This is a genomic window from Variovorax durovernensis (assembly GCF_977011995.1).
Genome location: NZ_CDRNCW010000001.1, coordinates 955,001 through 1,010,478, shown reverse-complemented (window position 1 = coordinate 1,010,478; position 55,478 = coordinate 955,001). Strand labels below are relative to the sequence as shown.

Genomic DNA, 55,478 nt, shown 5'->3' with positions numbered 1-55,478 from the left:
CGCGCGCAGCACGTAGGGGCTGATGGTCGCGGGCACCAGGCCGATCTTCACTTCGCTCAGGCAATACCACGCGGTGTCCACGCTCACGGCCATGTCGCATGCGGCGACCAGCCCCATGCCGCCCGCATACACATCGCCCTGCACGCGCGCGATGGTGGGCTTGGGGCACTCGGCAATCGTGCGAAGCATGGCGGCCAGCTTGCCCGCGTCGGCGATGTTCTCGTCGCGCGTGTAGTCGGCCATGCGGCGCATCCAGTTGAGATTCGCGCCCGCGCAGAAGGCCGGGCCGTTGGCGCCGAGCACGATGGCCTTGACCTGCGGCGCGGCGCCGGCTTCGGTGAAGGCCTGCGTCAACTCGGCGATGACGACGTCGTCGAAGGCGTTGCGCGCGTCGGGCTGGTCGAGCCAGATGCGGGCGATGGTGCCCTCGAAGCTCAGCTGCAGCTTGGTGTATTCGCTCATGCGGGCCTCCTCACATCCGGAAGATGCCGAACTTCGGTTCGGGCACCGGCGCATTGCGCGCGGCCGCCAGGCCCAGCGCCAGCACGCGGCGGGTGTCGGCCGGATCGATGATGCCGTCGTCCCACAGCCGCGCGGTGGCGTAGTAGGGGTGGCCCTGGTCTTCATACTGCTGGCGGATGGGCGCCTTGAAGGCTTCTTCCTCTTCCTTGCTCCAGCTGCCGCCCTTGAGCTCGATGCCGTCGCGCTTCACCGTGGCCAGCACGCTGGCGGCCTGCTCGCCGCCCATCACGCTGATGCGCGCGTTGGGCCACATCCAGAGAAAGCGCGGGCTGTATGCGCGGCCGCACATGCCGTAGTTGCCGGCGCCGAAGCTGCCGCCGATGATGATGGTGAACTTGGGCACGTTGGCGGTGGCCACGGCCGTCACCATCTTGGCGCCATGGCGCGCGATGCCTTCGTTCTCGTACTTGCGGCCCACCATGAAGCCGGTGATGTTCTGCAGGAACACCAGCGGGATCTTGCGATGGCAGCACAGCTCGATGAAGTGCGCGCCCTTCTGCGCCGACTCGGAAAACAGAATGCCGTTGTTCGCGATGATGCCTACCGGCATGCCCTCGATCTCGGCAAAGCCGCAGACCAGCGTGGCACCGAAGCGGGCCTTGAACTCGTGGAACTCGCTGCCGTCGACGATGCGCGCGATGATCTCCCGCACGTCGAAGGGCTTGCGCGTGTCGGTGGGGATCACGCCGTACAGCTCCTCGCGCGGGAACTCGGGCGCGCGCACCGCTGAAGCCGTTGTCGCCGGCTCGGACGCGGCCTTCGCATTGAGATTGGCCACCGCCGTGCGCGCGAGCGCCAGCGCATGCAGGTCGTTCTGCGCGAGGTGGTCGACCACGCCCGACAGGCGCGTGTGCACGTCGCCGCCGCCCAGGTCTTCGGCCGTGACCACTTCGCCCGTGGCTGCCTTCACGAGCGGCGGGCCGCCCAGGAAGATGGTGCCCTGGTTCTTCACGATGATCGACTCGTCGCTCATGGCCGGCACATACGCGCCGCCGGCCGTGCACGAGCCCATGACGACCGCGATCTGCGGAATGCCCTGCGCACTCATGTTGGCCTGGTTGTAGAAGATGCGGCCGAAGTGGTCGCGGTCGGGAAACACCTCGTCCTGGTTCGGCAGGTTGGCGCCGCCCGAGTCCACCAGGTAGATGCAGGGCAGGCGGTTCTGCTCGGCAATTTCTTGCGCGCGCAGGTGCTTCTTCACCGTCATCGGGTAGTAGGTGCCGCCCTTCACGGTCGCGTCGTTGCAGACGATCATGCAATCGACGCCATTCACCCGGCCGATGCCCGCGATGATGCCCGCGCCCGGTGCCGACTCGGCCCCCTTGGCGTCGAGGTACATCGCATGCGCGGCCAGCGGCGCGATTTCGAGGAAGGGCGTGCCCGGGTCGAGCAGCTCCGCCACGCGGTCGCGCGGCAGCAGCTTGCCGCGCGCGGTGTGCTTGGCGCGCGCGGCCTCGCCGCCGCCCTGCTCCACTTTGGCGAACTGCTGGCGCAGGTCATCGACCAGCGCGCGCATTGCGGCTGCATTGGCCTGGAAGTCGGCCGAGCGGGCGTTCAGTTTGGTTTCGAGTTTGCTCATGCGGTTTTTTCTTGGCTGAGGCCGAGTTGCTCTGTCATGGCTTCGCGGATCTTGAATTTCTGGATCTTGCCGGTGACGGTCATCGGGAATTCGGTGACGAACTGGATGTACCTGGGCACCTTGTAGTGCGCGATCTGGCCCTTGCAGAAATCGCGGATATCGTCGTCGGTGGCGCTCTGGCCGGGCTTGACGATGATCCACGCGCACAGCTCTTCGCCGTACTTCCTGTCGGGCAGGCCGACCACCTGCACGTCCTGCACCTTGGGGTGGCGGTAGAGGAACTCCTCGATCTCGCGCGGGTAGATGTTCTCGCCGCCGCGGATCACCAGGTCCTTGATGCGCCCGACGATGTTGACGTAGCCCTCGGCGTCCATGGTGGCGAGGTCGCCGGTGTGCATCCAGTGTTCGGGGTCGATGGCTTCGCGCGTCTTGGGCTCGTCGTCCCAATAGCCGTGCATCACCGAATAGCCGCGCGTGCACAGCTCGCCCGACTGTCCGGGCGGCATGATCGCGCCGGTCTCGGGGTCGACGATCTTCACCTCGAGGTGCGGCTGCACGGTGCCCACGGTGGACACGCGGCGGTCCAGCGGCGTGTCGGTGCTGCTCTGGCAGCTCACAGGGCTGGTCTCGGTCATGCCGTAGGCGATGGTGATCTCGCTCAGGTGCATCTGGCTGACCACGCGCTTCATCACCTCGATGGGGCATGGCGAGCCGGCCATGATGCCGGTGCGCAGCGTGGAAAGGTCGAACTCCTTGAAGCGCGGATGGTCGAGTTCGGCAATGAACATGGTCGGCACGCCATGCAGGCCGGTGCACTTCTCGGCCTGCACCGTCTCGAGCACGGTGAGCGGATCGAACCCGTCGTTCGGGTACACGATGGCCGAGCCGTGCGTGAGGCAGGCCAGGTTGCCCAGCACCATGCCGAAGCAGTGGTACAGCGGCACCGGAATGCACAGCTTGTCGATAGGCGAGAGCTTCATGCATTCGCCGATGAAGAAACCGTTGTTCAGGATGTTGCGGTGCGTGAGCGTCGCGCCCTTGGGAAAGCCCGTGGTGCCGCTGGTGAACTGGATGTTGATCGGGTCGGTGGCCTTCAGCGTCTTCTGGATCTGCGCGATGCGCGGATCGGCCGCATCGCCGCTGGCGAGCAGCTGGCTGAAGCGCCGCATGCCGGGCTGTTCGTCGCCCTGGCCGGGCTTGTCGATCCAGAAGATGTGCTGCAGCAGCGGCAGGCGCGCGGGGCCCAGCTCGCGCAGCATGCCCAGGTAGTCGCTGGTCTTGAACTGCGCCATCGTCACCAGCGCCTTGCAGCCGACCTTGTTGAGTGCGTACTCGAGTTCGGATGTGCGGTAGGCGGGGTTGATGTTGACGAGGATCAGGCCGACCTTGGCGGTGGCGATCTGCATCAGCACCCACGGCACGTTGTTGTGCGACCAGATGCCGACGCGGTCGCCGGTGTTCAGCCCAAGGCCGAGCAGCGCGCTGGCGAGCCTGTTGGATTCGGCCTGCAGTTCGCGGTAGGTGAAGCGCTGGCCCTCGTGGCGGCTGATGAGCGCTTCGCGGTCGGGCTGCCTGGCGACCATGTCGTCGAAGAAGTCGCCGATGGGTTGTTCGATGAGGGGGACGTCGGTGGCGCCCTTGCCGTAGCTCTCGGCCAGTGCTGCAGTCATGTTCATTTCCTTGTCTCCTTGTCTGCCCCCTTCCCCCTCTGGGGGAGGGAGAAAAACATCCTAGGCCGTTTCAGCGAACAGCTCGCGACCGATCAGCATGCGCCGGATCTCGCTCGTGCCCGCGCCGATCTCGTACAGCTTCGCATCGCGCCACAGCCGCTCCACCGGGAACTCCTTCGTGTAGCCCACGCCGCCCAGCGCCTGGATCGCCTCGCCGGCCATCCAGGTCGCCTTCTCGGCCGAGTACAGGATGGCGCCGGCCGCGTCCTTGCGGAAGGTGCGCGCATGGTCGTTGCGGTCGCAGGCCTTGCCCACTGCGTACACATAGGCACGCGTGGCCTGCCAGGTCGAATACATGTCCGCCAGCTTGCCCTGCATCAGCTGGAACTCGCCGATGCTCTGGCCGAACTGCTTGCGGTCGTGAATGAAGGGCAGCACCGCGTCCATGCAGGCGGCCATGATGCCCAGCGGGCCGCCCGAGAGCACCGCGCGCTCGTAGTCGAGGCCGCTCATCAGCACCTTGGCACCCATGCCTTCACCGCCCAGCACGTTTTCTTCGGGCACTTCGCAGTTGTCAAAGAACAGCGGGAAGGTGTTGGAGCCGCGCATGCCGAGCTTGTCGAGCTTGTTGCCGGCGGAAAAGCCCTTGAAGCCCTTCTCGACGATGAAGGCCGTCATGCCGCGCGCGCCCATCTCGGGTTCGGTCTTGGCGTAGATGACCAGCGTGTCGGCGTCGCCGCCGTTGGTGATCCACATCTTGCCGCCGTTGAGCACGTAATAGCCGTTCTTCTTCTCGGCCTTGAGCTTCATGCTCACCACGTCGGAGCCGGCGTTGGGCTCGCTCATGGCCAGCGCGCCCACGTGCTCGCCGCTCACCAGCTTGGGCAGGTATTTCTTCTTCTGCGCGTCGCTGCCGTTGCGGTGGATCTGGTTCACGCACAGGTTGGAGTGGGCGCCGTAAGACAGGCCCACCGAAGCCGAGGCGCGCGAGACTTCTTCCATGGCCACGATATGCGCCAGGTAGCCCAGCTCGGTGCCGCCGAATTCTTCCTTCACCGTCATGCCGTGCAGGCCGAGGTCGCCGAGCTTCTTCCAGAGGTCGTGCGGGAACAGGTTGTCGCGGTCGATGTCGGCGGCGCGGGGGGCGATCTCGTTCGCGGCGAAGTCCTGGATCGCGCTGCGCAGCGAGTCGATGGTCTCGCCCAGGTCGAAGTTCAGGCCGGGATCGTGCATGTTTCTTGTCTCCTCTGAAAGGGTCGGCGCGCAGTGCTACCCGCGCTGGATGGCGCTTGAAAGATCGCAGCTTACGCCTGGGCACGCCTCAATTGGCGCCACAATGGTTGCAAATTGCGCCACGACCGACCCGCAAAGCCATGTCGTCCCCGTCCTTCCTCAGACCCGCCCGCGCCGTCACGCCGATGGCCTTCGTGAGAGCCATCGTGCAGGGCTACGAGCGCTACGGCATGGACCCGGCCGAGGCCCTGAAGGCGGCACAGATCACGCCGCGCGAACTGGCCCGGCCGGGCGCGCGGGTGACGGCCGCGCAGTTCGAGGCGCTGTCGGAACACGCCATGCAGGAGCTGGACGACGAGGCGCTGGGCTGGTTCTCGCGGCGCCTGCCCTGGGGCAGCTACGGCATGCTGTGCCGCGCCTCGCTCACCTCGCCCGACCTGGGCGTGGCCATCAAGCGCTGGTGCCGCCACCACCGCCTGCTGACCGAGGACATCGGCCTGGCGCTCGAGGTGGCAGGCGGCGTGGCCACCCTGCGCATCACCGAGAACCGCCCGCTGGACGAGGCCTTCCGCGAGTTCTGCCTGGTCACCAGCCTGCGCTTCATGCACGGCTACATGTGCTGGGCGATCGACTCGCGCATTTCGCTGCGCAGCGCGAGCTTTCCGTTCACGGCACCGCCGCACAGCGACGCCTATGCGCCGATGTTCACGCCGGAGGTGCGCTTCGACGCGCCGCAGGCAAGCATCAGCTTCGACGAGCGCTACCTCGCCCTGCCGCTGCAGCGCGACGAGCGCGCGTTGCGCACCATGCTCAAGCGTGCGCTGCCGCTGACCATCCTGCAGTACCGGCGCGACCGCCTGCTGGGGCAGCGCGTGCGCGAGCTGCTGCGATCGCGCGCCAGCGAGGCGACCACGGCCGAGGCGCTGGCGGGGCTGCTGAACGTGTCGGGCCGCACGCTGCACCGGCAACTGCACGAGGAAGGCACGTCATTGCAGGCGCTGAAGAACGAAGTGCGCCATGAGCTGGCGGTGGAACTGCTGCGGCGCACCACCCGGCCGATCAAGCAGGTGGCGCTGGCGGTGGGGTTCCGCAACGAGAAGAGCTTTTCGCGCGCGTTCCTGCAGTGGACAGGGCATGCGCCACGGGACTTTCGGCAACTGGGGTTGTAGCGGGGAGTCTGGGCGCCGTTGTTGCTTCGGGGCGTGTGCACAGGCCATCGGGTCACGCCGCTGGTGCTCGGCAGACTCAAGACACTCTGTCCAACGCTCACGACGATGGGGTGCCTTGCGCAGCGAAATAAAGGAGGAGGGGCGTAGCCCCGGGGGACATTCGCGGAGCAAGGTACCCCGTCGGCGTGAGCGTCGCCCCTAACAGAGTAGTCAGGCAGGCGAGTCGATCAAGGCCAGCGCGTCGGCAATGGACTGGCTGTCTTCGGGACGCACCAGCTTCGCTATTTCCTTGCCGTCGCGCATGAACACCAGCGTGGGCCACAGCCGCACGTTGAACGAACGGCCCAGCGGCCGGCCGCTACCGTCCTCGACCTTGATGCGGCGAACGTCCGGATACTTGGCGAAGGCCTCGGCGATGTTCGGCTGCGCGGCCTTGCAGATGCCGCACCAGTTGGTGCCGAACTCGACCACGGCGGGGCCGGTGAGCGCGTCGATCTCGGTGCGGTCGGGTTGCTCGGTTTTGTATTCGGAAGTCATGTGGTGATGTTCCTGTGCTGAAGGGCTATCGGTGCCCTTCATTGCACCAGAAACTCAGACCGCCTGCAGGTCGTAACCCGAAAGCAGCGCGGGCAATTCGGCCATGTCGCTGAACACGCGCACCACGCCCACGCTCAGCAGCGGCCCCGGCCCGCTGTGGCCCGATTCGCCGGTGCTGTAGCCGAACACGGTCGCGCCCGCGGCCACGCCGGCCATCGCGCCGGTGACGGTGTCCTCGACGATGGCGCAGCGGCGCGGATCGACGCCCAGCGCCTCGGCTGCGGCCAGGTACACGTCGGGATGCGGCTTGGAACGGGGCATTTCATGGCCGCTGAAGATGCGGCCCTGGAAGCAGTCGAGCAGGCCGACCTTGGCCAGCTGCAGCTCGACCTTGTGGCGGTCCGCACCCGAGGCGCAGGCGATGCGGCCCTTGAGCCGCGCATGGATCGCGCGGATGGCGGCCGGCGCGTTCGGGATGGCGACGAGGTCGCGCTCCAGCGCTTCGTTGCGGCGCGCACGGAAGCTGCGCAGCCATTCGTCGGTGATCTTCACGCCGGTCTTGGACTCGATGAGCGCGGCCTCGTCCTTCACCGCCTTGCCGGTGAAGGTGTTCATCGATTCCTCGGTGCTGATGTGCCAACCGAGCTCGCCGAGCATCTCGGCGAGCACGCGGTTGGTGATGGGTTCGGAATCGACGAGAACGCCGTCGCAGTCGAACAGGACCGCGGAAAAGGGAAAAGGGGTCATGCCTCCATGGTAGCAACGACCCCGCGACAAGCTCAGGACACGGCCTTGATCGGAATGTAGATCTCGCCGCCGCCGGCCATGAATTCCTTCGACTTCTCTTCCATGCCCTCGGTCATGGCCTCGGCTTCGGCCACGCCCTTCTTCGCGGCGTACTCGCGCACTTCCTGCGTGATCTTCATCGAGCAGAACTTCGGGCCGCACATGGAGCAGAAGTGCGCCACCTTGCTCGAGTCTTTCGGCAGCGTCTCGTCGTGGAATTCGCGCGCGGTGTCGGGGTCGAGGCCCAGGTTGAACTGGTCCTGCCAGCGGAACTCGAAGCGCGCCTTGCTCAGCGCGTCGTCGCGCGAGCGCGCGCCCGGGTGCCCCTTGGCCACGTCGGCCGCATGCGCGGCGATCTTGTACGCAATGATCCCCTGCTTCACGTCGTCGCGGTCGGGCAGGCCCAGGTGTTCCTTGGGCGTCACGTAGCAGAGCATCGCGGTGCCGGCCCAGCCGATCATGGCCGCGCCGATGGCGCTGGCAATGTGGTCGTAGCCCGGCGCGATGTCGATGGTCAGCGGCCCCAGCGTGTAGAACGGCGCCTCGTGGCAGTGCTTGAGCTGCTCGTCCATGTTCGACTGGATCATGTGCATCGGCACGTGGCCCGGGCCTTCGATCATGGTCTGCACGTCGTGCTTCCAGGCGATCTGCGTGAGCTCGCCCAGCGTGCGCAGCTCGGCGAACTGCGCTTCGTCGTTGGCGTCGGCGCCCGAGCCGGGGCGCAGGCCGTCGCCGAGCGAGAAGCTCACGTCGTAGGCCTTCATGATGTCGCAGATGTCCTCGAAGTGCGTGTAGAGGAAGCTCTCCTTGTGGTGCGCGATGCACCACTTGGCCATGATCGAGCCGCCGCGCGACACGATGCCTGTCATGCGGTCGGCCGTGAGGTGGATGAACGGCAGGCGCAGCCCGGCGTGGATGGTGAAGTAGTCGACGCCCTGCTCCGCCTGCTCGATGAGCGTGTCGCGGTAGATCTCCCAGGTGAGGTCTTCGGCCACGCCGCCCACCTTCTCCAGCGCCTGGTAGATCGGCACGGTGCCGATGGGCACCGGCGAGTTGCGCACGATCCAGTCGCGCGTGGTGTGGATGTTCTTGCCGGTCGACAGGTCCATCACGTTGTCGGCGCCCCAGCGGATGGCCCACACCAGCTTTTCGACTTCTTCCTCGATGCTGGAGGTAACGGCAGAGTTGCCGATGTTGGCGTTGATCTTCACCTTGAAGTTGCGGCCGATGGCCATCGGCTCGACTTCGGGGTGGTTGATGTTGGCCGGAATGATGGCGCGGCCGCGCGCCACCTCGTCGCGCACGAATTCGGGCGTGATGATGCGCGGAATGCTCGCGCCCATCGGGTTGCCCGCCACGCGCTTCGCACGCTCCTCGTTGGCGAGGTACTCGGCCATCCACTCGCGCTTGCCGTTCTCGCGCAGGGCCACGTATTCCATCTCGGGGGTGACGATGCCGCGGCGCGCGTAGTGCATCTGCGTGACGTTGGCGCCCGACTTCGCGCGGCGCGGCTGGCGCTGCAGCGCCGAGGCACCGGCGCGCAGTTCGGCCAGGCGCTGCGCGTCGCGGTCTTCGTTCTTGGCGCCGTCGTCCAGCGCATGGTGCGAGCGGCCTTCGTAACTTTCCGTGTCATTGCGCTCGATGACCCAGGCGCCGCGCACGTCGGGCAGGCCGCGGCGCACGTCGATCTCGACCTTCGAATCGGTGTAGGGGCCGGAGGTGTCGTAGAGGGAGACGGTCTCGCCGTTGGTCAGCAGCACGTCGCGCACCGGCACCTGCAGGTCGGGCCGGCTGCCCGGAATCACGCACTTGTGGGACGCGGGAAAAGGCTCGCGCGTGAGCGAAAGCAGCGAGGTGAACTTGTCGGGGGCATTCATCGGAGGCACTCCTTGTTGAGGGAAAGGGTGCTCCGCAATCGCTCGGTGGACTTCGGGAAGCCCGTCACGGAAGGGGGAGTGACGGACCGGAGTCAGGGAGTGCAGCTCTTCTTACGCCGGTATGACCCGGATCAAGTTCGCGGGTCGGCAGCTTTGCCATCTCAGCACGCCACATGCGTGCACCCCGGAGCGGGGCCGATTGTGCGAGCCGCCGACCGGCGCGTCAAGCCAGGGGCTGCTGCAGATCGCCGTCGAGGTAGAACCAGCGCGTGCCCTCGCGCACGAAACGGCTGCGCTCGTGCAGCCGGGTGGCGGCGCCGGTGGCCGCGCTGCGCTGGCGGGCGACGAACTCGACCTCGGCGTGGTCGGCGTCCAGCACCGAGCGCGAACGGATGTCCAGCCCCAGCCACTTGACGCCGGGCTCGAACTCGATGGAGGCCGGCCGCTTGGCGGCGTCCCAGGTGGCGAGCAGGTATTCGGCGCGCTCGAGCACGAAGGCCGAGTAGCGCGAACGCATCAGCGATTCGGCGTCTGGCGCCGGCGTGTTCTCGAAATCGTCGAGATAGCGGCCACAGCACAGGGCGTAGCCGATGGGCTTGTCGCGGCGGTCGGTACGGCCGCAGGGACAAGGTCCGGTGGTGGGATCGATGGCACTCATGAAGACCGCTATTGGAACACCTTGCGGGCCATGTGCCGATGGGACAAGCCCCGGGGTACCGCGCCGAGGGCATTCACCCTTGGCGCGGCGCTTGCTAAACGCTAGCGTCACAGCGATCCCACCGGAAGAACGGCGATGTACCTCACAGGCACTGAACAGCAGGCGTTGCGCGGCGTATTCACGCTGCTGGCGGAAGACGCCGCCGGCAACGAGCGCGATATTCGCGAGCGCCTGGGCCGGGCGCTGCTCGACCTGCTGCGCGCGGACCAGTTCGCCTCGTTCGTGTGGGATGCGGGCAGCCGCAGCTTCGGCGCGCGCGTGGCGATCAACATGGAGCCCGGCAACCTCGACCGCTATGCGCAGTGGCACCAGCACCACGACCCGATCACCTTCGTGCTGCAGTCGCGCCGCCGCGCCACGCGCGTGACCGAGGTGATGCCGCAGCGCGCACTGATGCGCACCCCGTTCTTCAACGACTTTCTCTCGCGCGACGGCCTGCACTGGGGCATGAACCTGCATGCGTTCGATGGCGACCGCGCGCTGGGCGACCTGCGGATCTGGCGGCGCAGGGAACGCGGCGATTTCGGCGACCACGAGAAGGCGCTGCTCGACCTGATCGAACCGGCGTTCGCCGGGGCGCTGCAGCGGGCACAGCGCGCGGCTGCGGCCATCGCCTTGCCCCCGCCACGGCAAGCGCACGACGCTGCATGGTCCCTGCTGAGCGCACGCGAGCAGCAGGTGGCGCGCTGCGTGCGCGAAGGCCTCACCGACAAGGAGATCGCGCGGCGCATGGAGGTGGGCGTGCCCACCGTGCGCACCTACCTGCGGCGCATCTTCGACAAGCTGGGCATCGAGCGCCGCGCGGCGCTGGCCGGCTGGAGCGTGCCGCCGGCCGGGCGCTGACCACGCACGCCGGCTTGCTTGCTTATTTGGGCGCGGGCAGCCGGCCGAGCACCTGTTCCACGGCGAGCCCCACGGCCAGCAGCTTGCGGTCGCTGCCGGCCGGGCCGTCGAGTTCCAGCCCCACGGGCAGGCCCGTCGTCGCGCCGAGGCCCGATGGCAGCTGCACGCCCGGGATTCCGGCGTTGCTGCCGGGGTCGGTGTTCTGGATCAGCGCGCCGAAGTTCTCCGGGCTGCTGGCTTCGGGCGCGGCGGCCAGCGCCACGCGCGGCACGGTCGGGAACACCAGCGCGTCGAGCCTGTTCTTGGCGAAGGTGTCGCGGTAGAGCTTCTGCAGTGCAGGCCGCGCGACGCGCATTGCGTTGTCGTAGACCGGCTTCGCATCGACCGTGCCGGTGGGCGCGGGCAGCTTGCGCGGGATCACGAAGGCGTCGAAGGTGCCCTTGACGTCAGGGCTGGCGATGCCGGCCGCGAGCTGCGCGATGTCGATACCGGTGCGGTACTTCGCGAGGTAGGCCGCCATGTCGTCGTGCGCCTCGTAGAGTGCGAGCGGAAAGCCGATCGCGCCGTTGAGCTCCATCAGCTTCGGCATCTCCACATCCACCAGCGTGACACCGGCAGCCCGCAGCCTGGCGAGCGCGGCGTCGGTGGCGGCGCGCGTGTCGGCGTCGAGGTTGGCGTAGAAGGCCTGCACCACGCCGAGCCGCACGCGCTTCAGGTCGGCGGGCCTGAGCGGCTTGCCGCCGGCGATCACGCCGTCGAGCAGCGCCACGTCGGCCATCGATTGCGCCATCGGCCCGGCCGTGTCGCGCGTGTGCGAGATGGGCGCGATGCCCTGCTGCGGATAGCGGCCCATGCTCGGGCGCAACGACGCGCAGCCGTTGAACGCGCACGGAATGCGCACCGAGCCGCCGGTGTCGGTGCCGAGCGCGGCCGGCACCATGCGCGCGCCGAGTGCCGCGCCATTGCCCGACGAAGATCCGCCCGCGATACGGCTTGCGTCGTAGGCATTGCGCACGCCCACCTCGGGCCCGCTCTGGAACGCGGGGTTGTAGCCGGTGACGCCGAAGGCCAGCTCGTGCATGTTGGTCTTGCCGAGCACCACGGCGCCGGCGGCGCGCAGCCTGGCCACCACGGGTGCATCGGCGCCGGGCACGAAGCCCTTGAGCGCAGGCGTGCCGGCTGTCGCTGGCAGGCCCTGCACCTGGATGTTGTCCTTGATGGCCACGGGCAGCCCCGCGAGCGGCTTGCAGCTCCCCCCGCGCTTGCGCAGTGCATCGGCGGCGCGCGCCTGCTTCAGTGCGCCGGCTTCGTCGAGCGCGATGAAGGCATTGAGGTTCGCCCTGGCCTTGGCCTGGGCGATGTAGGCCGTGACCAGCTGCTCGCTGGTGACGGTACCGGCGCACAGCTGCTTCGCGGCTTCGGTCGCGGTCAGCGTGGCGATGTCAGGCACGGCGGCGGTCTGCGCCTGCGCCGGCAGGCTGGGGGCGCCAAGGCACAGCAGGGCCAGGGCGGTGGAGGGAACGGATTTTGAAATGGACATGGCGAAGGCCTCCGACAAGAGAGGCCGCCATGCTGCGCTTGCGGCGCGCGGTTGTCTGTCGTCGAAACCGATGACAGGCGGCCGCCGGGTGATTGGCCCGCTGGCGTCCGCCGCGCCGGTTCACGCCAGCGCGCGTTGAATCAAGAGCTTCTGGATGTCCGACGTGCCTTCGTAGATCTGGCACACGCGTACGTCGCGGTAGATGCGCTCCAGCGGAAAGTCGTTCACGTAGCCGTAGCCCCCCAGCGTCTGGATGGCGGCGCTGCACACGCGCTCGGCCATCTCGCTGGAGAACAGCTTGGCCATGGCGGCCTCCTTCAGGCAGGGCCGGCCGGCGTCGCGCAAGGCGGCGGCATGCCAGATCAGCTGGCGCGCGGCTTCGAGCTGCGTTGCGCATTCGGCGAGGCGAAAGCCCACGGCCTGCTGGTCGAAGATCGAACCGCCGAAGGCCTGGCGTTCCTTGGCATAGGCCAGCGCCACGTCGAAGGCGCTGCGCGCCATGCCCACGCTCTGCGCTGCAATGCCGATGCGGCCGCCTTCCAGCGCGCCGAGGGCGATCTTGTAGCCCTCGCCTTCGGCGCCGATGAGGTTTTCCACCGGGATGCGGCAGCCGTCGAAGTTGATCTGTGCGGTGTCGCTGCTGTGCTGGCCCAGCTTGTCTTCCAAGCGTGCGACGTTGTAGCCCGGCGCGTCGGTCGGCACGAGGAACGCGCTCATGCCGCGCTTGCCCGCGCCCTTGTCGGTCACGGCAATGACGACGGCCACATGGCCGTTCTTGCCGCTGGTGATGAACTGCTTGACGCCGTCGATCACGTAGGCGTCGCCGTCCTTGCGCGCCGTGGTGCGCAGGCTCGACGCATCGCTACCGGCCTGCGGCTCGGTGAGGCAGAAGGCGCCGAGCATGTGTCCCTGCGCCAGCGGCTCGAGCCACTGTTTCTTCTGCTGCGCGTTGCCGTAGCGCATGAGGATGGCGTTGACGGGGCAGTTGGTCACGCTGATGGCGGTGCTGGTGCCGCCGTCGCCGGCCGCGATTTCTTCCAGCACCAGCGCCAGCGTGAGGTAGTCGAGGCCGGCACCGCCATGCTCCTCGGGCACGCAGATGCCGTAGGCGCCCAGCGCCGCGAGGCCCTGGTGCGCTTCCTTCGGAAAGCTGTGCTCGCGGTCCCACTTGGGGGCGTTGGGCCACAGCTCGGCTTGCGAGAAATCGCGCACAGCGTCGCGAATGGCTTCCTGGTCTGCTGTCAACAACATGGCAGTTCCTTCTATGTGAAGAGGCGGTCGCCGCCGGGCCGCCCCAAGGCGGACCGCGCCTCCCCCTCGGGGGGTGGAGTTACACGAGCAAGGCGAGTGAAAAGCCGGGGGGCAGCATTCACTTGCCTGCGCCCAGGTCCATGATCAGGCGGGCAGCCATGTACAGGCGGCGCGGAATGGCGCTGATGTCCACGTACTCGGCCTTGTCGCTGTGGTAGCCGAAGCCCGGCAGGCCCAGGCTTTCGATCACGGGCTTGCCGGAGAGCGCTGCATAGGCCGCGTCGGTGCCGCCGCCGGTGCGCTCTTCCACGCCCAGCGTGCCGCCGGCTTCCTTGTAGTACGCCACGGCCTTGTCGACCAGCTTCTTGCCGCCTTCACCGGCATTGAAGGCCGGGCGGCCGCGCGTGACGATCACCTTGACGTCGGCCTCGGGCAGCTTCTTCTGCTGAGCGCGCTCTTCCAGCGTCTTCATGGCGGCGTCGAAGTCTTCGTTGCGTGCATAGCGCACGTCGGCATTCAGCGTGGCGGTGGCCGGGATGATGTTCGACACGTTGCCGGCCTTGGCGATGGTCCAGTTGAAGCGCAGGTTCTTCGACTTGTCGTCGATGTTCATCGTGCGCAGCACCAGGTCGGAGGCCTCGACCAGCGCGTTCACGCCCAGCTCGGGCGCGGCGCCCGCATGCGATGCCTTGCCGGTGATGTTGACCTGCACATAGGCGATGCCCGAGGTGCCGAGCGACAGCTTCTCGTCGCCGGCGCTGGTGGGCTCGAAGGAAAGCACGTAGTCGGCCAGCTTGGCTTCTTCCTGGATCAGGTCGCGCGAGCCGAAGGAGCCTTTTTCCTCGTCGGTGTTGAACAGCACGGTGATGGTGCCGTAGTCGCGCACGCCGTATTCCTTGAGCAGCTTGAGCGTGTGCAGGATGACCGCGTTGCCGCCCTTGTCGTCGGCGATGCCGGGGCCGTAGGCCTTGTCGCCCTCGACGCGGAACGGAGCCTTCGCGAGGATGCCCTTCAGGTACACCGTGTCCATGTGCGACATCAGCAGCAGGTTCTTGCCGCCGCGGCCCTTGATCTTGCCCACGATGTTGTCGCCCACCACGATGCCGGCCGACTTGCTGCGCGTGACGGTGAAGCCCAGGTTCTTGAGTTCGCCCTCGAGGTAGTTGCCGGCGGCGGCGATGCCTTCGGCATCACCGGTGCCGGTCTCGATGTTGACGAGCTTCTCCAGCGTCTTGATCACCGCGGGCTGCTCGTCGGTAGCGGCCTGGAACAGCACGTTGTCGCGCTTCTGGGCCCAGCTGGCGGCGGGTGCCAGGAAAGCGGCGGCCAGCAAGGCGGCAATGGCGGTACGGTGGATGGATGGGCGCATGAAATCTCCTGCTCTACGCATTTATTCGAATGTCTGGATGAAAAAAAAGCTGGGAGCGCCCGTGCTCGGACGCCCTCAGCGCTGCTCTTATAGCAATTCGAGTGCCACGGCGGTGCCCTCGCCGCCGCCGATGCACAGCGTGGCCACGCCGCGCTTCTTGCCGCGCGCCTTCAGCGCGTGAATGAGCGTGACCATGATGCGCGCGCCGCTGGCGCCGATCGGGTGGCCCAGCGCGCAGGCGCCGCCGTGCACGTTGACGATCTCGTGCGACACGTCCAGCTCGTGCATCAGCGCCATCGGCACCACGGCGAAGGCTTCGTTCACTTCCCACAGGTCGACGTCCTTCACGGCCCAGCCCGTCTTCTTGAACAGCTTGGCGACGGCGCCCACAGGCGCGGTGGAGAACCACTCGGGCTGCTGCGCGTGCGTGGCATGGCCGACGATGCGGGCGATGGGCTTGGCGCCGATCTTCTTCGCATGCGACTCGGTCATCATCACCAGCGCGGCGGCGCCGTCGTTGATCGACGAGCTCGAAGCGGCGGTGATGGTGCCGTTCTCTTTCTTGAACGCGGGCTTGAGCGTGGGGATCTTGTCGAGCTTGACCTTGCCCGGGCCTTCGTCGACGGAGATCACCGTGTCGCCGCCACGGCCCTTGACCGTGACGGGCACGATCTCGTCCTTGAAGAGGCCGGTCTCGGTGGCCTTCTTGGCGCGCTCGACGCTGGCGATGGCAAAGGCGTCCTGTTGCTCGCGCGTGAACTTGTACTTGGCGGCGCAGTCTTCGCCGAAGGTGCCCATGGAGCGGCCCGGCTGGTAGGCGTCTTCCAGGCCGTCGAGCATCATGTGGTCGAAGATGCGGTCGTGGCCCATGCGGTAGCCGCCACGGCCCTTGAGCATGAGGTAGGGCGCGTTGGTCATGCTTTCCATGCCACCCGCGACGATCACGTCGTGCGTGCCGGCCAGCAGCAGGTCGTGCGACAGCATCGCGGCCTTCATGGCCGAGCCGCACATCTTGCTGAGCGTGACCGCGCCCGCGCTGTCGGGCAGGCCACCCTTGTAGGCCGCCTGGCGCGCCGGGGCCTGGCCCTGGCCGGCCATCAGGCAGTTGCCGAACAGCACTTCGCCCACGCTGTCTGGCGCGATGCCCGCGCGCTCGACGGCGGCCTTGATGGCGGCGCCGCCCAGGTCGTGCGCGGAGAGCGACGAGAAGTCGCCCTGGAAGCTGCCCATGGGGGTGCGGGCAAGGCCGACGATGACGATGGATTCGGACATGTGGAGGTCTCCTTCAGGAATGATGTGAAAGCGGAAATCGAAAACAGCCAGTCGGGTCAGAAGTGCGTTGCGTGCCCTTCGTGCTGGAAGCGCTGCGACTCTTCGTAGGGGAACACATCGAGCATCTGCCCGGCCTGGATGCGTTCCTTGTGGTGCTGCCAGAAGGCGGCGTCGAGCAGGTCGGCGTGGTGGGCCATGAAGGCCTCGCGCACGTCCTTGTTGCCCAGCAGGAAGGGCTCGAAGGTCTCGGGGAACACGTCCTTCGGGCCGACCGAATACCAGACTTCGCCGCTCATTTCTTCTTCCTCGTTTCGCGGCGCGGGCACCTTGCGGAACTTGCAGTCGGTGACGTATTCGATCTCGTCGTAGTCGTAGAACACCACCTTGCCGCCGCGCGTGACGCCGAAGTTCTTCCACAGCATGTCGCCGGGAAAGATGTTGGCCGCCACCATGTCCTTGATGGCGTTGCCGTACTCCACGACCGCATGCTCGAGCTGGTCTTTCGCACGCCTGGCATGTGCCGGGCTCTCGGGGTGGGCCAGCGTGTCGAAGGCTTCCTGCAGGTAGATGTTCAGCGGGATCATGCGCCGCTCGATGTAGACGTGCTTGAGCACCAGCTCCATTTCCCCGTTGCCGTCGCGGTCGCCGATCTCGAGCTGGCTGGGCGCGAACTTGCGGATCTCCTCGATCAGCCCGGGCTCGAAACGGTCGAGCGGAAAACCCACGTCGCTGTACTCCAGCGTGTCGGCCATGCGGCCCACGCGGTCGTGTTGCTTCACGAGCATGTACTTGCCCTTGATCTGCTCGCGCGTGGTGTCCTTCTGCGGCGGATAGAAGTCCTTGATGACCTTGAACACGAACGGGAACGACGGCAGGTCGAACACCAGCATGACCATGCCCTTGATGCCGGGTGCGATGCGGAAGCGGTCGCTGGAGTAGTTCAGGTGCGAGAGGAAGTCTCGGTAGAACAGCGTCTTGCCCTGCTTGGCGAGGCCGAGCGCGTTGTAGATCTCGGCGCGCGGCTTGCGCGGCATGAGCGAGCGCAGAAACTGCACCCAGGCCGAGGGCACTTCCATGTCGACCATGAAGTACGCGCGCGCAAAGCTGAAGAGCATCTGCAGGTCGTCTTCGCCGAACAGCGCGGCGTCGATATAGAACCTGCCGTGGCTGTCGTGCAGTATGGGCAGCGAGAACGGGATCTCGGTGAAGCCGTTCATGATCTTGCCGACCACGTAGGCGCCCTTGTTGCGGAAGAACAGGCCCGACAGCACCTGCAGCTGGAAGTTGGCGCGCAGCTTGACCTGGTGGAAGCGGTTCAGGATGACGTGCGCCACGCGCTCCGCGTCGCGCCGCTTGTTGGCAAAGTTGCCGAGCAGAGAAAAGTCGTCGAGCATCTGCTCGACCGTATCAGCCAGCGTGTCGGGCTCTGGGTAGTACGGGCGGTAGGTGGGCGCGCCGCGCGGCTCGATGTACTCGGTGCTGATGGCCGGGCGCACGAAGATGAAGTCGTTCTGGAAGTACGCGCGGTGCAGGATCTTGGTGGTCACCGAATTGAAGAAGCTCTCGGCCAGCTCGGGCTGGTGGTGGTCCACCAGCAGCCCGATGTAGTGCAGCTTGACCTGGTGCCACACGTCCATGGGCTGCTCGCCGGCCTTGAACTCTTTCTCTAGCCGGGCCACGGCCTCGCTCACGCGCAGGTCGTAGAACTCGATGCGCTCGCGCTGCGCCCGCTGCTGGCCGTGCCAGTCGGCGGTTTCGAAGCGGTGCTTGGCGCGCGCCGACTCCGCCCGGAACAACCGGTAGTGCCGGTTGAAGCCGTCCATCATCGCCTTGGCAATGTCATAAGCCAGCGGCGAATCGAGACGCTGCGGGAACATGGCGGAACGGACGGAATGGAGGACGACGGCGCTGCGCCGCTCAGGTGGCTGCGGTGGTGCCGTCGGCCTCGGGCTGCGCCGCCGTGATCGACTGCACCGATGCGCCGGGCTTGCCCCACTTGTAGCGGATGCGCTGCACCGCGGCCTTGTAGACGGCGTCGAGCGGCTGGGTGCCGTCCACGCTCAGGCCGAGGTCCTGCAGCAGGCCGTCGTGCACGCCGAAGGTCCAGCCGTGGATGCGGACCTTCTGGCCGCGCGCCCAGGCGTCGACCATGACGGTGCTGACGGCCACGTTGACCACCTGCTCGGCCACGTTGAGCTCGCACAGTGCATCGACGCGTGCTTCCTCGTCGGGCAGGCTCTCGAGCATCACGTGGTGGCGGTCGCGCACGTCCTGGATATGGCGGATCCAGTTGTCGGCCAGGCCGATGCGCTTGCCGCTGAGCGCAGCCTTGACGCCGGCGCAGCCATAGTGGCCCACCACCATGATGTGCTCGACCTTCAGGTGCTCGACCGCGAACTGGATCGCCGAGAGCGCGTTGAGGTCGGAGTGCACCACGATGTTGGCCACGTTGCGGTGCACGAACACTTCGCCCGGCTCCAGGCCGGTGATCTGGTTGGCGGGCACGCGGCTGTCGGAACAGCCGATCCACATGTAACGCGGCGTCTGCTGCTTCACCAGGCTGGTGAAGAAGCCGGGGCGGTCACGCTCCATCTGGGCGGACCAGGCACGGTTGTGGGCGAAGAGGTCGTTGAGGTTATCGGTGTCGGACATAGTCAGCTATTGTCGATGAGTCGTGTGTTTTCAGGCTTTGGCGGCCTTTTGCGCCCTGGCCAGCGTGGCGCGCCCCTTTTTCTCGTGCTCGCGCACTTCCGCGAGGTTCGCCTGCAGTTCGGCCAGCTGCGCCTCGAGCTGGGCCCGGTGGGCACCCAGCACGCCGAGAAACTTTTCCAGCTGCGGCACCGTGTCGCGCGGGCTGTCGTACATGTCGAGGATGTCCTTGGCCTCCGTCAGGCTCAGGCCGAGGCGCTTGGCGCGCAGCGTGAGCGTGAGCCGGGCGCGGTCGCGCGCGCTGTAGATGCGCTGCAGCCCGGCGCGCTCGGGCGTGAGCAGGCCCATGTCCTCGTAGAAGCGGATGGCCCGCGTCGTGAGGTCGAATTCCTTCGCGAGCTGGCTGATGGTGAAGGTTTGCGCAGGCATGACGACAGTGGAGGCGAAAGGAACGCCGGAAGGAGGGTTACCGGGGCGACAGCAGGTTTCCCCCGTGATCCCTACAATGGTGCCCTTATTCCATGACGTTTACGTAAACGTCAATCTTACATGAACCTCCTCGAACGCGAACTCCACTACCCCCTGGGCGACACGCTGCCCCAGCCCGGCGAAGCCATGGAAGTGGCGCCCGGCGTGCGCTGGATCCGCATGCGGCTGCCCTTCGCGCTCGACCACATCAACCTCTGGCTGCTGCGCGACACCATCGACGGCGTGACGGGCTGGACGGTGGTCGACTGCTGCATCGCCCACGACGAGGCCCGCGCGCAGTGGGAACAGATCTTCGAGACGCAGCTGCAGGGCCTGCCGATCCTGCGCGTCATCGTCACCCACATGCACCCCGACCACATCGGCCTGGCCCACTGGCTGTGCCAGCGCTGGAACGTGCCGCTGTGGATCAGCTCTACCGACTACCACGTGGCGCGCGTGCTCAGCACCGCCGGCGACACCCTGGCAGGCGGCGAACAGGCCGCGCGCTTCTTTGCCTCGCACGGCCTGACCGACCCCGAATCCATCGCCAAGATCCGCGCGCGCACCAACTACTACGCGAACATGGTGCCCTCGGTGCCCGACAGCTTCGTGCGCATGCTCGACGGCGACACCGTCATGATCGACGGCCATGCCTGGCGATGCATCAGCGGCTACGGCCATGCGCCGGAGCACATCTCGCTGTACTGCGACGAACTCAAGCTGCTGCTGGGCGGCGACATGATGCTGCCGCGCATTTCCACCAACGTGAGCGTGCATGCGGGCGAGCCCGAGGCCAATTCGCTGCGGCTCTTTCTCGACAGCATCGACAGGTTCAAGGCCCTGCCGGCCGACACGCTGGGCCTGCCCTCGCACGGCAAGCCGTTCACCGGCATCCACCGCCGCGTCGAACAGCTGCAGGAGCACCACCGCGACCGACTGGCCGAACTGCTCGAAGCCTGCGTGGCGCGCCCGCTCACCGCTGCCGAAGGCCTACCGATCCTGTTCAAGCGCGAGCTCGACCTGCACCAGATGACCTTCGCCATGGGCGAGACCGTGGCCCACCTGCACCTGCTGTGGTTCTCCGGCCAGGTGAAGCGCGAGCTGGGCAAGGACGGCATCTACCGCTTCGGCCCCAAAGCCACCACGGCTTAGACTCTCCGGATGGACGACACGCTGGCTCAGCTGCGCGCGGGCCGGCTGGCAGGCGCAACAAGAATCGACCTCTCGTGCGGACTCACCGAGTTTCCGCGAGAGGTTTTGGACCTTGCCGATTCGCTCGAGGTACTGAACCTGTCGGGCAATGCGCTCGACACCCTGCCCGACGACCTGCACCGCCTTCACAGGCTGCGCGTGCTCTTCTGCTCCGACAACCGCTTCACCGAGCTGCCCGAAGCCGTCGGCCGGTGCCACAGCCTCGACATCGTGGGCTTCAAGGCCAACCGGATCCGCAGCGTGCCGGCCGCCGCCCTGCCGCCTTCGCTGCGCTGGCTGATCCTCACCGACAACCAGATCGAAGAACTGCCCGATGCGCTCGGCGCATGCACTCGCATGCAGAAGCTGATGCTGGCGGGCAACCTGCTGCGAGCGCTGCCGCCTTCGATGGCCGAGCTCGAGCGGCTCGAACTGCTGCGCATCTCGGCCAACCGCTTCGAGACGCTGCCCGGATGGCTGCCGACGCTGCCGCGCCTGTCGTGGCTCGCCTGCGCCGGCAACCCCTTCGACACGCAAGCCGAAGACGCCGCCATCGCCGCGCGGTCGGTACCGCATGTCGACTGGCATGAACTGACGCTGGGCCGCAAGCTCGGCGAAGGCGCATCGGGCGTGATCCACCAGGCGACGCTCGGCGCATCGCAACAGGTGGCGGTCAAGCTGTTCAAGGGCGCTGTCACCAGCGACGGCTGGCCTCACAGCGAAATGGCCGCCTGCATCGGCGCGGGTGCGCACCCCACGCTGATCGCGGCGCAAAGCCGCATCGACGGGCATCCACAGGGCACCGAAGGCCTGGTGATGGGGCTGGTCGACCAGCGCTTCACCACGCTCGCGGGGCCGCCGAGCCTGGCATCGTGCACCCGCGACGTCTATGCGGACGATGCACGCTGGCCCGCCGCCGTCGCCCTGCGCATCGCGCGGGACGTCGCGTCGGCCATGCAGCATCTGCATGCGCGCAGCATTCTTCATGGCGACCTGTATGCGCACAACATCCTGCGCAGCCCCGAAGGCGAAGGCCGGCTCGGCGACTTCGGAGCGGCCTGGATGACCGGCTCGCTCGACGATGCGCAGGCACGTGCATTCCAGGCGCTCGAAATGCGCGCCTTCGGTTGCCTGCTCGAAGAGCTGCTCGAGCGCTGCACCGACGCAGCGCCGGCATCGGTGAGCGCCTTCAAGGACCGTTGCCTGCAGCCCGTTCCCGCCGCGCGGCCTTCGTTTGCCGAAGCGTTGCCGCTGCTGCGGGAAGCAACCGCGCGATGACGAGACGCCGGCCGCCGCAGCTGCCGCTGCCCACGCGCGATGGCGTTGGCCCCAGTTGCGTCGGCCTGCCCCATGGCCCTTGGCCGACCATCGCCGAGTTCCTGATCGAGCGCTTCCCCGCCATCACGCGCGAGGCCTGGCTCGAACGCATCGCGGCGAACGACGTGATCGACGAGTACCACGTGCCGGTGACGGCGCAGCGCCGCTACCAGTCGCCGCTGCGCGTGTACTACTACCGCTCCCTCGACAACGAGGTGCACATTCCTTTCGAGGAACAGGTGGTGTTCCAGGACGACCAGTTGCTGGTGGTCGACAAGCCGCCTTTCGTGCCGGTCACGCCCACCGGCAAATACCTGCAGGAAAGCCTGCTGGTGCGGCTCAAGCGCAAGCTGAAGATCGACGACCTGGTGCCGCTGCACCGCATCGACCGCAGCACCTCGGGGCTGGTGCTGTTCTCGGTGCGGCCCGAAACGCGCGGCGCCTACCAGGCGATGTTTCCCGAGCGCCGCATCGACAAGCACTACGAAGCGGTCGTGCCCTGGCAGGACGGCGTCTCGTCGGTGCCCTCCACCTACCGCAGCAGGCTGGTCGACGACGACCATTTCATGCGCGTGCGCGAGGAGCCCGGCGAGCCCAACTCCGAGACGCACATCGAACTGCTGGCCGCGCGCGACGGCCAAGCGCTGCTCAAGCTCTCGCCGGTCACCGGCCGCAAGCACCAGTTGCGCGTTCACTGCCAGGCGTTGGGCATGCCGATCGTCAACGACCCGATCTACCCCGTGCTGTTGCCCGAGAACACCGACGACTTCGACAAGCCGCTGCAGCTGCTGGCCAAGTCGGTGGCCTTCACCGACCCGGTCACCGGCGAGCCGCGCCGCTTCACCAGCCCCCGGAACCTGTCGCTGGCACCAAGGTGACGCGGCCGGGGCGCGGCGCGCACTAAGCTCGTTTCCTGAAAATCTTTCATTCAGGAGACAACCGCACCATGGACACCACCAAACTCTTCTCGCTGAAGGGCCGCACCGCACTGATCACCGGCGGCTCGCGCGGCATCGGCCGCATGATCGCCGAGGGCTACCTGGCCCAGGGCGCGCGCGTGTACATCTCGGCGCGCAAGGCCGCGGCCTGCGACCAGACGGCAAAAGAGCTGTCGGCATTCGGCCACTGCGTGTCGCTGCCGGCGGACGTGTCGACGGTGGAAGGCGCGCAGAAGCTGGTAGAGGCCTATGCGAAGCACGAAGGCACGCTCGACATCCTGGTGAACAACGCCGGCGCGGCCTGGGGGGCGCCCTATGCGGAGTTCCCGGAAAGCGGCTGGGACAAGGTAGTGGACCTGAACCTCAAGACGCCCTTCTTCCTCACCCAGGCGCTCACGCCGATGCTCAAGAAGGCCGCTACGGACCACCTCGCGAAGGTCATCAACATCGCCTCGATCGACGGCATTTCCGTCAATCCGCAGGAAACCTACTCGTACGCGGCCAGCAAGGCCGGCCTGATCCAGCTCACGCGGCGCATGGCACTGCGGCTGGCGCAAGACCGCATCGTGGTGAGCGCAATCGCGCCCGGCGCCTTTGCCTCGGACATGAACAAGGACGCGCGCGACCACGGCGACGAGGTCAAGGGCCGCATTCCCGCCGGACGCATCGGCGTGCCGGAAGACATGGCGGGCGCGGCCATCTACCTGGCGTCGCGCGCGGGCGACTATGTGATGGGTTCGACGCTGGTGGTGGACGGCGGCGTCACGCACGCACGCTGAGCCGGCCCGGCAGGCTTCAGGACCAGCGGGGAACCGCTTCGTCCTTGAGCTGGCGGCGCAGCTGGTCGTAGTCGGGCACCACGCTCTCGACGGTTTCCCAGAAGCGGTGCGAATGGTCCATCACGCGCAGGTGGGCCAGTTCATGAGCGACCACGTAGTCGATCACCGGCATGCGGAAATGAATCAGCCGCCAGTTGAGCCGGATCGACCCGTCGGCGCTCGCGCTGCCCCAGCGCGTGGCCGCGTTCGACAGCGACAGCTTCTGCCAGCGCACGCCGAGCAGCGGCGCGAAGTGGTCGAGCCGCTCGATGAAGAGCTTGCGCGCCTGCCGCGTGAGCCAGGCCTGCGCCGCGTCGCGGATCTGAGAGGGCTCGGCGTTCTGCGCCACCGCCAGGCGCAGCACGCGCGGCCCGGCGCCTTCCTTTTCGTCCAGCGTGCCGCCGACGCTGGCAAAGCCGTGCTTCGGGTCGAGCCGGATCACCACCGGCTCGCCGAGAAACGGAAACTCCGCGCCGTCCCGCCACTCGATGCGCGTGGCCTCGACGCGCGCGTGGCGCTGCTGCGTCTCGGCCAGCTTGCGCAAAATCCAGTCCGACTTCTCGCGGATGGCCGCATCGACATCGCGCAACGCCACCCAGCGCGGCGCGCGCACCGACAGCCCCTCGGCGCCCACGAGGAAGCCGATGGTCTTGCGGTTGCCGCGCTTGAATTCATAGGCCACACGCGCCGAGCCGAGCACCAGTTCGCGCGTGGCCTGCGGGTGCGCGAAGCTGGCGAGCGTCAGGGTGTCGGCCAGCGGCACGGCCGGCGGGCCGGGAACCAGGTCGCGCGGCGCCACTGGCGCAGGCGGCGCGGCGGGACCGACAGCAGGAGGCGCGGCCACGGGGCCGGCAGGCTTCTTCGCGCGGCGCGGCGGCTTGGGTGCCGGCGCACGCGGGGCGAACTCGCTCCCCAGTCCCTCGAACAGGTCCAGCGTGAACTGCAGCAGGCCCCCCATGGCGGGTTCTCTTTCGTTCAGCTCGCCGCTTCTTGCTGCAGCTGCGGCGGGCTGTCGCGATAGGCCTCGGGGTCGAGGCGGCGCATCTCGGCCTCGATCCAGGCCTCGACTTCGCGCATCAGTTCGTCGGGCTTGCGGCCGACGCTGGAGATGGCCGGGCCGATCGACACGTCAACCACGCCCGGGCGCTTGATGAAGGCCTTGCGCGGCCACACCTTGGCCGAGGTCACGGCAATGGGGATCACCGGCACGCCGGTCTCGCAGGCCAGCCGCGTGCCGCCGCTCTTGTAGGTGCCCTTCTGGCCGCGCGGAATGCGCGTGCCCTCGGGGAACATGATGATCCAGATGCCCTGCGCCAGCAGCTTGCGGCCCTGGCTGACCACCTTGTTGAAGGCCTGCGCGCGCTGGCTGCGGTCGATGTGGATCATGTCCAGCCGGGCCATCGCCCAGCCGAAGAACGGGATGTAGATCAATTCTTTCTTGAACACGTAGGCCAGCGGATGCGGCATCAGCGTGGGCATCAGGAAAGTCTCGAGCGTGGACTGGTGCTTGACCAGCAGCACCGCGCCGGCGAGCTTGTCGGTCGGCAGGTTCTCCATGCCGCTCACGCGCGTCTTGATGCCCAGCAGCACGCGCGCGCCGCCGATGGCCCAGCCGAGCCAGCGCTCCGCCATCCAGTAGAGCGGAATGCCGCGCTTCCAGAGCGAGCTGACGCACATGATGATGCCCCAGGGAATCACGGTGACGAGCATCCACAGCGCGTGGAGAACGGAACGGAAAAACGCCATCAGACAGTCACCTGCAAAGCGGCCCGCGCTTCGCGCGCGAGCAGAAAATCGACAAAGGCGGCGAGGTCGGTGTGGACCACCGTATTCGCCGGATATTCGGAAGGCAGCGGATCGACGCCGCGGCAGGCCGCGCCCATGCCCGTGAGCAGGAGGTGCGGCTCGCAGCCGGCGGCCGCGCCGGCCTGGAGATCGCGCAGGCTGTCGCCCGCGGTAGGCACGCCCTTCAGATCGATGCCGTAGCGGTCGCCGATCTGCAGGAACAGGCCCGGCTTCGGCTTGCGGCAGTCGCAATCCTCGTCCGGGCTGTGCGGGCAATAGAACACCGCGTCGATCCTGCCGCCCACCGCCGCGAGCATCTTGTGCATCTTGGCGTGCATGGCGTTGAGCGAGGCCATGTCGAACAGTCCGCGGCCCAGGCCCGACTGGTTGGACGCGATCACCACGTGCCAGCCCGCATGGTTGAGCCGCGCCACCGCCTCCAGCGCACCAGGCAGCGGCGTCCACTCGATGTCGCTCTTGACGAAGTCTTCGCGGTGCACGTTGATCGTGCCGTTGCGGTCGAGGATGACGAGTTTCATGAATGCACTCCCGCTTCGATGCGACGCCGTTCGATCCAGTCGCCAATTTGCGCCATCGGGTATTTCGCCACATCCAGCAACGCGGCGCGCTCGCGCAGGACCACCGGCGACACCAGCTCGAGCCTGAGCAGCTCGCGCACGAAATCGGCGTCTTTCTCGCGTCCCGCCACGCACTTGGACAACGCCAGGTCGTGCAACTCCGGACACACTACCGTCAGTTCACCGACATAGTGAAGGCTGGCGCGCTGCATCCAGTCGCCCGGCATCACCGCCGTTTCCGGGCCCACGCCGTCCGCGTGATAGCCGAAGGTGTCGTCGAAGCTCGACAACGCGCCGATGGCGCCATCGATCAGGTCCGACTTCTCGGGATGCAGCGCCGGATAGAGATCGAGTTCGCGCGAAACCAGCAGGCTCTGCGGCGCATCCTGCAACAGGAAGAGAAGCGCCTGGCTGCCGATCACGACAAACGACTGCTCCTGCGCAATCGCGGCCGCCGCGCGCAGCACATGTTCCGCTTCGCTACGCTGCATGTGCGCCTTGCCGCGCCGCACGCAGGAGTTCGCCGCGTTCGCGCTGCGTCATGAGGACGCCAACGGGAGAAACATTGCGCAGCGCCACGGCGTGGTCGTCGGTGCCGCAAGTAGCGGCCTCGATGGCATCGACACCCGCCGCCAGCATGGCCCGCCACTCGTTCCAGTAGGCGTCGGACCGGGTCGCTCCGGCCTGCGCCTGCCATCGTTCGAGCGTTGCCGAAACATCTGCGATCCGCCCCGGATCGGCGCGCAGTCGCGATACCGCCAGGCGGTGCGCCTGGAGCAGGAAATCGTCGATCTGTTGTTGCCGGTTCATGGGGCGAATTATCGAGCGCGGGAACTCAGACGGCCAGCCGCTCGAGCTGCGCCACGCGGTTCATAGCGGCGTGCAGCGACATCAGCAGGCCCAGGCGGTTCAGCCGCAGGTCGGCCTGCTCGGCGTTGACCATCACGCCGTCGAAGAAGGCGTCGACCGGCTCGCGCAGCGCGGCCAGCGTCTGCAGCGAGGCGGTGTAGTCGCCGGCTTCGAACTGCGCGTTGGCGGCGGGCACCACCTGCGCCATGGCTGCGTGCAGCGCCTTCTCGGCGGGCTCTTGCAGCAGCAGTTCGCTGACGTGCGCGTCGGCCTCGGGGGCCTTCTTGAGGATGTTGCCGATGCGCTTGTTGGCGGCGGCCAGGGCGGCGGCGGCGGGCAGGGCGGCAAAGGCGCGCACCGCCGCAAGCAGCTTGGGCACTTCGCCCAGGCGCTGCGGACGCGGCGCCAGCACGGCGTCGACCTCCTGCGCGCTGGCGCCCTGCTCGCGCAGGCTGCCGGCCAGGCGGTCGAGGATGAAGTCCTGCAGTTCGCCCGTGGCGCGGCTGCTTTCGAAACCGGCAATGCCGCTGAACTGCGCGGCGGCGTCCTGCAGCAACGCGTCGAGGCCCAGCGGCAGGTCTTTTTCGATCAGCATGCGGATCACGCCGAGCGCATGGCGGCGCAGCGCGAACGGGTCGCGATCGCCGGTAGGCAGGTTGCCGATGCCGAACATGCCTACCAGCGTTTCCAGCTTGTCGGCCAGCGCGACCACCAGGCCCACGCTGTTGCGCGGCAGCTCGTCGCCTGCGAAGCGCGGCTTGTAGTGGTCCTCGATGGCATCGGCCACCGCGGCGTCGAGGCCGTCGTGCTGGGCGTAGTAGCGGCCCATGATGCCCTGCAGTTCGGGGAACTCGCCGACCATGTCGGTCACGAGGTCGGCCTTGGCCAGTTGCGCGGCCTGGGTGGCTTGCGCGGCCAGCGCCGAATCGCCCAGCTTTTCGGCAATGCCGCGCGCGATGCGCATCACGCGCTCCACGCGCTCGCCCTGCGTGCCCAGCTTGTTGTGATAGACCACCTTGCCCAGCGACTCGACGCGCGAGGCCAGCGACTTCTTGCGGTCCTGGTCGAAGAAGAACTTGGCGTCGGCCAGGCGCGGGCGCACCACGCGCTCATTGCCGCCGATGACCGCGCTCGCGTCGTCGGGGCTGATGTTGCTGACGACCAGGAACTTGTTGGTGAGCCTGCTCGATGCGTCGAGCAGCGGGAAGTACTTCTGGTTGGCCTTCATCGTGAGGATCAGGCATTCCTGCGGCACTTCGAGGAACTCGCGCTCGAAGCTGCAGACCAGCACGTTGGGGCGCTCGACCAGCGCGGTCACTTCGTCGAGCAGCGCGTCGTCGTGGATGGGCACCGAGCCGCCGCCGACCTTCACCGCCGCTGCGGCCAGCTGGCGCGCGATTTCGGCGCGGCGCGCCTCGAAGCTGGCGATGACGGCGCCTTCTTCCTGCAGCTGCAGCGCGTAGCTGTTGGCGTCGCGCAGCACGACCGGATCGAGCGCCGCCTCGAAGCGGTGGCCGTGCGTTTCGCGGCCGGCCTTCAGGCCCAGGGCCTCGATGGGCACCACGGCGTCGCCGTGCAGCGCCACCAGGCCGTGCGCCGGGCGCACGAAGCTCACGCTGGTCCAGCCCGGAAGCTCGCAGCCGCTTTCGAGCTGATAGCTCATGACCTTGGGAATCGGCAGCTTGGCGATGGCCTCTGCCAGCGCCTTCTGCAGGCCCTCGGCCAGCGTGGCGCCCTTGGCGGTGCTTTCGTAGAACAGGGCTTCGGCCTTGCCGTCCATCGCGCGCTTGAGGCCGGGCACGGCCGAGGCGTCGGCGCCCAGCGCACCCAGGCGCTTGAGCAGCGCGGGGGTGGCCTGGCCCGAGGCGTCGAGGCCAACGGCCACGGGCATCAGCTTCTGCGACACGGCCTTGTCGGCGGCGCGCTCTGCCACGTGCGTGAGGTGCGCGGCCAGGCGGCGCGGCGAGGCGTACGGCGTGAGCACCGAGCCGGCTTCGGCCAGGCCTTGCGCCACGAGCTGGTCGCGCAGCACGCCCGCAAAGGCGTCGCCGAGCTTCTTCAGCGCCTTGGGCGGCAGTTCTTCGACAAACAGTTCAACCAGCAGGGAATTCTTCATGGGAGTCGTCATGGCTCAGGCCGCCTTCTTCGGGGGGATCTGCGCGACCCATTCGCGCGGCGCCATCGGGAAGCCCAAGCGCTCGCGGCTGTCGTAGTAGCTCTGCGCCACGCTGCGCGCGAGGTTGCGGATGCGGCCGATGTAGGCCGCGCGCTCGGTCACGCTGATCGCGCCGCGCGCGTCGAGCAGGTTGAAGCTGTGCGCGGCCTTGAGCACCTGCTCGTAGGCCGGCAGCGCGAGCTGCTCGGTCATGAGGTGCTTGGCCTGCTTCTCGTGCGCGTTGAAGGCGGTGAAAAGGAACTCGGCGTCGCTGTGCTCGAAGTTGTAGGTCGACTGCTCGACCTCGTTCTGGTGATAGACGTCGCCGTAGGTCACGCCGGGCGCCCATTCCAGTTCGTAGATGCTCTCTTTTTGCTGCAGGTACATGGCCAGGCGCTCCAGGCCATAGGTGATTTCGCCGGTGATTGGCTTGCAGTCGATGCCGCCGACCTGCTGGAAATAGGTGAACTGCGTCACTTCCATGCCGTTGAGCCAGACTTCCCAGCCCAGGCCCCAGGCGCCGAGCGTGGGGTTCTCCCAGTCGTCTTCGACGAAGCGGATGTCGTTTTTCTTCAGGTCGAAGCCCAGGGCTTCGAGGCTGCCGAGGTAGAGCTCGAGGATGTTGGAAGGCGCGGGCTTCAGCACGACCTGGTACTGGTAGTAGTGCTGCAGGCGGTTCGGGTTCTCGCCGTAGCGGCCGTCCTTGGGGCGGCGGCTGGGCTGCACGTAGGCGGCTTTCCAGGGCTCGGGGCCGAGGGCGCGCAGGAAGGTGGCGGTGTGCGAGGTGCCCGCGCCCACTTCCATGTCGTACGGTTGCAGCAGCGCACAGCCCTTGTCGGCCCAGTACGACTGCAGTTTGAGAATGATTTGCTGGAAGGTCAACATGAAGCTGGCCGGCAGGGGCCGGACATTGGACGGTAGCGCGGCGAAGCACCGCGAAAGCGGGCGATTTTACGTTCGGAGGGCAACTCTCCCACAGCGGCTCGGGAAGTCGCCTGCTCGCGGAGCGGCGCCGCGGGTGAGACAACACCTCACCCCGTCACCCCCGCCCCCGCGCCGCCCCACCTTCCAGAAACATGCCAGCGCCAGAAACCGGACCCGACTCCCCCCTGTTCATCGTGCTCAATGCCGGCTCCGGCAGCGAGGACGTGGCCGAGGCCCGCCGGGTCATCGAGGAAGGCTGCGCGGCCGCCGGGCGCAAGCACCGCATCTTCCTGATCGACGGTCCCGGCCGGGTCCAGGCGCTCGCGCGCGAGGCCGTCGAGCGTGCCCGCGCCGTGGGCGGCGTGGTGGTGGCCGCGGGCGGCGACGGCACCATCAACGCGGTGGCCCAGGCCACGCTGGGCAGCGGCTGCGCCTTTGGCGTGCTGCCGCAGGGCACCTTCAACTACTTCAGCCGCACCCACGGCATTCCGCGCGACACGGCGCGGGCACTGCACATCCTGCTGACCGAGCAGCCCCGGCCGGTGCAGGTCGGGCTGGTGAACGACCGGGTGTTCCTGGTCAACGCCAGCATGGGCCTGTACGCGGAATTGCTGGAAGAGCGCGAGACCTACAAGGCGCGCTACGGACGCAGCCGCTGGATCGCCCTGGGCGCCGGCCTGCTGTCGGTGCTGCGCGGCCACCGGCACTGGAACCTGCACATGGCCTGGCGCGGCAACGAGCGCGACATCCGCACGCCCACGCTGTTCGTGGGCAACAACCCGTTGCAGTTGCACCAGGTCGGCATTGCCGAGGCCGACGTGCCCGAGCAGGGCCAGTTGGCGGCAATCGCGCTCAAGCCCGTGGGGCCGCTGTCAATGCCCGGCCTGCTGGTGCGCGGCGCGCTCGGTCGGCTCGGCGACGCAGACGAGGTGCTGAGCTTTCCGTTCGAGTCGCTCACGGTGAAGGCCCCTCGCTCGCCGGGCATGACGGGTGCACGCCGTGTGAAGGTGGCGACCGACGGCGAGATCGGCTGGGCCGACATGCCGCTGCTGTTTCGCGTGTCGCCGGAGCGGCTGTGGCTGGTGCGCCCCGCGCAGACGGCGCCCGAACTCGAAGCGGCGCGCGAATGAGCGCCCAATGAGCTCCCGATGAGTTGCCTGCTGCAGATCTCCGACCCCCACTTCGGCACCGAGCAGCCTGACGTGCTGCAGGCGCTGGAGCGGCTTTCGGGTGCGCTGTCACCGGGGGTGGTCGTATTCTCCGGCGACATCACGCAGCGTGCCACCGTGGCGCAGTTTGCGGCGGCGCGCGCCTTTGCCGACCGGCTCGGCGCGCCGGTGCTGGCGGTTCCGGGCAACCACGACATTCCGCTGTACCAGCTGGCCGCGCGCGTCTTCTCGCCCTACGCGCGCTACAGCCAGGTCTTCGGCGACGACCTGGAGCCCGAGTTCGAGTCGCCCGAGTGGCTGGTGATCTCGGTCAACACCACGCGCTGGTACCGGCACGAAGACGGCGCGGTCTCGCCCGCGCAAGTCGAGCGGGTGGCGCAGCGGCTGGCCTTGGCCGCGCCTTCGCAGGTGCGCGTGGTGGTGACGCACCAGCCAGTGATGGTCACGCGCACGCAGGACCTGGGCAACCGCCTGCATGGGCGCGAGCGGGCGGTAGCGCGCTGGAGCGCGGCGGGGGCCGACCTCATCCTGGGCGGGCACATCCACCTGCCGTTCGTGCGTCCGCTGCACGACGCGTTCTCGGGCTGCGTGCGCACGGCCTGGGCGGTGCAGGCCGGCACGGCCGTGTCGTCGCGCGTGCGCGCCGGGCATCCCAACTCGGTGAACGTGGTGCGCGCGGACATCGCCGATGGCCGACGCGCGTGCCGCGTGGAACGCTGGGACTACGTGGCGCGCGACAAGGCCTTCGGCTGCGCTGAAGTATTCGGACTTTCTCTTGCCAGCGAGGCGGTGCGGCCTTAGGGTGCGCCGCATGTCGACGGAAGCCTCTCTTGCACCCCTTGCCCCCCTTGTCATTGCTGCCCAGCAGCTCGGCGCGCACGCGCTGCCCTGGTTCCTTTCCCTTCTCGCGCTGTCCGTGCTCGGTGCCGGCGCGGCCTGCCATGTGCTGCAAAAGCGCCACTTCAAGGCGCAAGACACCGAAGAGCCCAGCGAGCCGCGCATCGCGCTCGGCCTCGCCTCGGGCTTCGTGCTGATCCTGCTGGCGTCGAGCCTATTCGCATGGATCGCCTCGAACATCTCCGACGGCCGCGTGCTCGGCCAGGCTGACCATGCGCTGACCGATGCCATCGCCACCCATTTGCCCTGGGCGGCGCTGGTGACGTTCAGCTGGGTCACGCACCTGGGCGACGCGGCCTTCCTCGGGCCGGTGTGCCTGCTGGTGGCGACCGTGCTGTGGTGGCATGCGCACCGCGGCCTGGCACTGGGCTGGGTGCTGGCCCTGGGCGGCATCGTGTTGCTGAACCCTGCGCTCAAACACATCTTCGAGCGGGCCCGGCCGTTGCACGACCACGGTCTGGCGCTGGAGACGAGCTACAGCTTTCCCAGCGGCCACAGCGCTGGCGCGATCGTGAGCTACGGGATGCTGCTGTACCTGGTGTTGCGCACGCTGCCTGCGCGCTGGCACGTGCCGGGTGCAATGGCCGCCGTCGGGGCCATCGTCACCATCGCTTGCAGCCGCATCTTCCTGCAGGTGCACTTCGCAAGCGATGTGGCGGCCGGCCTGCTGACCGGCTTCGCCTGGCTGCTCGTGTGCGTGAGCAGCCTGGAGTACGCGCGGCACCGCAAGAGCCGCACCGCGCGCTGAGCCCGCGGGCTCAATACTCCCAGAAGATTCGCTGCAGTTCCTTGGTGTCGCTGGTCTTGGTCAAGGCAACCATCGCCAGGATGCGCGCCTTCTGCGGGCGCAGGTCGTGTGCCACCACCCAGTCGTACTTGTCGTCGGGCTGCTCGGCATTGCGGATGACGAAGCCGTCGGGCACGCGCGAACTGCGGATCACGATCACGCCATCGGCGCGCGCCTTCTGCAGGTTAGGCACGATGCGGTCGGCCACCGATCCGTTGCCGGTGCCGCCGTGGATCAGCGCCTTGACGCCGCTCTTGGCGATGGCGTCGATGGCGATGGACGACACGCCCTCGTAGCCCATCGCAATTTCCACCGGCGGCAGCGCGCTGATGTTGTCGATGTTGAACTCCGAGTTCATGGTGTGGCGCTTGACCGGTGCGCGGAACCAGTAGTTGCGGCCCTCGACCACCATGCCCAGCGGACCCCACTGGCTGGAGAACGCGCTGGTCTTGATGTTGACGTTCTTGCTCACGTCGCGGCCGCTGTCGATGTTGTCGTTCATCGTCACCAGCACGCCCTTGCCCATGGCGTCCTTGCTGCCCGCCACGCTCACGGCGTCATACAGGTTGAGCGCGCCGTCGGCCGACAGCGCGGTGCCCGGGCGCATCGAGCCGACCACCACGATCGGCTTGCTGGTGTGCACGGTGAGCGTCAGGAAGTAGGCGGTTTCCTCGAGCGTGTCGGTGCCGTGCGTGATGACGATGCCGTCGACGTCGCTCTGCTTCGACAGTGCCGACACGCGCTTGGCGAGCGTCAGCAGGTTGTCGTTGGTGAGGCTTTCCGATGCGACCTGGAACACCTGTTCGCCGCGCACGTTGGCCACCTTGGAGAGCTCCGGCAGGCCTGCGATGAGCTTTTCGACACCGACCTTGGCGGCCGCGTAGGTGGCGCTGTTGACGGCCGAGGCGCCTGCGCCCGCAATGGTGCCGCCGGTCGCCAGGATCACCACATTGGGGAGCGCCTGCTGTGCCTGCGCGAGCGCACTGGCGGCGAGCAATGCCGCGCCGGCCGCGAAGGCCCTGAAACGGGGGGAAAGATACATGGAGATCTCCTTGGTTGAAATGAATTATTCGAGGCGGCGAGGAAGATACATGAACCATGCCCGCATGCCCTGCGCGCTCATGCCGGCATGGCATACGGCCATGCGCGAAGGATTACCATCGACCGCGCGCACCGCTGCCACCCTTGCCATGAACGCCGAATCCGCCGCCCTCCCCGTCCCGACCGCCGCCCAGGAAATGCCCGCACCCGACGGCCCGCTGTCGCGCGCGCGCCCGGGCCGCGAACGCATCATGGCGGCCATCCGCACCGCCGCGGTCATGGAGTTCAGCCTGCATGGGCTCAAGGGCACCTCGACCCAGGCCATCGCGGCGCGCGCGGGCCTGACCAAGCCCCAGCTGCACTACTACATCGCGGGCAAGGAAGAGCTCTACGAAGAGCTGCTGATGCAGGTGCTGCATGCGTGGAAGGTGGTTTTCTCCTTCGAGGACGCGAGCGACCCGGCCACGGTGCTGGGCGACTACATCCGCAAGAAGCTCGACCATGCGATCGACAGCCCCGAGATGTCGCGCATCTTCACGCGCGAGATCCTCGACGGCGGGCGCAACCTCGACCGCTACTGGCCCAACGCGCGGGCGTGGACGCAGAAGAAGGTCGACATCATCAATGGCTGGATCGCGCGCGGGCAGATGCGCCCGCTCGATGCGCGCATCCTGCTGATGCACATCTGGGCCATGACCCAGAGCTACGCCGACTACGCGATCCAGACGCGCGTGATGCTCGGCCTGCCGCCCGACGCACCGATCGACCGCGAACCGATCGCGCGCGAGCTGGTGGCCTTCGTGCTGGGCGGCTGCGGCATCAAAGCCTAGCCTTTCTTCTTACCTCTCCTGTGCGGGCCCACGCGCCCGATTCGCCAAGTGACTTTCGGCACTAGTGGCAGCGGGCGGGCGCACCTACCTTCGCACCCTTCGCCGGCGGGCTGTTCCGTCGAAGCGAATCGAAGCATAAGGAGCTGAGGATCATGAAGACGAAGTTGCTCGTTGCCGCGTTGCTCGCGGCAACGCTGGTGGCATGTGGCGGTGGTGGCGGAGGAGGAGGCGGCGACCTGCCGATCTGGACGAACCCGGGGCCGGGGCCGGGGCCGAACCCGGGTCCCGCACCGAACCCGCAGCCGCAGCCGCAGCCGAACCCCAATCCCACCCCGACACCCACGCCGATCAGCGCGAACTACAAGTACCTGACTTTCGATCAGGACCGCGACCCGGACGTCGACTCGGCCACGAAGCGCTATGACGACTACATCGCGCTGCTGAACCGCGAAGGCGCCGCGGGCTACCGCTACATCGAAGGCTCGGCGGGTGGCACCATCGTGTCGCTGCGCGACCAGTTCCTGATGGTGAATGACACGGACACCACCTACAGCTACGAGTACAAGACCATCGTGATCAACGTGCAGCAAGCCGACGTGATGCCCCGCCTGCTGCAACAGATGAAGGACCAGGGAGCGCAAGGCAAGGTCTTCATTCAGTTCCTTGGCCATCTCGACAACACGCCACCGCCTGACTCCAACATCATCTTCGCCATGCTCTATCGAAAGGACGAAGGCGCGCCGACCACCTATGAAGTCGAAGCCGCGGACTACCCGGCGACAGTGGCCGACCTGCTCGCCACCGCGAACTCGATGGGCGCCAACGGCTTCAGGCCATGGAATGTGGAGACGGTCGGCCTGTCGCACGAACGCAAGCAGTTCTTCATCAAGGACCGCAGCAGCCCTGCACAGTACGAGATGAAGGCGGTGACCAGCCCGCTGAGCGTCGTCGGCGGCGACTTCCCGGATGTCAAGAAGCAGATCCAGGACCAGGGCGCCCTGGGCTACCGGCTGCTGAAGAGCCGGTCTCTGATCGACGGCAATGGCGAGGAGAAAGGCTTCTTCCTGTACCTGAAGGACACGACGCAGGCCAGCACCTACGAGTTCGAGTTCCTCGACAACCCCGACACGTTGTTCGGCCTGCAGGAAGCCAACGCGGCGCAGGCCAACGCACAGACGGCCAACGGCCTGCGCTATTTCGGCGAGCCGGATGCACCGATCTTCTTCCGGTCGCTGAACTGCACGGGCGTGCTGTGCCTGTCGCCCACCAAGGCCGAGCGCTCGGAAAACCTCTGATGCGCTGAACGCGGCCGGCGTCGACCGGCCGTGTTCAGAGCCCGTGCACCCACCACAGCCCATCCGGTGGGATGCGCAGCTTCAGCGTGGTCTCGCCGACCGAGTCGAAGCGATACTCCTGCCCGCCGATGACGACGGACTTCATGTTCGTCCACACCCGGTAGTCATAGCCCTCGGGGGTCGGCGTGACTTGCAGTACGCGGAACACCGGTGGCACGGTCACGGCGATGCGCACCCGCGCCGAGGCGCTGCCGCTGCCCGCCGTGGACTCGGCGCCGCACAAGATCGGTGCAAGAAGCAGCACGGCTACCGCACCTCCCAGGCCGCGGCGGCCGGATTGAAGCCAACTTCCCTTCATAAAGCCCGATCCGCAAGAACATGATTCGCGGGCGCCGCCACGGCGCCCAGCCTCCGGATATCGGCCACGGCGAGAAAAACTGAAGGGCCCCGCCCCCGCCTGTGCGCGCCCGCTGGCACGTCGCTTGCATAACCTGACCACTTGCTCTGATTAAGCGGTCAAACACACCATGCGCGTGCTCGTCGTCTATTGCCACCCGGTCGAAACCAGCTTCCATGCCGCCCTGCACCAGGAGGTGCTGAAGAACCTGCGCGCCGCCGGGCACGAGGTGGACGACTGCGACCTTTACGCCGAGGGCTTCAACCCGGTGCTGTCGCGCGAGGAGCGGCTGGGCTACCACGACGTGCCGTCCAACCAGCTGCCGCTCGCGCCCTACGTGGAACGGCTGCAGTGGGCCGAGGGCATCGTGTTCTGCTTTCCGACCTGGTGCTTCGGCCTGCCGGCAATGCTCAAGGGCTACTTCGACCGGCTCTTCATGCCCGGCGTGGCCTTCGACATCAGCGACCCGGCCAACGTGAAGCCGATGCTCACGCACATCAAGCGCATCAGCGCCGTGGTCACCTACGGCCGCCCCCGCTGGATGGCGATGTACATGGGCGACCCGCCACGAAAGATCGTGACGCGCTACATGAAGCGGCTCACCGGCCAGAAGGCCAAGGTGGACTACCACGCCCACTACCACATGAACATCGCGACCGAGCCCCAGCTCAAGCGCTTCATGGCGCGCGTGGGCCAGGCGATGGCGCGCTTCGCATGAACGCGCCCTCGCACATCGACAACCTGCGGCTGCCGCGCTGGCTGCTGCCGACGGACTGGCCGCTGCACGAGGGCGTGCCGGTGCTGGCACGCATCGCGATCGAGGCGGGCCGCGTGCATTCGGTGCGGCCGATGCACGGCACCGACCTGCCCGCCTCGCCGGGCTGGGATGCCGCCGGCAGGCTGGCGCTGCCCGGCTTCGTCGATGCCCACACGCACCTCGACAAGGCCTTCACCCTGCCGCGCATGAAAGAGGTGCGGCCCGGCCTGCTCGGCGCCATCGACGCGATGCTCGCCGACCGCGTGCACTGGACATCCGCCGACGTGCGCGAGCGCGCCTCTCGCGGCCTGCAGTGGGCCTGGGAATGCGGCACCACGCATGTGCGCACGCACGTCGACTGGTGGGAGCCCGAGTCGCTGCCGATGGCCTGGCCGGTGATGGCCGAGCTTGCGCAGGAATGGGCCGGCAAGGTGCGGCTGGAGCAGGTGAGCCTCATCAAGCTGTCGCTGTTCGAAGACGCGGCGCAGGCGATGCGGCTCGCGAAGCAGGTGAAGGCCACCGGGCCGCATGCGCTGCTCGGCGGCTTCGTGCACTCCACCAACTGGAGCGAGAACGCGCTGCGCAACCTGCTGGTGGCAGCGCAGGCCTGCGACCTCGACATCGACCTGCATGTGGACGAAGAGCTCAACGCCGCCGCGGTCGGACTGCAGACCACGGCACGCATCCTGCGCGAGATCGGCTACGAAGGCCGCGTGGTCTGCGGCCACATCTGCGCGCTCTCTGCCCAGCCGGAGGCGCAGGCCTTCGCCACGCTCGACGCGGTGGCGCGCGCGCCGATCACCGTGGTGTCGCTGCCCGCCACCAACCTGCTGCTGCAGGACGCCGTCACCGGCCGCACGCCGCGCCAGCGCGGCATCACGCTGGTGAAGGAAGCGCGCGAGCGCGGCATTCCGCTGCTGTTCGCGAGCGACAACGTGCAAGACCCCTTCTGCCGGCTCGGCAGCTTCGACCCCGTAGAAGCGCTGGGCACCGCCGCGCTGGTGGCGCAGCTCGACGAGCCCTTCGACACCTGGTCGCAAACGCTGTGCCGCGGCGACTGGCTGCAGCGCGCGCCAGCGGCATCCAACCCCACGCTGGTCGGCGCGAAGGCCGATCTCGTGCTGTTCATGCAGGCCGACCGCCACGGCTGGCCCTCGCGCACTGCCACCCGCGTTGTGCTGCGCGACGGCCGGGTGACGCACGGCGACGCGACGCCTTTCTTCCCCAAGTAGAGAACACAAGGACTCCCATGCTCCACGGCTACATCCCGCCCCACCGCTTCCTGCCCTACCTGAGCTGGACAGAAATCGCCGCGCTGCCCGACCGCGAGAACACAGTCATCGTGTTGCCCTGCGGCGCCATCGAGCAGCACGGGCCGCACCTGCCGTGCTCGGTCGACAGCGTCATCTCGTCGGGCGTGATGGGCAAGGCGCTCGAGAAGCTGCCGGCGGATGTGCGCGCCTTCGCGCTGCCGCCCATCACCTATGGCAAGTCGGAGGAGCACCTGCACTTTCCGGGCACCATGACGCTCACCGGCACCACGCTGCTCGCGACCGTGACCGAGATCGGCGAATCGGTGTATCGCGCCGGCTTTCGCAAGCTGCTGTTCGCCAACGGCCACGGCGGCCAGCCGCAGGTGCTGGAGATGGCCGCGCGCGAACTGCGGCTGCGCCACGGCGACTTCGTGGTGGTGCCGCACGGCGTGTCACGGCTGCCGAGCGCGGCCAGCAAGCAGGTGAGCGAGCAGGAGAAAAAGCTCGCGATGCACGCCGGCCATTCCGAGACCGCGCTGATGCTCGCGCTCGCGCCCGAGACGGTGCACATGGAGCGCGCGGTGGCCAACTTTCCGCCGCCCTTTCCCATCAAGCTGCTGTCGGCCGACGGCCGCCCGGCCTGCGCCTGGACCGCGCGCGACTTCGGCCCGAGCGGCGTCATCGGCGACCCGACCACGGCCACGCGCGAACAGGGCGAGGCCATCCTGGACACGCTCTCCGACAGCTGGGTGCAGGCGCTGACAGAGCTCTACGCGCTGCGCTGGGTCGTGCGCGAGGAAGCCACCTGGGAGCGCGGACACCAGCAGGGCTTCATCCAGCAGCAATTCGAAGCCGCCTGAGCCTGCTTCTTGCATCGACCCGTTCACCGCATTCTTTTCTCCGAAAACTCTCCAGCCTCCGAAAGGTCCCCACCATGCGCTCCTTCGCACTGTCCCTGGCCGGCGCCGCCGCCATCGCCTTCCTCGCCACCGCGCCCGCGCAGGCCGAGGACAAGTTCACCTACATGACCAACTGGTACGCGCAGGCGGAGCACGGCGGCTTCTACCAGGCGGTGGCGCAGGGCATCTACAAGAAGTACGGCCTGGACGTGACCATCAAGATGGGTGGCCCGCAGGTCAACATCACGCAGATGATGGCCGCCGGCCAGGCCGACTGCATCATGGGCTCGAGCGACATCCAGATGATGCAGGTGCGCGAAGGCGGCGTGCCGGTGGTCAACGTGGCGGCCTTCTTCCAGAAAGACCCGCAGGTGCTGATCGCGCATGACGACGTGAAGAAGTTCGAAGACCTGAAGGGCAAGACGCTGCTCATCGGCGCGCAGGCGCAGCGCGGCTACTGGCCTTGGCTGAAGGCCAAGTTCGGCTTCACCGACGAGCAGACGCGGCCCTACACCTTCAACATCCAGCCCTTCGTGGCCGACAAGAACACCGCGCAGCAGGGCTACCTGACCTCCGAGCCTTATGCCATCCAGAAAGCCGGCGTGAAGAGCACGGTGCTGATGTTCAGCGACCACGGCTTCCCCGCCTATGCGACCACCGTGTCGTGCATGGAAAAGACGCTGAAGGACCGCAACAAGCAGGTCGCCGCCTTCGTGAAGGCCTCGGCCGAAGGCTGGAAGAGCTACCTCGCCGATCCGGCGCCCGCCAACGCGTTGATCAAGAAGGACAACCCCAACATGACCGACGACCAGCTGGCCTACAGCGTCGCCAAGCTCAAGGAGATGGGGATGATCACCGGCGGCGACGCAGCCAAGCTGGGCATCGGCGTGATGACCGATGCGCGCGCCAAGGCGAGCTACGACTTCCTCGTGAGCGCGAAGCTGCTCGACCCGTCGAAAGTGGAGCTGGCCAAGACGTACACGACCGAGTTCGTGAAGGACGCCAAGGTCCTGCCCTGATCTTGCCAAGGCCCGCCGCATGAACCGCATCGAACCCCACACCCTGGCGCCACCGCCGGAACTCTCGCCTTCGGTGCCAGCCGTCGAAGTGCTCTCGGCCGAGAAGACCTACCCCAACGGCACGCAGGCGCTGCTGCCGGTGGACCTGTCGATCGCCGAGGGCGAATTCGTCACGCTGCTCGGCCCCTCGGGCTGCGGCAAGAGCACGCTGCTGAAGATGGTGGCGGGCATGCTCGAGCCCAGCGACGGGCGGCTGCTGGTGTGGCGCAAGCCGGTGGGCCAGTTGCACGACAGCGCACGCAAGATGTCGTTCGTGTTCCAGTCGCCCACGCTGATGCCGTGGGCCAGCGTGCGCACCAACGTGCGGCTGCCGCTGGACCTGGCCGGCGTGCCGCGCAAGGAGGCCGACGCGCGGGTGATGGAGTCGCTAGCGCTTGTGGGGCTGGAGAAGTTCGCCGACGCGCTGCCGCGCGCGCTCTCGGGCGGCATGCAGATGCGCGTGTCGATCGCGCGCGGCCTCGTCACGCAGCCCGACCTGCTGCTGATGGACGAGCCCTTCGGCGCACTCGACGAGATCACGCGCCACAAGCTCGACGCCGACCTGCTGGAGCTGTGGCGCAAGAAGAAGCTCACGGTGATCTTCGTGACGCACTCGATCCACGAAGCCGTGTTCCTGTCGAGCCGCGTGGTGATGATGGCCGCGCGGCCCGGCCGCGTGGTCGAGCAGTTCCACATCGACGAACCGTACCCGCGCAGCGCCGACTTCATGGTGACGCCTGAATTCGCGCGCCACGCCAAGCAGCTGCAAGACAGCCTGCTGCGCGCCAGCAGCACCGACGAGGAGCACGCGCGATGAAAAAGAACATGCCCCTTCTGAGCCAGCCGCGCGTGCAGCGCGTGCTGTACCCGGTGCTGATCGGCGTGGTGCTGGTGGCGCTGTGGCAGTGGATGGTGGTGGCGATGGAGCTGCCCGCCTACCTCGTGCCCTCGCCCTACCTGATGATGCAGACGCTGGTGACCGACTGGGCGCCGCTGGGCAATGCGCTGCTGGTCACGCTGAAGATCACGGTGCTGTCGTTCCTGCTGGCCACTGTTGCGGGCGTGCTGATCTCGTTCCTGTTCGTGCAGAGCAAGCGCATCGAGACCGCGCTCTTTCCGTATGCGGTGCTGCTGCAGGTGACGCCCATCGTGGCGGTGGCGCCGCTGATCATCATCTGGGTGAAGAACCCGGTGGCCGCCATGACAGTGTGCGCGGCGCTGGTGGCGCTGTTCCCCATCATCAGCAACACCACGCTGGGCCTGCGCAGCATCGACCCCGACCTGCAGAGCTACTTCAAGCTCAACCGCGCGACGCGCTGGCAGCAGCTGGTGCGGCTGCGCATTCCGAGCGCGCTGCCGTATTTCTTCGGCGGGCTGCGCATCTCCAGCGGCCTCGCGCTGATCGGCGCGGTGGTGGCGGAGTTCGTCGCGGGCACGGGCGGCTCCGGCGCGGGGCTGGCCTACCAGATCCTGCAGGCGGGCTTCCAGCTGAACATTCCGCGCATGTTCGCCGCGCTGCTGCTCATTTCCCTCACCGGTGTCGCGCTCTTCGTGCTGATGGCCTGGCTCACCAAGGTGGCGCTGGGCTCGTGGCATGCGAGCGAACTTTCCCAGGATTGACCTTGACCATGAACGCTCCCGTTTCCGCCATCGAGCAACTGCTGCTCGAACTGCCCGACCTCGACTGGATCAGCGACGAAAGCCGCGTGACGCGCCTGTCGCAGGACTTCTCGTGGTTCAGCCCCGTGCTCAACCGCCAGCTCAAGGACAAGCGCGCCGACGTGGTGGTGCGCCCACGCACCGAGGAAGAGATCCGCACCGTGGTGGGCGCCTGCGCGCGCCGCGGCGTGCCGATCACCATCCGCGGCAGCGGCACCGGCAACTACGGCCAGACCACGCCGCTGGCCGGCGGCGTGGTGCTCGACATGACGGGCTACAACAGCTGCCTGTGGGTGCGGCCCGGCGTGGCACGTGCGCAGGCCGGCATCCGCCTCGGTGAACTCGAGAAGCAGACCAAGCCCACCGGCCAGGAAATGCGCTGCGTGCCATCGACCTACCGCAGCGCGACGCTGGGCGGCCTCTTCGGCGGCGGCTTCGGCGGCGTGGGTTCCATCAACTACGGGCCGCTGGGTGCGCCGGGCAATGTGCTCGGCATCCGCGCGATGAGCATCGAGGCGGAGCCGCAGGTGGTCGAGCTGCGCGGCGCCGAGGCAATGCGCATGCACCACCTGTGGGGCACCAACGGTCTGGTGCTGGAGCTGGAAATCGCCCTGGCGCCCGCGCATCCGTGGCTGGAGACGCTGGTTACCTTCGACAACTTCGAGGGCGCACTGCACTTCGCCGACAAGCTCGCGAACGCGCCGGGCATCGTGAAGCGCGAAGTCGCATTCTTCGCCGCGCCCATCTCGGACCACCTGGCGCAGCTGGCGGTGCACCTGCCCAAGGGCTGCCATACGGTGCTGTCGCTGGTGGCCGAACCGTGCGAGCCCGCGATGCTGCAACTGGCCGAGGCGCACGGCGGCACGGTGAGCTATCGCAAGACGGCGGCCGAGGTGCAGAAGAGCAACCGCACGCTGATGGAATTCACCTGGAACCACACGACGCTGCACGCGCTCAAGATCGATCCGACGCTGACCTACCTGCAGAGCGGCTTCGTGCCCGGCAAGCATGTCGAGCAGGTGATCGAGATGGAAAAGCTGCTGGGCGGCGAGGTGATGATGCACCTGGAGTTCATCCGCAACGTGGCGGGCCTCATGACCTGCAGCGGGCTGCAGCTGGTGCGCTTCAGCACCGAGGAGCGGCTGCAGGAGATCATGCGCATCCACCGCGAGCACAACGTGCACATCAACAACCCGCACGTGAACATCGTGGAAGACGGCAAGGCCGGCGGGCCGCTGCCGTCCGAGGTCATCGCGGTGAAGAAGCGCTTCGACCCGATGGGGCTGCTGAATCCCGGCAAGCTGCGCGACTGGCCAGTGAAGGGCGCGCGGGGCGCCTGAGGCTGCTCAATCGCGGCCGCGGCGGCCCAGCGCGAAGGCTGCGGCCACGGTGGCCATCGCCAGGATCCACAGCGGCCACAGCCCGAAGGGCGCGACCCAGCGCGCATACGGCGTGAGGCCGCGCCGGCCTTCGACGCTGGCTTCGAGCACGCCGCGCGTGAGGCGCGGCAGTTCGTGCGTCACGCGGCCTTCGGCGTCGATCACCACGGTGGCGCCGGTGTTGGTGGAGCGCACCATCGGCCGCGCGAATTCGAGCGCGCGCATGCGCGAGATCGACAGGTGCTCGTCGATGGCCACGGAGTCGCCGAACCACGCGATGTTGCTCACGTTGAGCAGGATGGTCGGCGCGCTGGCCTCGTCGCGGAAGTTCGCGCCGATCTCGTCGCCGAACAAGTCCTCGTAGCAGATGTTCGGCGCGATGCGCTGGCCCTGCCAGACGAAGGGCGCCTGAGCGAGGCCGCCGCGCGCGAAGTCGCCCAGAGGGATGTTCATCATCTCGATGAACCAGCGAAAGCCCGTTGGAATGAATTCGCCGAAGGGCACCAGGTGGTGTTTGCTGTACTGGTAGACCTGCGAGGCGCCGGGCTGGAAGCCCAGCACCGAGTTGCTGTAGGTGCCCGGGCCGCCCATCGGCAGGCCGACGATGGCCGCCTGGTTGCCCTGGCTGTAGCGCGCCTGGATGGCGTCGAGATAGCCGGGCGGCAGTTGCTGCGGCAGCAGCGGCAAGGCGGTCTCGGGAGTGACGACGAGCGAGGCCTTGGCGTCGCGCAACTGCTCGCCGTACCAGCGCAGCGCGGTCTCGATGCCGCCGCCGGGAATGAATTTCTCGTCCTGCGGGATGTTGCCCTGCAAGAGCGCGACGTTCAGGCTGCCGGTCGCGCCGCCTGCGCCCCTCACGTCGCCGCGAAGCGGCGGCACGAGATGCGGCACGGCGAACACCAGTGCGAGGAGCACCACGCCCGGCACCGCGTCGGCCATGCGAACCGGGCGATGCAACGCGAACAGCGCAACCACCAGCGCAGCCGCCGCGCCGATGCCGTAGACGCCCACCCACGGCGCGAGCGCCGCGAGCGGCCCTTCGACATGCGCATAGCCGCCGGCGCCCCACGGAAAGCCGGTGAACCAGCTGCCGCGCACGAGTTCCGCGAGCGTCCAGAGCGCCGCGAAGACCAGCGCGCCCGTCACCCGCCCTTTCGGGCCGCGCACCACGAACCATGCCGCCGCTGCGGCGTAGTAGAGCCCCAGCGCGGCGGCCAGCGCCAGCACCGCAATGGCCGCCAGCGGCGCGGGCAGGCCGCCGTAGGTGTGCATCGAAATGAAGAGCCACCAGAAGCTGCCGGTGAGCCACGCTGTGGAGAACAGCCAGCCGTGCAGGCCGGCGCGGCGCCAGCCCGCCCCCTGCGCGCGCAGGCCGTCGAGAAGCCAGACCAGCGCGCCGAGCGACAGCAGCTGCAGCCACCACAAGGGCTTGCCGCCGGCGGGCGAGGCCATCGAAAGCGCCTGGGCAAGGCCGGCCGCACCGAAGCCGAGCAGGCGGAACAGATTGGCGGAAGGAGATGCCGGCGCGCGGGCCATCAGTCGGCCACGTCGCTGCCGCGGGCCGGGGACACCTTGAACCAGCGCACCGCGCCGCCCTTGGTGTGCAGCACCACGAAGTCGAAGCCGCCCATCGCGTGATGCTCGCCGCGCTTGGGCACATGGCCCATCTCGTGCGCGATCAGCCCGCCGATGGTGTCGAAGTCTTCGCTGAGCTGCTCTTCGTTGAAGACGATGCCGAAGGCCTCGGCCACGCGATCGATGGGCGTGTCGCCGGAGACGCGGTAGGTGTGGTCGGCCAGGCCGAAGATGTCGCCTTCGTCTTCGGCGATGTCGAACTCGTCCTCGATCTCGCCGACGATCTGCTCGAGCACGTCCTCGATGGTGATGAGGCCGGCCACGCGGCCGAATTCGTCGATGACGATGGCCAGGTGGTTGCGGTTGCCGCGGAACTCGCGCAGCAGGTCGTTCAGGCCCTTGCTCTCGGGCACGAAGGTCGCCGGCCGCAGCAGGGCACGGATGTTCAGGCCCGGCGCGCGCTGCAGCTTGAGCAGGTCCTTCGCGAGCAGGATGCCGATGATGTTTTCTTTTTCGCCCTCGTACACCGGAAAGCGCGAGTGCGCGGTGTCGATGATGAGATGCAGCAGCGCGTCGAACGGGGCGTCGATGTTGATGACGTCCATGCGCGGTGCCGCGACCATCACGTCGCCGGCCGTCATGTCGGCCATGCGCAGCACGCCCTCGAGCATCACGCGCGACTCTGCGCCGATCACCTCGTTGTCCTCGGCGTCCGCCAGGGTTTCGATCAGCTCGTCGCGCGAGTCTGGACCGGGGTGGATGAATTCGGCGAGCTTCTGGAGAAAGCCGCGCTTGTCTTCCCGTTCTACGGGAGCGCGTTCAGAGTGAGGTTCGGCCACTGCGGGAGGGCGGAGTTGAGGAAGGGCAAGGATACCGGATTGCGTGTGACACGCTCCACCGTACGACTCGGTCAAGGGTAAGAACGGAGGCGGCCGCCGCCGGGCCGCCCCAAGGCGAGCCGCGCCTCCACCTCGGGGGGTGGCGAATTACACGCAGCGCAGCGGAGTGAAAAGCCGGGGGGCCAGACTTATGGAGCCGATTTTTTCCGGGCTTCGCGCATGCCGCTGCGCATTTCCTGCAGGCCGGCCAGAAAGGCCCAGAACTGCTTGGCGCGGCTCTTGAGGGCGAAATCGACGGCGGCGTAGTGCTCGAGCGCGATTTCGCTCATGCGGCTGTCGAAGGTGGCGCTGGGCAGCTCCAGGTGGGCTTCGGCTTCGGAACCGCTGCGCACCACGGTGGCGCCGGCATTGCGGGCGATCTTCAGCATGGCGGCGTTTTCGCTCAGCGCATGGATGAAGAGCATGCCCACGCCTTCGTTGCGGGCCACGACCACGGCGCGCTCGAACAGTCGGGCACCGTAGCCCCGGCCGCGGGCGTGCGCCGAGACCGACACGCCGAATTCGGCGCAATCGCTGTGCTGGTCGCCGGGGGCGAAGGCCAGGTGCGCCATCGCGATCAGGTCGAGGCGGCGGTTGTAGATGCCGAAGAGTTCGTCGCGTTCGAAGTCGAGGCTGTCGACGTAGCGCTGGACCTGCTCGTCGGCCGCCGCGTAGCCGAAGCGCAGGTAGCGGTCGTGCGGGGTGAGTTCGAGCAGGTGGCGCGCAATGCGTTCGCGTTCACGGGGACCGATAGAGCGGATCGGCACCATGACGGGTTGAGGCGCGCTGGCAGCGCGTGGTTGCGCCTCAACCATCGGCGCTTTCAGGAAAGAGCCAAGGCCGAGAGACGCTTTGAGAAGGGTCTTGGCGGTGAGCATGGCTCGAATGTAAGGGTTTTCCCTTAATCATCAAGCCACCAGGGTCAATTGCGGGACAGGTTCGTGAATCAGTGCCGAAACGCGTGGCGCTCGTGCAACCCTGCCGCTGCGGTCAGACGGGGACGGCCGTCGTGGCCTTGACGCGGTCCAGCACGAAGCTGGTCTTGCAGTCTTCCACGCTGGGGTGCTTGAGCAGGGTGTCCATGATGAAACGGCTGTAGTGGGCCATGTCGGCCACGACCACGCGCAGCAGGTAGTCCATGTCGCCGGTGAGCGCGGCGCACTCGACCACCTCGGGCCAGGTCTGCACGCTGGCGCGGAACAGGTCCATGGGGTTGCGCTTGTGGGTCTCGGTGTGCTTTTCGAGCCGCACGTTGAGATAGGCGGTCAGCCCCAGGCCGATGGCTTCGGGCTGGACCAGGGCGACATAGCGGTCGATGACCCGGCTTTCCTCCAGCCGCTTGACCCGCCGCAGCACGGCGCTCGGCGACAGGCTCACCTGCTCCGCGAGCTGATCGTAAGTTGCGCGCCCGTCTGCTTGCAGCGTGCGCAGAATGAGCCTATCAATCTTGTCCAGTGCTTCCATTTCCATATTCTTGCAGTTTTACTGCGTAGGAGCCACCACAAGCGCCCGGAAACGCAGAAAACCTGAGAGCCATCCACCCTACATTGCATGACTGGCCGATTTCGCGCCTTTTCATTGAATACCCCACCTTTCCGGAGACCACGCATGAGCCAAGCCGACGCACCCGCCTTCACCCCCTGGGAGAACCCCATGGGCACCGACGGCTTCGAATTCATCGAGTACGCGGCACCCGATCCGGTCGCCATGGGCAAGGTGTTCGAGCGCATGGGTTTCAAGGCGGTGGCCAAGCACCGCCACAAGAACGTGCTGCTGTATCGCCAGGGCACCATCAATTTCATCCTGAACGCCGAGCCTGACTCCTTCGCGCAGAAGTTCGCGCGCGAACACGGCCCGAGCGTGTGCGCCATCGCCTTCCGCGTGCAGGATGCCAAGCAAGCCTACGAACGCGCCACGGCACTCGGCGCATGGGGTTTTGCCGACAAGGCCGGCCCCGGCGAACTGAACATTCCCGCCATCAAGGGCATCGGCGACAGCCTGATCTACCTGGTGGACCGCTGGCCCGGCAAGAACGGTGCAAAGCCCGGTGACATCGGCAACATCGGCTTCTACGACGTCGACTTCGAGGCGCTGCCCGGCGTTGCGCCGGAGCAGGCGCTTTCGCCGTTCGGCAACGGCCTGACCTACATCGACCACCTGACGCACAACGTGTATCGCGGCCGCATGAACGTCTGGGCAGGCTTCTACGAGAAGCTCTTCAACTTCCGCGAAATCAAGTACTTCGACATCGAAGGCCAGGTGACGGGCGTGAAGAGCAAGGCCATGACCAGCCCCTGCGGCAAGATCCGCATCCCGATCAACGAAGAGGGCAAGGAGCAGGCCGGCCAGATCCAGGAGTACCTGGACATGTACAAGGGCGAAGGCATCCAGCACATCGCCATGGGCTCGGACGACCTCTACAGCACTGTCGACGCGCTGCGCGCCAACGGCGTCACGCTGCTCGACACCATCGACACGTACTACGAACTGGTGGACAAGCGCATTCCGGAGCACGGCGAAAGCGTTGCCGAGCTGCAAAAGCGCAAGATCCTGATCGACGGCAAGAAGGACGCCCTGCTGCTGCAGATCTTCAGCGAGAACCAGCTCGGCCCGATCTTCTTCGAGTTCATCCAGCGCAAGGGCGACGACGGCTTCGGCAACGGCAACTTCAAGGCGCTGTTCGAGAGCATCGAGCTCGACCAGATGCGCCGTGGCGTGCTAAGCGCCGCAAAATAAGCGCTTCTTCATTGCCCCAGGAGCCCGGCATGCGCAGCACGTCTTCGATCAGTCTGACCTTCATCGCGGCGGCTGCCGCCGTTCTTTCGGGTTGCGCCATGCCGCCGGCGGCAACGCCGGTGGCCGGCTCGCACCTCGACACGGTGCAGAAGGCCGCGGTATTGCGCGTCTGCACGCCGGGCGACTACAAGCCCTTCAGCTTCCAGAAGGCCGACGGGGCGTTCGAGGGCATCGACGTCGACCTCATGACGGGCTTCAGCGCCAGCCTCGGCGCAAAGCCGGAGTGGATCAAGACCACATGGGCCAACCTGCTGCCCGACCTTGCCGCCGGCAAGTGCGACATCGCGGTGGGCGGCGTGTCGGTCACCACCGACCGGCAAAAGCGCGCCTTCTTCAGCGCGCCCTACATGGTCAACGGCAAGACGCCCATTGCACGCTGCGCCGACGTTGCCAAGTACCAGAGCGTGGCCGACATCGACAAGCCGTCGGTGCGCGTCATCTTCAATCCGGGCGGCAGCAACGAACGCTTCGCCCGCACCAATTTCAAGCAGGCCAGGCTCACGCTGCACGGCGAGAACGTGACGATCTTCGACGAGATCCTCGCGAACCGCGCCGACGTGTTCGTCACCGAGTCGGCCGAGGCCATCACGCAGCAGAAGCTCAAGCCGGGCCTGTGCGCGATCAACCCCGACAAGCCGCTGCAGTACGGCGAAATGGCCTGGATGCTGCCGCGCGACGACGTGGCCTTCAAATCGTACGTCGACCAGTGGCTGCACCTGCAGCAGGCCGGCGGCGACTTCCAGCGCACGATGGACCGCTGGCTCAAGTAACCCTTCTTCTCCGAGATCGTTTTCATGGACTCCCCCGCCGCAGCAGCAGCTGTCACCCCCGCCGTGTATGGCGCCTCGGACCGCCCGCCGCGCGGCGACTACTCGCGCGGCGGTACCGTGCTGGCCGACTACACCTGCCCGCAGGACTGGGCCAGCTACACGGCCGCCGACCATGACACCTACAAGCGGCTCTACGAGCGGCAGGCCGCGCAGTTGCCGGGGCTGGCCTGCGATGCCTTCATCAAGGCGCTGCCGTCGCTGGGCGTCAAAGACCGCATCCCGCGCTTCGAAGAGCTCAACGAGCGGCTGCATCGCGCAACCGGCTGGGAGATCGTCGCGGTGCCGGGGCTGATTCCCGAGCTGCCGTTCTTCACCCTGCTCGCGAACCGCAAGTTTCCGGTAACGGACTGGATCCGCAAGCCCGAGGAGTTCGACTACATCGTCGAACCCGACGTGTTCCACGATCTGTTCGGCCATGTGCCGATGCTGTTCGACCCGACCTTCGCCGACTATGTGCAGCGCTATGGCGCGGGCGGCATCAAGGCGCACGAGCTGGGCGCCGGCGAAAAGCTCGCGCGGCTGTATTGGTACACGGTGGAGTTCGGGCTGATCCGCCAGCCGGACGGCCTGCGCGCATACGGCGCCGGCATCCTCAGCTCGGTCGGCGAGCTGAAGCACGCAGTGCTCAGCGACGAGCCGCTCCGGCTGCCGATCGACCTGCTGCGCGCCATGCGCACGCGCTACAAGATCGACACCTACCAGGCCAACTACTTCGTGATCGACAGCTTCGCGCAGCTGTTCGACCTCACGGCGCCCGACTTCACGCCGCTGTACGAGTCGCTCGAGGTCGCACCCGACATCGAAGCCGGCGTGCTGCTGCCGGGCGAGACGGGCAAGGCCTGAGTCTTTCGGTCGCCGCGCCGCTATCGCGCGCGCGACAGCGCAGGCCCGCGCCCTAGGACAAGCCCGCTGGCGGCGGAGGCGCACTGCCTCCCACAATCCGCGCCAAAGGAGCTTGCATGCAGACATCCGCGCGACAAAACTATCCTGCCGGCGTACCGCACGAGATTCATCCCGAGCAGTACCGGTCGTTGCCCCACATGTTCGAGGAAGCCTTCGGCCGCTATGCCGATCGGCCGTTCTCGGTCTGCATGGAGCGGTGGATGTCTTTTGGCGAACTCGACACGCTGTCGAAGGCGCTCGGCGCGTGGCTGCAGTCGCGCGGGCTCGAGCCGGGCGCGCGCGTGGCCATCATGCTGCCCAACATTCCGCAGTTCGCAGTCACGATGTGCGGCGTGCTGCGCGCGGGGTACACATGCGTGAACGTCAATCCGCTGTACACGGCGCGTGAACTGGAGCATCAGCTCAAGGACTCGGGCGCGACCGCCATCGTCATTCTTGAGAACTTCGCGTCGACGCTCGACAAAGTGATCGAGCGCACGCCCGTGAAGCATGTGGTCGTTACGTCGATGGGCGATCTGCTGGGCGGCCTGTACGGCGCGTGGATCACGATCGCGGTACGGCATCTGGCGAAGATCGTGCCGGCCTACAAGCTGCCTCTGAGCGACGGCCGCTCGGTCACGCCGTTCACGCAGGCGATGGCCGAGGGGCGTGGCCGCACGCTGGGTCCGGACCGCAGCACGCTCGACTCCATCGCATTCCTGCAGTACACGGGCGGTACGACGGGTCTGTCGAAGGGTGCGGTGCTGACGCATCGCAACATCGTGGCAGCGACACTGCAGGCCGAAGCCTGGTTCACTCCGGCACTCGAGCGCGCCGGCGATCTGTCGAAGGTCAACAGCATCGCGGCGCTGCCGCTGTATCACATCTTCGCGCTGACGCTGTGCCTGCTGGCGATCCGCCAGGGTTCGCACATGACGCTGATCCCGAATCCGCGCGACTTCAACAAGTTCATTGCAGTGCTGAAGAAGCGGCCCTTTCACATGCTGCCTGCGGTGAACACGCTGTTCAATGCGCTGCTGATGCATCCGGAATTCAAGACGCTCGATTTCTCTACGCTGTTCGTCTCGCAGGCGGGGGGCATGGCAGCTTCTGAAGGGACCGCGCGCAAATGGTTCGAGGCCACCGGCTGCCCGATGATCGAGGGCTGGGGGATGAGCGAGACCTGCGCGATCGGGACCAACAACCCGGTGTCGAACACCGAGTTCACCGGGACGATCGGACTGCCGCTGCCGAGCATCGAGATCGCAATCAAGGACGACGAAGGGAATTCACTCCCTGTGGGGCAGTCCGGCGAACTCTGCATCAAGGGCCCCAACGTGATGGTGGGCTACTACAACCAGCCCGCGGAGACTGCGGCGGCGTTCACTGCAGATGGCTTCATGCGCACTGGTGATATCGCCGTGATGCAGGAAGATGGCTACAGCCGGATCGTCGACCGCAAGAAAGACATGATCCTGGTGAGCGGCTTCAACGTGTTTCCGAACGAGCTCGAGAACGTGATTTCGCTCTGCCCTGGAGTTGTGGAATGTGCGGCTGTGGGGGTACCCGACGAGAAGCAGGGAGAGGCGATCAAGGTGTTCGTGGTGCGAAGGGATCCGGCGCTGACGGAGGATGCGGTGCTCCAGTATTGCCACTCGCAGCTCACGGGCTACAAGCGACCGAAGCACATCGAGTTTCGGGAGTCGCTGCCTAAGACGAATGTGGGGAAGATCCTGCGGCGGGAGCTTCGCGCCAGTGCGGGCGCCTGAATGAGCCATTCGTCGGCAAGCGCTGGTCTTCCGGCGAATGTGGTTGTGCTCGAGCGGGGCTGGCTGTCTTCGAACAACATTTTGTTCCTGGGCGCCGAGGAGACGGCGATGGTCGACACCGGATATGCCGCGCATGCGGAGCAGACGGTGACACTCGTCGAGTCGGTGCTTGGTGACCGGGCGCTTGATCGCATCTTGAATACGCATCTGCACAGCGATCACTGTGGAGGCAACGCGGCGCTGAAGGAGCGCTATCCATCGGTTCGCATCGAGATACCGCCAGGCGAAGCGGCTCTGGTGGAGCGTTGGGACGAAGGTGGCCTGAGTTTTTTGGCGACGGGACAGAATTGCCCTCGATTCGGCTTCACCGGACTGCTGCGGCCGGACACTGAGTGCATGCTGGGTGACAGGCTGTGGCAGGTGCATGCGGCACCAGGGCACGATCCGCACTCGATCATTTTGTTCGAGGCTGCGTCCCGGACACTGATCTCCGCGGATGCGCTGTGGGAGCACGGATTCGGGATTGCTTTCCCCGAGCTTGCCGGCGAGCCTTCATTCGGGGACATGGCGGCAACGCTGGATTTGATCGAATCGCTTGAGCCCTTGCGGGTGATTCCTGGGCATGGCGCGATCTTCGACGACGTCGGCAAGGCTCTGTCGGTTGCACGCAAGCGTCTTGACGGATTGCAGCGTGATCCGGTCAAGCACGCGCGGCACGCGATCAAGGTGCTGATGAAATTCAAGCTGCTGGAGGTGCAGGTTGTTTCTCTTGAAGAATGGCAATCGTGGCTGCGCGGTACACCGTACTTGGCCATGATTCACGCCCGGTTCTTTGGGGGAGTTGAATTCGATCAACTCACTGTTGATATTTTGCGGGAATTGATCGCTGCTGGGGCTGCGGAGAAAGACCAGATCGCAGTTCGCAATCTTTAAAGGTCAGAGTTTATTTCTCGCAAACCCAAAGCAAAAAACCCCAGTCAATAGATTGACTGGGGTTTTCTGGGCTGTAAGAGCCTGACGATGACCTACTTTCACACGGGAACCCGCACTATCATCGGCGCTGAGTCGTTTCACTGTCCTGTTCGGGATGGGAAGGAGTGGGACCAACTCGCTATGGTCATCAGGCATAAAGGGTTGTCCGGTTGATCACGCGATCAATCGAACGAATTCATAGAGTTTGGAATCAGCTTTTGGCGAATTGTTTTGAATGCGTCAACTTGGCATAACACCTTGATCTGATCGATCAAAGTTATAGGGTCAAGCCGCACGAGCAATTAGTATCAGTTAGCTTAACGCATTACTGCGCTTCCACACCTGACCTATCAACGTCCTGGTCTTGAACGACTCTTCAGGGGGCTCAAGGCCCCGGCAGATCTCATCTTGAAACGAGTTTCCCGCTTAGATGCTTTCAGCGGTTATCTCTTCCACACTTAGCTACTCGGCAATGCCACTGGCGTGACAACCGATACACCAGAGGTGTGTCCACTCCGGTCCTCTCGTACTAGGAGCAGGCTTCCTCAAATCTGCAGCGCCCACGGAAGATAGGGACCAAACTGTCTCACGACGTTTTAAACCCAGCTCACGTACCTCTTTAAATGGCGAACAGCCATACCCTTGGGACCGGCTACAGCCCCAGGATGAGATGAGCCGACATCGAGGTGCCAAACACCGCCGTCGATATGAACTCTTGGGCGGTATCAGCCTGTTATCCCCAGAGTACCTTTTATCCGTTGAGCGATGGCCCTTCCATACAGAACCACCGGATCACTATGTCCTGCTTTCGCATCTGCTCGACTTGTCAGTCTCGCAGTTAAGCACGCTTATGCCATTGCACTATCGTCACGATGTCCGACCGTAACTAGCGTACCTTCGAACTCCTCCGTTACGCTTTGGGAGGAGACCGCCCCAGTCAAACTGCCTACCATGCACTGTCCCCGATCCAGATAATGGACCTAGGTTAGAACCTCAAACACACCAGGGTGGTATTTCAACGTTGGCTCCACAAGATCTAGCGACCCTGCTTCAAAGCCTCCCACCTATCCTACACAGATCTGTTCAAAGTCCAATACAAAGCTACAGTAAAGGTTCATGGGGTCTTTCCGTCTTTCCGCGGGGAGATTGCATCATCACAAACATTTCAACTTCGCTGAGTCTCAGGAGGAGACAGTGTGGCCATCGTTACGCCATTCGTGCAGGTCGGAACTTACCCGACAAGGAATTTCGCTACCTTAGGACCGTTATAGTTACGGCCGCCGTTTACTGGGACTTCAATCAAGAGCTTGCACCCCATCATTTAATCTTCCAGCACCGGGCAGGCGTCACACCCTATACGTCCACTTTCGTGTTTGCAGAGTGCTGTGTTTTTAATAAACAGTCGCAGCCACCGATTTTTTGCAACCCATTCATGCTCCGTTGTTCACTTCACACTAATAGGGCACACCTTCTTCCGAAGTTACGGTGTCAATTTGCCGAGTTCCTTCTCCTGAGTTCTCTCAAGCGCCTTAGAATACTCATCTCGCGCACCAGTGTCGGTTTGCGGTACGGTCGTATATAGCTGAAGCTTAGTGGCTTTTCCTGGAACCTCGTTCAGTCACTTCACCAGCAAGCTGGCTCGATCGTTGGCCTCGGTATATGTGCACCGGATTTGCCTAATGCACGCCTACATCCAACTAAACCGGGATATCCAACACCCGGATGACCTATTAAGATCCGTCCCCACATCGCACTATATATCGGTACAGGAATATTGACCTGTTTCCCATCAGCTACGCATCTCTGCCTCGCCTTAGGGGCCGACTCACTCTACGCCGATGAACGTTGCGTAGAAAACCTTGCGCTTACGGCGAGGGGGCTTTTCACCCCCTTTAACGCTACTCATGTCAGCATTCGCACTTCTGATACCTCCAGCACGCTTTACAACGCACCTTCACAGGCTTACAGAACGCTCTCCTACCACTTGCAATAAATTGCAAATCCGCAGCTTCGGTAACTGGCTTAGCCCCGTTACATCTTCCGCGCAGGACGACTCGATCAGTGAGCTATTACGCTTTCTTTAAATGATGGCTGCTTCTAAGCCAACATCCTGACTGTTTTAGCCTTCCCACTTCGTTTCCCACTTAGCCAATTTTAGGGACCTTAGCTGGCGGTCTGGGTTGTTTCCCTCTTGAGTCCGGACGTTAGCACCCGGTGCTCTGTCTCCCAAGCTGTACTCATCGGTATTCGGAGTTTGCCTTGGTTTGGTAAGTCGCCATGACCCCCTAGCCAAAACAGTGCTCTACCCCCGATGGTA

51 protein-coding genes, 2 rRNA genes and 1 riboswitch (2 of these 54 running past the window's edge) are annotated in these 55,478 nt (G+C 66.4%); of the genes, 23 read left to right on the top strand and 30 right to left on the bottom strand.

Translation table 11 applies throughout. The features are described 5' to 3' along the window. The 4 genes in view from ACWV14_RS04675 to ACWV14_RS04660 are tightly spaced (at most 54 nt apart) and all read right to left on the bottom strand, a layout consistent with a single transcriptional unit that may run on beyond the window. Positions 1-462, bottom strand: partial view of an enoyl-CoA hydratase/isomerase family protein gene (locus ACWV14_RS04675; RefSeq protein WP_454906369.1) — the 5' portion only. The gene continues 339 nt to the left of window position 1, outside the view; 462 of the gene's 801 nt are visible here — the first part of the coding sequence; it begins with the start codon at positions 460-462; the stop codon falls past the left edge of the window. Between the two features lie 10 nt (positions 463-472). Further along, the gene (locus tag ACWV14_RS04670) at positions 473-2,101 is read right to left on the bottom strand and encodes a carboxyl transferase domain-containing protein (protein WP_454906371.1); all 1,629 of its coding nucleotides are present in this window, start codon (positions 2,099-2,101) and stop codon (positions 473-475) included. Beyond that, positions 2,098-3,777: an AMP-binding protein gene (locus ACWV14_RS04665; protein WP_454906373.1), complete on the bottom strand. Its 1,680-nt coding sequence runs from the start codon at positions 3,775-3,777 to the stop codon at positions 2,098-2,100. Before ACWV14_RS04665 ends, ACWV14_RS04670 begins: the two co-directional genes overlap by 4 nt. A 54-nt stretch (positions 3,778-3,831) precedes the next feature. Then, positions 3,832-5,004, bottom strand: a complete 1,173-nt coding sequence (locus ACWV14_RS04660; protein WP_081269645.1) for an isovaleryl-CoA dehydrogenase — start codon at positions 5,002-5,004, stop codon at positions 3,832-3,834. A 140-nt stretch (positions 5,005-5,144) separates the two neighbouring features. Between ACWV14_RS04660 and ACWV14_RS04655 the strand changes: the two genes are divergently transcribed. After that, a complete protein-coding gene (locus tag ACWV14_RS04655; RefSeq protein WP_454906374.1) occupies positions 5,145-6,173 on the top strand; it encodes an AraC family transcriptional regulator in 1,029 nt (342 codons plus the stop codon). A gap of 210 nt (positions 6,174-6,383) precedes the next feature. Here ACWV14_RS04655 and ACWV14_RS04650 read toward each other — a convergent pair whose 3' ends face one another. The 4 genes from ACWV14_RS04650 to ACWV14_RS04635 form a co-directional block, all read right to left on the bottom strand. Next, positions 6,384-6,710: a thioredoxin family protein gene (locus tag ACWV14_RS04650; RefSeq protein WP_454906376.1), complete on the bottom strand. Its 327-nt coding sequence runs from the start codon at positions 6,708-6,710 to the stop codon at positions 6,384-6,386. A gap of 54 nt (positions 6,711-6,764) precedes the next feature. Beyond that, a complete protein-coding gene (locus tag ACWV14_RS04645; protein ID WP_454906378.1) occupies positions 6,765-7,457 on the bottom strand; it encodes an HAD family hydrolase in 693 nt (230 codons plus the stop codon). A gap of 32 nt (positions 7,458-7,489) precedes the next feature. Then, positions 7,490-9,373 carry a phosphomethylpyrimidine synthase ThiC gene (gene thiC / locus ACWV14_RS04640; protein ID WP_454906380.1) on the bottom strand — a complete coding sequence of 628 codons (1,884 nt, stop codon included), beginning with the start codon at positions 9,371-9,373 and terminating at the stop codon, positions 7,490-7,492. Between the two features lie 91 nt (positions 9,374-9,464). Beyond that, positions 9,465-9,570, bottom strand: a riboswitch (TPP riboswitch). A gap of 26 nt (positions 9,571-9,596) precedes the next feature. Next, positions 9,597-10,031 carry a YchJ family protein gene (locus ACWV14_RS04635; RefSeq protein ID WP_454906382.1) on the bottom strand — a complete coding sequence of 145 codons (435 nt, stop codon included), beginning with the start codon at positions 10,029-10,031 and terminating at the stop codon, positions 9,597-9,599. 135 nt (positions 10,032-10,166) lie between these two features. Between ACWV14_RS04635 and ACWV14_RS04630 the strand changes: the two genes are divergently transcribed. Continuing rightward, the gene (locus ACWV14_RS04630) at positions 10,167-10,934 is read left to right on the top strand and encodes a response regulator transcription factor (protein ID WP_454906384.1); all 768 of its coding nucleotides are present in this window, start codon (positions 10,167-10,169) and stop codon (positions 10,932-10,934) included. 22 nt (positions 10,935-10,956) lie between these two features. On the opposite strand, the gene iaaH is transcribed toward ACWV14_RS04630, so the two are convergent. The 7 genes from iaaH to ACWV14_RS04595 all read right to left on the bottom strand — a co-directional run bounded on the left by iaaH (position 10,957) and on the right by ACWV14_RS04595 (position 19,444). Continuing rightward, positions 10,957-12,474, bottom strand: a complete 1,518-nt coding sequence (iaaH, locus tag ACWV14_RS04625; RefSeq protein WP_454906386.1) for an indoleacetamide hydrolase — start codon at positions 12,472-12,474, stop codon at positions 10,957-10,959. A gap of 120 nt (positions 12,475-12,594) precedes the next feature. Beyond that, positions 12,595-13,725 (bottom strand): acyl-CoA dehydrogenase family protein, encoded by a 1,131-nt coding sequence (locus tag ACWV14_RS04620; protein WP_454906388.1) that lies wholly within the window; start codon positions 13,723-13,725, stop codon positions 12,595-12,597. A gap of 118 nt (positions 13,726-13,843) precedes the next feature. After that, positions 13,844-15,094 (bottom strand): glutamate carboxypeptidase, encoded by a 1,251-nt coding sequence (locus ACWV14_RS04615; protein WP_081269638.1) that lies wholly within the window; start codon positions 15,092-15,094, stop codon positions 13,844-13,846. 87 nt (positions 15,095-15,181) lie between these two features. Further along, positions 15,182-16,366, bottom strand: a complete 1,185-nt coding sequence (locus tag ACWV14_RS04610; protein ID WP_454906390.1) for an acetyl-CoA C-acyltransferase — start codon at positions 16,364-16,366, stop codon at positions 15,182-15,184. 56 nt (positions 16,367-16,422) lie between these two features. After that, positions 16,423-18,243 carry a bifunctional isocitrate dehydrogenase kinase/phosphatase gene (gene aceK / locus ACWV14_RS04605; protein ID WP_454906392.1) on the bottom strand — a complete coding sequence of 607 codons (1,821 nt, stop codon included), beginning with the start codon at positions 18,241-18,243 and terminating at the stop codon, positions 16,423-16,425. 40 nt (positions 18,244-18,283) lie between these two features. Further along, positions 18,284-19,018: a carbonate dehydratase gene (can, locus tag ACWV14_RS04600; protein WP_454906394.1), complete on the bottom strand. Its 735-nt coding sequence runs from the start codon at positions 19,016-19,018 to the stop codon at positions 18,284-18,286. A gap of 30 nt (positions 19,019-19,048) precedes the next feature. Beyond that, positions 19,049-19,444 carry a MerR family transcriptional regulator gene (locus ACWV14_RS04595; RefSeq protein ID WP_081269634.1) on the bottom strand — a complete coding sequence of 132 codons (396 nt, stop codon included), beginning with the start codon at positions 19,442-19,444 and terminating at the stop codon, positions 19,049-19,051. A 120-nt stretch (positions 19,445-19,564) separates the two neighbouring features. On the opposite strand from ACWV14_RS04595, the gene ACWV14_RS04590 reads away from it, so the two are divergent. The 4 genes from ACWV14_RS04590 (at position 19,565) to ACWV14_RS04575 (ending at position 23,708) form a co-directional block, all read left to right on the top strand. Continuing rightward, a complete protein-coding gene (locus ACWV14_RS04590; protein ID WP_454906396.1) occupies positions 19,565-20,635 on the top strand; it encodes an MBL fold metallo-hydrolase in 1,071 nt (356 codons plus the stop codon). 9 nt (positions 20,636-20,644) lie between these two features. After that, on the top strand, positions 20,645-21,952 hold the full coding sequence (locus ACWV14_RS04585; protein ID WP_454906398.1) for a leucine-rich repeat-containing protein kinase family protein: 1,308 nt from the start codon (positions 20,645-20,647) through the stop codon (positions 21,950-21,952). Further along, entirely contained in the window at positions 21,949-22,869 is a 921-nt protein-coding gene (locus ACWV14_RS04580; RefSeq protein ID WP_454906400.1) for a pseudouridine synthase, read from the top strand. The genes ACWV14_RS04585 and ACWV14_RS04580 overlap by 4 nt, the downstream gene beginning before the upstream one ends. Before the next feature lie 68 nt (positions 22,870-22,937). Next, complete coding sequence (locus ACWV14_RS04575; protein WP_454906402.1) at positions 22,938-23,708, top strand: SDR family oxidoreductase; 771 nt, start codon at positions 22,938-22,940, stop codon at positions 23,706-23,708. 16 nt (positions 23,709-23,724) lie between these two features. Here the strand turns inward: ACWV14_RS04575 and ACWV14_RS04570 are convergent, their stop codons facing one another. From ACWV14_RS04570 to glyQ, 7 genes are read right to left on the bottom strand one after another with little or no spacing between them, the layout of a single operon-like run. Then, positions 23,725-24,705: a M48 family metallopeptidase gene (locus ACWV14_RS04570; RefSeq protein WP_454906404.1), complete on the bottom strand. Its 981-nt coding sequence runs from the start codon at positions 24,703-24,705 to the stop codon at positions 23,725-23,727. Between the two features lie 17 nt (positions 24,706-24,722). Next, positions 24,723-25,493, bottom strand: coding sequence for a lysophospholipid acyltransferase family protein (locus ACWV14_RS04565; RefSeq protein ID WP_454906406.1), 771 nt, complete (start codon positions 25,491-25,493; stop codon positions 24,723-24,725). Next, entirely contained in the window at positions 25,493-26,071 is a 579-nt protein-coding gene (gene gmhB, locus ACWV14_RS04560) for a D-glycero-beta-D-manno-heptose 1,7-bisphosphate 7-phosphatase (RefSeq protein WP_081270146.1), read from the bottom strand. Before gmhB ends, ACWV14_RS04565 begins: the two co-directional genes overlap by 1 nt. Beyond that, entirely contained in the window at positions 26,068-26,622 is a 555-nt protein-coding gene (locus ACWV14_RS04555; RefSeq protein WP_454906408.1) for a DUF6036 family nucleotidyltransferase, read from the bottom strand. The genes gmhB and ACWV14_RS04555 overlap by 4 nt, the downstream gene beginning before the upstream one ends. Next, positions 26,591-26,920, bottom strand: a complete 330-nt coding sequence (locus ACWV14_RS04550) for a hypothetical protein (protein ID WP_454906410.1) — start codon at positions 26,918-26,920, stop codon at positions 26,591-26,593. Before ACWV14_RS04550 ends, ACWV14_RS04555 begins: the two co-directional genes overlap by 32 nt. A 25-nt stretch (positions 26,921-26,945) precedes the next feature. Beyond that, positions 26,946-29,087, bottom strand: coding sequence for a glycine--tRNA ligase subunit beta (glyS, locus tag ACWV14_RS04545; RefSeq protein ID WP_454906412.1), 2,142 nt, complete (start codon positions 29,085-29,087; stop codon positions 26,946-26,948). A 3-nt stretch (positions 29,088-29,090) separates the two neighbouring features. Continuing rightward, positions 29,091-29,999, bottom strand: coding sequence for a glycine--tRNA ligase subunit alpha (gene glyQ, locus ACWV14_RS04540; RefSeq protein WP_454906414.1), 909 nt, complete (start codon positions 29,997-29,999; stop codon positions 29,091-29,093). Between the two features lie 191 nt (positions 30,000-30,190). Between glyQ and ACWV14_RS04535 the strand changes: the two genes are divergently transcribed. The 3 genes from ACWV14_RS04535 to ACWV14_RS04525 are packed head-to-tail and all read left to right on the top strand — an operon-like array spanning position 30,191 to position 32,852. Then, on the top strand, positions 30,191-31,168 hold the full coding sequence (locus tag ACWV14_RS04535) for a diacylglycerol/lipid kinase family protein (RefSeq protein ID WP_454906416.1): 978 nt from the start codon (positions 30,191-30,193) through the stop codon (positions 31,166-31,168). Between the two features lie 18 nt (positions 31,169-31,186). Beyond that, a complete protein-coding gene (locus ACWV14_RS04530) occupies positions 31,187-32,008 on the top strand; it encodes a metallophosphoesterase family protein (protein WP_454906418.1) in 822 nt (273 codons plus the stop codon). A 10-nt stretch (positions 32,009-32,018) separates the two neighbouring features. Next, a complete protein-coding gene (locus ACWV14_RS04525; RefSeq protein ID WP_454906420.1) occupies positions 32,019-32,852 on the top strand; it encodes a phosphatase PAP2 family protein in 834 nt (277 codons plus the stop codon). Between the two features lie 10 nt (positions 32,853-32,862). Here ACWV14_RS04525 and ACWV14_RS04520 read toward each other — a convergent pair whose 3' ends face one another. Continuing rightward, positions 32,863-33,933: an asparaginase gene (locus ACWV14_RS04520; RefSeq protein WP_081270152.1), complete on the bottom strand. Its 1,071-nt coding sequence runs from the start codon at positions 33,931-33,933 to the stop codon at positions 32,863-32,865. Positions 33,934-34,081: 148 nt separating this feature from the next. Here ACWV14_RS04520 and ACWV14_RS04515 point away from each other — a divergent pair, with 148 nt between their 5' ends. Next, positions 34,082-34,762: a TetR family transcriptional regulator C-terminal domain-containing protein gene (locus tag ACWV14_RS04515; RefSeq protein WP_422089122.1), complete on the top strand. Its 681-nt coding sequence runs from the start codon at positions 34,082-34,084 to the stop codon at positions 34,760-34,762. 152 nt (positions 34,763-34,914) lie between these two features. After that, entirely contained in the window at positions 34,915-36,057 is a 1,143-nt protein-coding gene (locus ACWV14_RS04510) for a hypothetical protein (RefSeq protein WP_454906422.1), read from the top strand. Positions 36,058-36,091: 34 nt separating this feature from the next. On the opposite strand, the gene ACWV14_RS04505 is transcribed toward ACWV14_RS04510, so the two are convergent. Next, positions 36,092-36,361 (bottom strand): hypothetical protein, encoded by a 270-nt coding sequence (locus ACWV14_RS04505; protein WP_454906424.1) that lies wholly within the window; start codon positions 36,359-36,361, stop codon positions 36,092-36,094. Between the two features lie 223 nt (positions 36,362-36,584). On the opposite strand from ACWV14_RS04505, the gene ACWV14_RS04500 reads away from it, so the two are divergent. The 7 genes from ACWV14_RS04500 to ACWV14_RS04470 all read left to right on the top strand — a co-directional run bounded on the left by ACWV14_RS04500 (position 36,585) and on the right by ACWV14_RS04470 (position 43,420). Further along, positions 36,585-37,172 carry an NAD(P)H-dependent oxidoreductase gene (locus ACWV14_RS04500; RefSeq protein ID WP_285414265.1) on the top strand — a complete coding sequence of 196 codons (588 nt, stop codon included), beginning with the start codon at positions 36,585-36,587 and terminating at the stop codon, positions 37,170-37,172. Continuing rightward, entirely contained in the window at positions 37,169-38,443 is a 1,275-nt protein-coding gene (locus tag ACWV14_RS04495) for an amidohydrolase family protein (RefSeq protein WP_454906426.1), read from the top strand. The genes ACWV14_RS04500 and ACWV14_RS04495 overlap by 4 nt, the downstream gene beginning before the upstream one ends. Before the next feature lie 17 nt (positions 38,444-38,460). Further along, a complete protein-coding gene (locus tag ACWV14_RS04490) occupies positions 38,461-39,324 on the top strand; it encodes a creatininase family protein (RefSeq protein WP_454906428.1) in 864 nt (287 codons plus the stop codon). Positions 39,325-39,398: 74 nt separating this feature from the next. Continuing rightward, a complete protein-coding gene (locus ACWV14_RS04485) occupies positions 39,399-40,382 on the top strand; it encodes an ABC transporter substrate-binding protein (protein ID WP_454906430.1) in 984 nt (327 codons plus the stop codon). 19 nt (positions 40,383-40,401) lie between these two features. Further along, the gene (locus ACWV14_RS04480; protein ID WP_081270157.1) at positions 40,402-41,238 is read left to right on the top strand and encodes an ABC transporter ATP-binding protein; all 837 of its coding nucleotides are present in this window, start codon (positions 40,402-40,404) and stop codon (positions 41,236-41,238) included. Continuing rightward, complete coding sequence (locus tag ACWV14_RS04475) at positions 41,235-42,041, top strand: ABC transporter permease (protein WP_454906432.1); 807 nt, start codon at positions 41,235-41,237, stop codon at positions 42,039-42,041. The genes ACWV14_RS04480 and ACWV14_RS04475 overlap by 4 nt, the downstream gene beginning before the upstream one ends. A gap of 8 nt (positions 42,042-42,049) precedes the next feature. After that, positions 42,050-43,420: an FAD-binding oxidoreductase gene (locus ACWV14_RS04470; protein WP_454907826.1), complete on the top strand. Its 1,371-nt coding sequence runs from the start codon at positions 42,050-42,052 to the stop codon at positions 43,418-43,420. Between the two features lie 6 nt (positions 43,421-43,426). On the opposite strand, the gene lnt is transcribed toward ACWV14_RS04470, so the two are convergent. The 4 genes from lnt to ACWV14_RS04450 all read right to left on the bottom strand — a co-directional run bounded on the left by lnt (position 43,427) and on the right by ACWV14_RS04450 (position 47,376). Further along, positions 43,427-44,995 (bottom strand): apolipoprotein N-acyltransferase, encoded by a 1,569-nt coding sequence (gene lnt, locus ACWV14_RS04465; RefSeq protein WP_454906434.1) that lies wholly within the window; start codon positions 44,993-44,995, stop codon positions 43,427-43,429. Next, positions 44,995-45,873 (bottom strand): HlyC/CorC family transporter, encoded by an 879-nt coding sequence (locus tag ACWV14_RS04460; RefSeq protein ID WP_454906436.1) that lies wholly within the window; start codon positions 45,871-45,873, stop codon positions 44,995-44,997. The genes lnt and ACWV14_RS04460 overlap by 1 nt, the downstream gene beginning before the upstream one ends. Before the next feature lie 188 nt (positions 45,874-46,061). Next, on the bottom strand, positions 46,062-46,790 hold the full coding sequence (locus ACWV14_RS04455; protein WP_454906438.1) for an N-acetyltransferase family protein: 729 nt from the start codon (positions 46,788-46,790) through the stop codon (positions 46,062-46,064). 112 nt (positions 46,791-46,902) lie between these two features. Then, the gene (locus ACWV14_RS04450; protein ID WP_081270170.1) at positions 46,903-47,376 is read right to left on the bottom strand and encodes an Lrp/AsnC family transcriptional regulator; all 474 of its coding nucleotides are present in this window, start codon (positions 47,374-47,376) and stop codon (positions 46,903-46,905) included. Between the two features lie 144 nt (positions 47,377-47,520). On the opposite strand from ACWV14_RS04450, the gene hppD reads away from it, so the two are divergent. The 5 genes from hppD to ACWV14_RS04425 all read left to right on the top strand — a co-directional run bounded on the left by hppD (position 47,521) and on the right by ACWV14_RS04425 (position 53,122). Then, positions 47,521-48,648 (top strand): 4-hydroxyphenylpyruvate dioxygenase, encoded by a 1,128-nt coding sequence (gene hppD, locus ACWV14_RS04445; protein WP_422084825.1) that lies wholly within the window; start codon positions 47,521-47,523, stop codon positions 48,646-48,648. Positions 48,649-48,677: 29 nt separating this feature from the next. Further along, positions 48,678-49,478 carry a transporter substrate-binding domain-containing protein gene (locus ACWV14_RS04440; protein ID WP_454906441.1) on the top strand — a complete coding sequence of 267 codons (801 nt, stop codon included), beginning with the start codon at positions 48,678-48,680 and terminating at the stop codon, positions 49,476-49,478. Between the two features lie 24 nt (positions 49,479-49,502). After that, complete coding sequence (gene phhA / locus ACWV14_RS04435) at positions 49,503-50,381, top strand: phenylalanine 4-monooxygenase (RefSeq protein ID WP_454906443.1); 879 nt, start codon at positions 49,503-49,505, stop codon at positions 50,379-50,381. A 116-nt stretch (positions 50,382-50,497) separates the two neighbouring features. Then, positions 50,498-52,189: an AMP-binding protein gene (locus ACWV14_RS04430; RefSeq protein WP_454906445.1), complete on the top strand. Its 1,692-nt coding sequence runs from the start codon at positions 50,498-50,500 to the stop codon at positions 52,187-52,189. Next, positions 52,190-53,122 carry an MBL fold metallo-hydrolase gene (locus tag ACWV14_RS04425; RefSeq protein ID WP_454906446.1) on the top strand — a complete coding sequence of 311 codons (933 nt, stop codon included), beginning with the start codon at positions 52,190-52,192 and terminating at the stop codon, positions 53,120-53,122. It begins immediately after the preceding gene. Positions 53,123-53,201: 79 nt separating this feature from the next. Here ACWV14_RS04425 and rrf read toward each other — a convergent pair. Both rrf and ACWV14_RS04415 read right to left on the bottom strand, forming a co-directional pair. After that, positions 53,202-53,314 (bottom strand): 5S ribosomal RNA (gene rrf, locus ACWV14_RS04420). 128 nt (positions 53,315-53,442) lie between these two features. Further along, positions 53,443-55,478: ribosomal RNA gene (locus tag ACWV14_RS04415) — 23S ribosomal RNA — on the bottom strand (it continues 835 nt past the right edge of the window).

Bases quoted from the DNA above. Each gene is read 5' to 3' on its own strand.
- ACWV14_RS04615 (WP_081269638.1), bottom strand. From the start codon at position 15,094: ATGCGCCCATCCATCCACCGTACCGCCATTGCCGCCTTGCTGGCCGCC.
- ACWV14_RS04485 (WP_454906430.1), top strand. From the start codon at position 39,399: ATGCGCTCCTTCGCACTGTCCCTGGCCGGCGCCGCCGCCATCGCCTTC.
- ACWV14_RS04630 (WP_454906384.1), top strand. From the start codon at position 10,167: ATGTACCTCACAGGCACTGAACAGCAGGCGTTGCGCGGCGTATTCACG.
- ACWV14_RS04670 (WP_454906371.1), bottom strand. From the start codon at position 2,101: ATGAGCAAACTCGAAACCAAACTGAACGCCCGCTCGGCCGACTTCCAG.
- ACWV14_RS04665 (WP_454906373.1), bottom strand. From the start codon at position 3,777: ATGAACATGACTGCAGCACTGGCCGAGAGCTACGGCAAGGGCGCCACC.
- ACWV14_RS04520 (WP_081270152.1), bottom strand. From the start codon at position 33,933: ATGTATCTTTCCCCCCGTTTCAGGGCCTTCGCGGCCGGCGCGGCATTG.
- ACWV14_RS04495 (WP_454906426.1), top strand. From the start codon at position 37,169: ATGAACGCGCCCTCGCACATCGACAACCTGCGGCTGCCGCGCTGGCTG.
- ACWV14_RS04455 (WP_454906438.1), bottom strand. From the start codon at position 46,790: ATGCTCACCGCCAAGACCCTTCTCAAAGCGTCTCTCGGCCTTGGCTCT.
- ACWV14_RS04525 (WP_454906420.1), top strand. From the start codon at position 32,019: ATGTCGACGGAAGCCTCTCTTGCACCCCTTGCCCCCCTTGTCATTGCT.
- ACWV14_RS04650 (WP_454906376.1), bottom strand. From the start codon at position 6,710: ATGACTTCCGAATACAAAACCGAGCAACCCGACCGCACCGAGATCGAC.
- aceK (WP_454906392.1), bottom strand. From the start codon at position 18,243: ATGTTCCCGCAGCGTCTCGATTCGCCGCTGGCTTATGACATTGCCAAG.
- ACWV14_RS04515 (WP_422089122.1), top strand. From the start codon at position 34,082: ATGAACGCCGAATCCGCCGCCCTCCCCGTCCCGACCGCCGCCCAGGAA.
- ACWV14_RS04655 (WP_454906374.1), top strand. From the start codon at position 5,145: ATGTCGTCCCCGTCCTTCCTCAGACCCGCCCGCGCCGTCACGCCGATG.
- thiC (WP_454906380.1), bottom strand. From the start codon at position 9,373: ATGAATGCCCCCGACAAGTTCACCTCGCTGCTTTCGCTCACGCGCGAG.
- can (WP_454906394.1), bottom strand. From the start codon at position 19,018: ATGTCCGACACCGATAACCTCAACGACCTCTTCGCCCACAACCGTGCC.
- iaaH (WP_454906386.1), bottom strand. From the start codon at position 12,474: ATGTCCATTTCAAAATCCGTTCCCTCCACCGCCCTGGCCCTGCTGTGC.
- glyQ (WP_454906414.1), bottom strand. From the start codon at position 29,999: ATGTTGACCTTCCAGCAAATCATTCTCAAACTGCAGTCGTACTGGGCC.
- ACWV14_RS04575 (WP_454906402.1), top strand. From the start codon at position 22,938: ATGGACACCACCAAACTCTTCTCGCTGAAGGGCCGCACCGCACTGATC.
- ACWV14_RS04620 (WP_454906388.1), bottom strand. From the start codon at position 13,725: ATGTTGTTGACAGCAGACCAGGAAGCCATTCGCGACGCTGTGCGCGAT.
- ACWV14_RS04480 (WP_081270157.1), top strand. From the start codon at position 40,402: ATGAACCGCATCGAACCCCACACCCTGGCGCCACCGCCGGAACTCTCG.
- ACWV14_RS04660 (WP_081269645.1), bottom strand. From the start codon at position 5,004: ATGCACGATCCCGGCCTGAACTTCGACCTGGGCGAGACCATCGACTCG.
- ACWV14_RS04570 (WP_454906404.1), bottom strand. From the start codon at position 24,705: ATGGGGGGCCTGCTGCAGTTCACGCTGGACCTGTTCGAGGGACTGGGG.
- ACWV14_RS04530 (WP_454906418.1), top strand. From the start codon at position 31,187: ATGAGTTGCCTGCTGCAGATCTCCGACCCCCACTTCGGCACCGAGCAG.
- ACWV14_RS04565 (WP_454906406.1), bottom strand. From the start codon at position 25,493: ATGGCGTTTTTCCGTTCCGTTCTCCACGCGCTGTGGATGCTCGTCACC.
- ACWV14_RS04585 (WP_454906398.1), top strand. From the start codon at position 20,645: ATGGACGACACGCTGGCTCAGCTGCGCGCGGGCCGGCTGGCAGGCGCA.
- glyS (WP_454906412.1), bottom strand. From the start codon at position 29,087: ATGACGACTCCCATGAAGAATTCCCTGCTGGTTGAACTGTTTGTCGAA.
- ACWV14_RS04470 (WP_454907826.1), top strand. From the start codon at position 42,050: ATGAACGCTCCCGTTTCCGCCATCGAGCAACTGCTGCTCGAACTGCCC.
- ACWV14_RS04635 (WP_454906382.1), bottom strand. From the start codon at position 10,031: ATGAGTGCCATCGATCCCACCACCGGACCTTGTCCCTGCGGCCGTACC.
- ACWV14_RS04645 (WP_454906378.1), bottom strand. From the start codon at position 7,457: ATGACCCCTTTTCCCTTTTCCGCGGTCCTGTTCGACTGCGACGGCGTT.
- ACWV14_RS04535 (WP_454906416.1), top strand. From the start codon at position 30,191: ATGCCAGCGCCAGAAACCGGACCCGACTCCCCCCTGTTCATCGTGCTC.
- ACWV14_RS04595 (WP_081269634.1), bottom strand. From the start codon at position 19,444: ATGCCTGCGCAAACCTTCACCATCAGCCAGCTCGCGAAGGAATTCGAC.
- hppD (WP_422084825.1), top strand. From the start codon at position 47,521: ATGAGCCAAGCCGACGCACCCGCCTTCACCCCCTGGGAGAACCCCATG.
- ACWV14_RS04500 (WP_285414265.1), top strand. From the start codon at position 36,585: ATGCGCGTGCTCGTCGTCTATTGCCACCCGGTCGAAACCAGCTTCCAT.
- ACWV14_RS04425 (WP_454906446.1), top strand. From the start codon at position 52,190: ATGAGCCATTCGTCGGCAAGCGCTGGTCTTCCGGCGAATGTGGTTGTG.
- ACWV14_RS04610 (WP_454906390.1), bottom strand. From the start codon at position 16,366: ATGTCCGAATCCATCGTCATCGTCGGCCTTGCCCGCACCCCCATGGGC.
- ACWV14_RS04580 (WP_454906400.1), top strand. From the start codon at position 21,949: ATGACGAGACGCCGGCCGCCGCAGCTGCCGCTGCCCACGCGCGATGGC.
- ACWV14_RS04475 (WP_454906432.1), top strand. From the start codon at position 41,235: ATGAAAAAGAACATGCCCCTTCTGAGCCAGCCGCGCGTGCAGCGCGTG.
- phhA (WP_454906443.1), top strand. From the start codon at position 49,503: ATGGACTCCCCCGCCGCAGCAGCAGCTGTCACCCCCGCCGTGTATGGC.
- ACWV14_RS04590 (WP_454906396.1), top strand. From the start codon at position 19,565: ATGAACCTCCTCGAACGCGAACTCCACTACCCCCTGGGCGACACGCTG.
- lnt (WP_454906434.1), bottom strand. From the start codon at position 44,995: ATGGCCCGCGCGCCGGCATCTCCTTCCGCCAATCTGTTCCGCCTGCTC.
- ACWV14_RS04440 (WP_454906441.1), top strand. From the start codon at position 48,678: ATGCGCAGCACGTCTTCGATCAGTCTGACCTTCATCGCGGCGGCTGCC.
- ACWV14_RS04510 (WP_454906422.1), top strand. From the start codon at position 34,915: ATGAAGACGAAGTTGCTCGTTGCCGCGTTGCTCGCGGCAACGCTGGTG.
- ACWV14_RS04550 (WP_454906410.1), bottom strand. From the start codon at position 26,920: ATGAACCGGCAACAACAGATCGACGATTTCCTGCTCCAGGCGCACCGC.
- gmhB (WP_081270146.1), bottom strand. From the start codon at position 26,071: ATGAAACTCGTCATCCTCGACCGCAACGGCACGATCAACGTGCACCGC.
- ACWV14_RS04490 (WP_454906428.1), top strand. From the start codon at position 38,461: ATGCTCCACGGCTACATCCCGCCCCACCGCTTCCTGCCCTACCTGAGC.
- ACWV14_RS04430 (WP_454906445.1), top strand. From the start codon at position 50,498: ATGCAGACATCCGCGCGACAAAACTATCCTGCCGGCGTACCGCACGAG.
- ACWV14_RS04450 (WP_081270170.1), bottom strand. From the start codon at position 47,376: ATGGAAGCACTGGACAAGATTGATAGGCTCATTCTGCGCACGCTGCAA.